Genomic DNA, 56,374 nt, shown 5'->3' on the forward strand with positions numbered 1-56,374 from the left:
CGCCGCGTGGCCGCGCTGGCGGCGCACCGCTTACTTGTAGCGGTACAGTGGCTGGCGCAGCTGGATCGGGCGGATGTCGAGGCGCAGTTTCAGCACCGAATACGCTTCCGCCTCGGTCGAGCTGTAGCCGACGCTGTTGACGGTTTTACTGAAGCGGAACTCGAAGCCCAGGTCCGGATACGGGTCGCGCGGGTTGCCAAAGGCGATGCCGATGGCTTCCTGCTGCGCGTTGTCGATCAGGTTGCCCATCAGGTCCAGCACGGCGTTGTTGCCGAGGATGTCATTGGTGAAAACGGGTTCGCGCATGTCGGGCTGGTTCGGATCGAGCTTGTTGTCGGCCTTGTCCGGCGAGGGCGTAAACACGCGCGTGACGAGGTTGAATTTGTCGCCCCGGTCCAGGTAGCTGATGGCCGCATTGCTGATATTGAAATTTTTCACGCCACGGTCGCTGATGGCGCCAGACAGATCGATCAGCAGGGCGCCGCTGTAGCCGATGACTTCCACGTCGCGCATGGCGTCGACCACCATGGCGCTGTTTTCATCGATGCCCAGCCCCAGGTGATAGCCTTTTTTCAGCATCACGGGAATCATGCGCGCAAAGCGTCCGCGCACCAGCAGATGCTGGTCCACGAAGACATCGCTGCCGATGAAGCCCAGGCCGGGCGCGATCTCGCGGCCATCCGTCACGCCCATCTTGAGCATGTCGAGTACGGGCTTGGCGTCGTAGAACATGGTGGTGCTCATGATGGCGGCACCGGCGCTGGAACCGGCGATCACGCCGCCATTGCGATAGACCGACCAGATGGCTTCCAGCGCGGCCGTACGGCTGCCGTCCGGCCGCAGCAAGGCTTGCGTGATGCGCCCCTGGTCGCCGCCGGCAAAATAGATGCCGCTGGCCGACTTGATCTGCGTGACGATGGCCGGGTCTTCGGCGGCCTTGCGGTAATCCCTGTTCGGCAGCTTGACGGCCAGCGGCACGAAAAAGGCATCGGCGCCATATTGGTTCAGCTTTTTGATGATGCTTTCGCCCGATTTTTCCGGGTTCATCGCGGCCGAGGCCAGCACGGCGATGCGCGCGCCTGGCCCGCCCGACAGCTTGACGATGCGCTGCCAGACTTCGGCATTGTCGGCGCGCAGGCCGCCGCCGATGATGACGAGCGTCCCCTGCGGCGCACTGCCGATGGCGCTGCCGCCGGGCGCCGCCACGGCTTGGACGCTGCACAATGCCAGCGCGAACAGCAGCGCGGCGCACAATTGTTGATACAGGCTTGAAGATGATTTCATGGTGCCTTTCGAATACAAGGAAAGTGGCGCATATTTGTTGATACAGGCACGCGCCATTGCTGCCAAAACTGCTGCTTGCAATCCAACGCCATCGCACTACGATACTACTTGCTGCATATGACAGCGTTGTTGCGGTATCTCCAATTTTTACTTGAAACTGTAATTGGCGCTGGCATAGAAGCGCCGGCCGCGCGGATCCGTATAGGTCGGGTCATAGCCGGACAGGAAAAAGTAGGCCTGGTTCGAGTATGGCGGGCTGGTATTGAACAGATTCTGTATGCCTGCGCGCAGCTTGAACTGCTTGCTGACGGCATACGCGCCCGACATGTCCCACAGCGTGTAGGCCTTGACCCGATTCGGCTTGACGACGCTGCCGTCATCCGTGTTGATGGCCGAGTTCTGGTCATCGTAGCTGCTCGAATAGGTGTTCGACAGGCTGGCCGAATACGGGCCATGGTCCCAGTCCAGGGTAATCGTATGGCGCCAGCGCTGCACCACGCCGTCCGTGACGAATTTATTCAGGTTGCTGATAAAGGCATCGCCGGGGCTCGTCTGGATTTTCGAATCGAGCACGTAGGTGCCACTCAGGTGGGCGCCGAAACGTCCCCAGGCCGTCTTCACGCCATGCAGGTCGGCCGTGATATCGATGCCCGTAGCCTTTTGCGCGCCGCGGTTTTCCTTGCGAAGTTCGATGTAGTCGATTTCATTGTCCTTGTTGCGATGTACGAGGTCGCCGTACTTGGCCAGGTTGCCGAGGATGATGTCGTCGCCGATTTCGCTGATCAGATCCGTGCGCTTGATGTTCCAGTAATCGAAGCTGAAGGTCCAGTGCTGGCTCGGCTCGAGCACCACACCGGCCGTGAACTGGCGGCTGCGCTCCGGTTTCAGCTTGTCGTTGCTGTAGCGGCGCGTATCCCAGTTTTGCGCGCAATCGGCGTAGTTATTCTCCACAGTGGCGCATAACACGGGATCGGGCAGGGTCGCCGTACTGCTGTAGACGGTGGGCCGGTGCAAGTCCGACATCGATGGAGCGCGGAAGCCCTTGCCGGTGGACGCCCGCATCAGCACCTGCTTGCTGGGCATGTAAGTCAGGCCCACCTTGGGGCTCAGGGCGCCACCCACCTGCTGGTAATGGTCGTAACGGCCAGATAACTGCGCCTGCCACTGCTTGGTAAACGGCAGCAGCAGTTCGCTGTAAATGGCTTGCACAGTGCGGCTGTCGCTGGTGTCCTTGCCGCCTTCCGGCGCCGAATCGTCATTGATATTATTACTCATCAGTAATTTGGAAAGACGGAACTGCGTACGTTCGCGGCGCACCTCTCCGCCAACGGCAAGGGCCATGTCGCCGCCCCCCATGGCCATCAGAGCACGTGACGCCTTGAAATCAAGCGCATCCATGACGCCGCGCGCGTGGCGCACTTCATCGTTGACCTGGATGCTCTCAATCAGTGCCAGGCCCTCGGCACTGGAAGGCCCGAATGGATTGATGCTGCCATCGGCGATACCTGCGCGCAGCTTGTCCTTCAGCAGATAGCCTTTGGTATCACGGTCCCTGACGGTATTGACGCTATGATTCAAACCCACGTCATAATCCCATCCCGCCACTGTACCGGTCGCCCCCACCACGAAGCGCTGGCTTTCACTGGTCAGCTCACTGGTGCGGTTGCCCGCCTCCTTCAATCGCATGCGCACTTCCAGTTCGCGCTCCACCTGCTTGCCATCGTCATCCAATATGGTATCAAAACCGGTATTGGCCAATTGCGGCACCTTGCTGTAATCCAGGTAACCGATCACCCGTGTCGACGACGCGACATAATTGGTACGCGAACGGCTCAACGCCACCTCCGCATATAGCTGATGGTCCGGGTTCAGCTTCAACACGCCCCGCGAAAGAAAATTCTGCTTCTCCGACTTCGGATACAACTCCGTATCGCGCATGTAATCGTAGGTGCAGCCGTCGACACCGCCTGTGCCGTTGGGCAGGTACAAATTGGCGGGTGGATTGCAGTCCGGGATGGACAGGTTGATTTGCCGGTTGGTGATCGGCTTGCCGTTCAACAGGAAGCCGATCTCCTGCAGGTGATCGCGCTGGGCGCCCGACAGGCGGATATTCGCCGGGCTGGTAAAACTCGACAGCAAATGGCCAAGGCGCTCGGGCACGTTCAGGTTCGGAATGAACTTGCGCTGCGAAGTACTGAGGCGGTCCGTCTGCTGCGCGTCGAACACGGCGAAGATATTGTAGCCATCCGTGGCCAAGTCGCCCGTACCGGCCGTGATGCTGGCCGTGCGCTTGCCAGCGCCGCCTTCCTGCGTGCCGCTGCCGTAGGCATTCAGCTCCACGCCCTGGTAATCCTTGCGCGTAATGAAATTGATGACGCCGCCGATGGCGTCCGTGCCGTACAGGGCCGAGGCGCCGTCGAGCAGCACTTCCACGCGCTGCAGCGCGGCGGCAGGAATGTTGTTCAGGTCCACGCCCGCATCGTCGCCGGGCGAGGCAAAGTTGGCCATGCGCCGGCCATTGAGCAGCACCAGCGTGGATGACGTGCCCACGCCGCGCAGATTGGCGCTGTTGAAGCCGCGCTGGTCTCCGCCGATATTGATGCTGGCGCCATCAGTCAGGCCGCCCACGTTGGCCGACACGCGCGCCATCAGCTCGGCCGCCGTCGTCACGCCCGCCTTTTCGATCTCGGCGCGCGTGATGATCTGCACCGGCAGCGCCGTTTCCGATTCCAGCCGCTTGATGGCCGACCCCGTGATTTCCACGCGCTGCATTTTTTTCGGCACCGCTTCGCCGTCCGGTTCCTGCGCCAGCGCGCCGTTGCCCAGCATGCCCAGCGCCGCCGACACGCTCAAGGCCCCCAGCGCCAGGCGCACGCCTTGCGCCAGTGCCGACTCGCGTGGCGATACGCAACTGCCGTCTTGTTTTTCTGCTTGCATGCAAACTCTCCCAGATGGTATTAACCCTGTTTTTATAATGACTGCGGCACTGCCTTGCGCTGCTTTGCTGCTGTTTTCCGGGTACCCTGCGCGCCATGTTCGCCGCCGTACAGGTAGGCGGCGATGACTTCGCTCAAGCGGGCCGCTTTTTCAACGTTTTTCCTGTTCGATACCATCAGCGCCACGGCCAGCGCCTCGATCATGGCCAGCGCCGTGCTGGCACTGCTGGGCAGGACGGGATGGGTACTTTGCGCATACAACACGTGATCGGCCAGTTCGGCCAGGGGAGAGGCGGGCGAGTCGGTGAGCGCCACGATGCAGGCGCCGCGGTCGCGCGCGAAGCTGGCCAGGCCGATGCAGTCGAGCGTGTAACGGGGGAACGAGATCACCACCAGCACGTCGTACGCCGTCAGGTTGACCAGATGGCCGGCCGCCACTTCCGAGCCGCCGATACCCACCACTTCCACCACATGCGGACAAAACGGCTGCAGATGCTGCACCAGCATGCCGGCCAGGTTGGCCGACAGGCCAAAACCCATCACATACACCACCTTGGCGCGCGTCAGGCGCCGCACCACGGCCTGCACGGCGGGCGGCGACAGGGCATCGGATGTGGCGGCGATGTTCGCGGCCGCATATTCCAGGCTTTCCGTGACGGGCGACGTGGCGCGCGCGCGCCGCTCTATCGTGCGGCGCAGTTTGTCGACTGGCTGCAACAGCGATTGCAAGGTTTCGGCCATGGCGCCACGCATGGCCGAATAATTCTTCTGGCCGATATCGCGCGCGAAGCGGCTGATGGTGGCCGTCGATACCTGGCAGCTGTCGGCCAGTTCCTCGATGCCCAGCGCCGTCACCCGCATCTGGTTGCGCAGCAGGTAATCGGCGATCTGCCGCTGCGAAGCCGAACCGCTGCCCAGCACGTGCATCAGCGCCTGCCCCAGCGGAGACTGCGCGAAGGCGGCATCGGGCGCCGACAACGTGCCAACCCGTGGCGTATGGGGACTGCTGCGTGCAGGACTGGCGGATGCTTTCATATCACTGGCGGCCTGTATTCTTGGACACTGCGGATCACTGGCGGAAGGCGAAATCGGGTCGCTGGAACTTACTGTACTCATATCAAAAAGAAAACTCAACAAATATTTGTAAAAGGATTTTCATTGATTTACTTCGTGAAAATATTGCTACATAATCGACCGGAATCCATCAACCGCGCCCCGTTTTGGGGCGAATTCACCATGCAAGTACAACAGCATCCCATCTCCACCGCGCACGCCAGCGTAGCGTGCCAATTGAGCAGCTTCCATTTTGGCAGTGCGGCCGCCGCTAGCCGCAGCGGCAAGAAGGTGTACATCCAGGCGGCGCTGCATGCGGATGAAGTGCCGGGCATGCTGGTGTCGCAATTTTTACGCCGCGAGCTGCTGGCGCTGGAAGCGGCGGGCAGGATCCACGGCGAAATCATCCTGGTGCCGGCCGCCAACCCGATCGGCCTGGCGCAAGCCATCCACGGCGCGCCGTTCGGCCGCTTCGACCTGACCACCGGCATCAACTTCAACCGCGCCTACCGCCACGTGGCCGATGAACTGAAAACCACGCTCGATGGTCTGCTGGGACAGGATGCGCAAGCCAACGTGGCGCTGATACGCGAACATGCGCGCGCCGCCGTCGCCGCCTGGCGGCCGGGCACGGATGCGGAAACGCTGAAGAAAACCCTGCTGGGCATGGCCATCGACGCCGACATCGTGCTCGACCTGCATTGCGACAACGAGGCGGCCCTGCACATTTATACGGGCACGCCGCTGGCCGCGCAGATCGCCCCCCTGTCCGCGTTGCTGGGCGCGCGCGCCGTGCTGCTGGAACTGGCGGCCGGTGAAGAACCGTTCGACGAAGCCTGCAGCCGGTTGTGGTGGGATCTCGACGCGCATTTCCAGGGCCGCTATCCGATTCCTGCCGCCTGCCTGTCGACCACCGTCGAGTTGCGCGGCGAAGTGGAAGTGAGCTACGCCCTGGCCGAGCGCGACGCCACCGCCCTGCTGCGTTTTCTCGCCATCGAGGGCGTGCTGGAGATAGCCGGCGCCGGCGACGACCTGCCCGCGCCGCAATGCGAACCGACGCCGCTGGCCGGCGTGGAACCGATCCTCGCGCCGCATCATGGCGTGCTGGTCTACCTGCGCGAAATGGGCGACGTACTGGCCGCCGGCGATGCGGTGGCCGACCTGATCGACCCCGTCAGCGGCGAAACGACGACCTTGCGCTGCACCGTCTCCGGCGTCTTTTTTGCGCGCAGCGCCCACCGCCACGTCCTGCGCGGCATGAATGTCGGCAAGGTCGCCGGCGCTGTCGCCTTCCGCGGCGGCAGCCTGCTGAGCCAATGACGCCATGAGAAAATTCAAGCTCCCCAATACCTTCGTCCTGCTGTGCGGCATCCTGGCCATGATCGCCCTGGCGACGTGGCTGGTGCCAGGCGGGAAATTCGACACGCAACTGGTGAACGGCAAGCAGCTGATCATCCCAGGCACGTTTCACTATGTCGACAACAAGCCGCAGGGACTCGCCGCCCTGATGATGGCGCCCATCAAGGGCTTCGTCGACGCCAGCCTGATTATCGGCTTCGTGCTGATCGTCGGCGGCGCCTTCGCCGTGCTGCAAAAAACGGAAGCCTTCGATTCCCTGATCAAGGCCATCGCCAAGGCCCACACCAGTTCGCGCTTCGTGCGCGCCGCCATCATCCCCGTCTTCTTCACCATGTTTTCCTTGGGCGGCGCCACCTTCGGCATGAACGAGGAAGCGATTCCCTTCATCCTGATCTTCGTGCCGCTGGCGCTGGCTCTGGGCTATGACACCATCACGGGCGTGTCGATTCCCTTCATCGGCTCGCAGGTGGGCTTTTCCGCCGCCTTCCTGAACCCGTTCAATGTCGGCATCGCACAGGGCATCGCCGGGGTGCCGATCTTTTCCGGCATCGGCTACCGCCTGATCGTGTGGGCCATCGCCACGGCGGTCAGCATCGTGTTCCTGATGTGGTACGCGGCGCGCATCAAGCGCCATCCGGAAAAAAGCCCGACCTACCTGCTCGACATCGAAAAGCGCGGCGAGCACTCGATGGACCTCGACAGCTTTGCCGGCATGACGCGCACGCACCGCACTGTGCTGTGGATTTTCATGGCGACCTTGCTGACGATGGTCGTCGGCGTCGTCAAGTACGATTGGTTCATTGATGAAATCGCCGCCCTGTTTCTGGTGATGGCCATCGTCGTCGGCCTGGTGGGCCGACTCGACATGGACAGCCTGGTGGCGTCGTTCGTACAGGGCGCGCGCGACATGGTCAGCGTGGCGCTGGTCATCGCGCTGGCGCGCGGCACCATGATCCTGGCGCGCGACGCGCAGATCATCGACACCATGTTGCATGCGCTCACGCCCTTGGTAGCCTCGTCGAGTCCCGTCTTCGCCGCGCAAAAGATGTTCTTCATGCAGTCGGTGATCAACTTCTTCATCCATTCCGGCAGCGGCCAGGCCGCGCTGACCATGCCCATCATGGCGCCGCTGGCCGACCTGGTGGGCGTGACGCGCCAGACGGCCATTCTGGCCTTCCAGTTCGGCGAGTTCACCACGCCGATGATCCCCACGTCCGGCATCACCGTCGGCGTGCTGGCGCTGGCGCGCGTGCCCTGGATTACGTGGGCCAAGTGGATGATCCCGCTGCAGCTGATTTACCTGGTGCTGGCGCTGCTGCTTCTGATTCCCCCCTGTCTGATGCACTGGCAGTAAACACGGCGAGGCAGCGTCGCCGTGGCTTTATTTGCGGTACGCCTGTCCATACGCGCCGTCGGCGCCGCCCTTCGCCCAGTCGGCCATCAGGTCGTAAAACCCGGGCGTGATGACGGTGGGCTTGCGCGTTCCATCGGGCGCCTGAACGTAGCTGCGCATGCCGTGATCGGCCTGCGGGAAGAGGTAGACAGAAATGGCCTGGCCCTGGCCGCGCAACGCCGTCAGGCGTTCGACGGTGACGGCCGGCGGCGCCTGGCGGTCGTCCTCTGCCAGGGCCCATAGCTGCGGCACCGCGACCTGGCGCAATGCCTGCACGGAATCTTGCGACCAGTCGACACCGAGCTTGTCGAACTGCGGTATGCCGTGCTTGCGGAGTTCCTCGGCCTGCATGCCCAGCAACACGCCCGTGTAGCCGCCCTTGATGAGGGCAAACCACGGCTCCTTGCCAAACTGCCGCTGGAATGCCGAGAGGTCGTCCAGTCCATCCTGGTAGCCGGATTTGACGATTCTTGCCGTGATATCCGTCCCTATCCTGGCCTTGGCGACGACGTCGCCGCCATAGCCCTTGTCCTGCAGTTCCCTGGCGACCTGCGCCGCATCCTGCTCCGCGATATCGACCGCCAGGCCATAGCCGATGCCGAGAAATTGCGCCTTGGCGCGCGCCTGCGCCAGCGGGGCAATCCAGCCGCCCTGGCTTACACCCATCAGGCCGAAGCGGCCGTAACGCCCTTGCGCCAGCCGTTTTGCTTCGCGCGACGCGGCCACCAGGTCATCGGCCAGGCGCGGAAAATTCTGCGTATATTCGCCTTCGGACAACCCGGTACCGCGCTTGTCATACACGAAAACGGACACGCCCCGTCCCACCATCTGATAAGGGTCGCGCGCGCGGTCGATCCAGCCGCTGCTTTCGGAACCATGGGCATACACGACCAGTGGCGTGTCCTTGCCGGCGCCCGGCGCTTCCATCAGGCGGCCCGCCAGCATGACGCCATGCGATTCAAAGCGCGTATCTGCTTCGGCCAAAGCCACTTTCGGCCAGCGTTCCTTGCCGTTGACAAGCACGGCGTCCTTTCCGCACGCGAGCAACGCGCCGGCGTCCTGCGTGTTGCCAACGGTCCCGTCGCTGAAGGTATAGCCATAGCCTTTCTCCCCCTTAGTGAGGGCGACGAAGCCCGTCTGGCCCTGGCGAAAAATACCCGTCTCGCAAGGCGCCGGGCTGAATGCCTCCGGCATGGGCGCAGCAGTCGCCGAGAACGATATGGCAAGCAGAGGCCAGAAAAAATGTGAGGTCATGGGATCAGGGTCCGATAGGCAGTCTGTCGTGTTGCCGTCATCCTTACAGGGCGGCTTTTTCTTCGGCGCTCAGGCGCTTGGCGCTGACATACACGGTGTGCATGGTGGCTTGATCGGCGCTGGCGACCATGGATGCCGGCGCGGCGCGGAATTTCGGCACGGCGGCGGTGGCCAGGCTGGTGGCAGCGGCGATGGCGATGACGGCAACGAAGATGGCTTCCATGTTTTTAGCGATGTTCATGATGGTGTCCTTTGGGTGGCTGGTTGTCTGCTGCGATGATGGAACTGTAGGCGCATGGGCCGGCCATCTCCAGCGGCTTGCGACAAACCGCCAAAAAGAAGGGACAGAATACCAACCGGCCCGATGAAAGGCAGGAAGGCTGGCTGGCCGCCGTTCCCTGCGGCGGACAAGTCGCCGCATGCATTGCTTGCAGGGGTGCTACAAATGTCGCATGCTACATTTGTAGCCAACTCAACCATCAAGGAAAACGATGCTCTCATTCGCATGGAAGTGGACATGGGCCGGCCTGCTGTCTGCCGCCGCCCTGACAACACCGGCCGTCGCCGCCGATTTTGACGGCATGGTCAGCGTCGGCGGGCATCCGCTGCACGTGGCGCAGACTGGCGCCGGGCCGTATACCGTCGTCTTCGAGGCGGGCTTCGCCAGCGACCTGTCGGTATGGCGCAAGGTGGCGCCGGAGGTGGCGAAGAAAGCGGCGGTGCTGGTCTACTCGCGTGCCGGCTACGGCAAGTCGCCGGCGCGTCCCCAGCCACTCAGCATGGAACAAAGCGTCGCCGAGCTGGCCGATGTGCTGCGCCAGCGCAAGGTGGAAGGATCGTTGATCCTGGTGGGCCATTCCTATGGCGGCTTCCTGATCCGCTATTTCGCGGCGACGCATCCGCAGCAGGTCGCGGGTCTGGTCTTTGTCGACCCCGCGGATGAAGGCCTGGAAACCGTCCTCAAACGCCTCGATCCGGTGCGCTTGCAACAGGACCAGCGCATGCTCGCTGCCAGCATCCCGGCCAAGTGGCAGGGCGAGCTGCAGACCATCCAGGCCATCCTCGATGCGGGCAAGCTGCCGACGATGCCGGCGCTGCCCGACGTACCGGCGGTGCTGCTCACGTCCGTGCAGGCGCGTGCCGATTCGAACTTTTTCCAGGAGACGCCAGCCATCGTCAAGATCAAGCGCGAGCGGCACGCCGCCTTCCTCAGCCAGTTTTCCAGCGGCGCGCACGTCTTCACGCCGAATAGCGGCCATGGCATCCAGATGCAGGAACCGGAACTGGTCGTTGCCGCCATCGGCCAGGTCATGACCCTGGCCACGCAGAGCGCCGCGCGCGTGGCCAGGGCGCAGGCCAGACAAAAACTGATGGGGGAACTGGAGCACAGCGCCGCCTTGCTGGGCAAGCAGCAGAACGACGCGGCCGCAAGCCGCATCGCGCTGGCGCTGCGGGACAGCGCCCTGAGCGAAGCGGAGATCAATACGCTGGGTTTCGACCTGCTGACCAAGGCGAAGCAGACGGCGCTGGCCACGCTGGTGCTGGCGTACAATAACCAGGCCCACGCGCAGTCCGACAATGCCGCGGACAGCTACGGCGAAGCCTTGCTGGCGGACGCTCGCCCTGCGGAAGCGCAGCGCCAGTTCACGCGGGCGCTTGCGCTGGGACAGGCCAACGGTGCACGCGAACAGGCAATGGCCGGCTACCGCCAGCATCTTTCACAAGCAGAGCAAGCATTGAAACAACCATGAAAAAAAATCCCGTATCCACAACAGGCGCCGACATGCGCGGACTGGAAGACCTGGCGCCGCGCGAACGCCAGGTCGTCGAATGCGTGTACCGGCTGCAGGAAGCCACCGCGTCGCAAATCCAGGAAGCACTGGGCCCGGACTTGAGCAATTCGGCGGTGCGCGCCATGCTGGCGCGCCTGGAAACGAAGGGCGTGCTGCAGCATCGCGTCGATGGCCAGCGCTATTTGTACAGCGCCGTGGCGCCGCAGGCGCAGGTGCGCGAGTCGGCGCTGAAAAAACTGGTCGGTACCTTTTTCAATAATTCCAAGGCCAGCGCCGCGACGGCCTTGCTCGGCATGTCCGGCGAACTGAGTGCGAAGGAGCTCGATGACCTCGAAGCGATGATCGCGAAGGCACGCCAGGAAGGCTGCTGATGGCGGGAACCGACCTCGCGCAGCTGCTGTTGAAGCATAGCGTGACGGTCGTGCTGCTGCTCTGCATGCTGCGCCTGCTGCACCGCGCATCGGCCTCGCGCCGCGTGTTTGCCACGCGCTGCGGCCTGGTGGCGCTGCTGTTGCTGCCCTTGTTCTGGCTATGGCTGCCGCAGCTGCCCATGCGCATGCCGCTGGCCCTGTCGGCCCTGCTCGATCCTCCGCTGCGCATCCCCGTCAGCGTGACGACGGCCGCGCTGCCCGACATCGAGGCAGCCGTGGCTGCCCCGGCACGTGCCGCATGGCTGGGCCGCTGGCTGCTGGCCGCGTATGCCGTCGGCGTGGCATGCCACCTGCTGCGCCTGGCGCTGAACCTGACGCGCTTGCGCCAGGCGAGCGTCGCCGCACAGGTGCTCGAAGCGCCGGCATGGACAACGGCCCTGCAAAGGCTGCATCGGTCGCTGGGGCTGCGCCGCGCCGTGCGCCTGCTGGTCTCCGATACGGCCGCATCGCCATACAGCTGGGGCTGGCATCATCCCGTCATCCTGCTGGACCGTCACAGCGCCGGCAACGCACAGGCCGATGCCGTACTGGCCCACGAACTGGCGCATATCCGCGCCCATGACTGGCCCATGCTGCTGCTGGCGCGCGTGCTGCTTGCCCTGTACTGGTGGCACCCGCTGATGTATCCGCTGTTGCGCATGTTCGAACACGATACGGAATGCGCTGCCGATGATGCGGTGCTGGCTGCCGGCGCCACGCCATCGCGTTATGCCCACACCCTGCTCACGGTGTCGCGCCAGGCCTTCGGCGCAGGAACGGCAGGCAAGCCGGCAACTGGCATGGCCAATCGCATTGCCAGCCGCGGCGCCATGCTGGGCGCACGCATCGCGGCGCTGCTGGAAGCCCATCGCCCGCGCGGGCGCGTCACGCTGCGTCAATGGTGGAGCGGCATGCTGGCAAGCGTGGCGCTGATGTGCGTGATCGGCAGTATCACGCTGCAAGGGGAGCGGGTGCTGTGGCCGGACAGCCTGCTGCCGGGCCCCGACAGGCGGCAGCAAGACCCGGTCGCCTTGCTGCAAGCGCTCGACAATCCGAATTTCACCCGGCTTGCCGGCGCGATGCGCGCCAGGGACTACACGCTGCGCCATGCGGCCGAGACGGAATCGTTCCGCCAGCGCGCCGCCATACCGGCGCTGCTGCTGGCCTTGCGCGCCCCGCAGCCTGTCGTACGCCAGCTTGCCGTCTGGGCCTTCGGTGAAATGCGTTTTACGGAAACGGCACCCGCCGTGGCGGCGCTGCTGGCCGATCGCGACGCCGCGGTGCGCGCCGAGGCTGCCGCTGCGCTTGGCGACATGGGCGAGCGGCGCTGGCTGGCGCCGATGATCGCCATGCTGGGCGATCAGGACGCCGTGGTGCGCCGTCGCGTGGCGCATGCGCTGGGCGACTTGCAAGCCGGCGCCGCCATTCCCATGCTGCAAAGCCGCTTGCATGACCCCGTCCCCGATGTGGCCAGCGAGGCGCGCTGGGCGCTGGACGAAATGCGCTAGGCGTGGCTGTCCGCTGCCGCCGGCGCGATGCCGACGGCCCGTGAGGGCTGACGCGTGAAAGTAGGCTGCTTGGCTGGAGGCGTACGTTCCGCCCGTCGTTATGCTGTGTTGCGTATTGCTGCTGTCACCTGGGCTGGAGCGAACCGGGGGTACCGCCCGTTCGAATGGCCCGTGATGGGAAACTGCAAGGTACTGCTACTGCCTGCATGGCATGGCATGGCCGCGCTTACAGGGCGGCTTTTTCTTCGGCGCTCAAGCGCTTGGCGCTGACGTACACGGTGTGCATGGTGACTTGCTCGGCACTGGCCGCAACGGGTGCCGGCGCGGCGCGGAACTTCGGCACGGCGGCGGTAGCCAGGCTGGTGGCGGCGGCGATGGCGATGATGGCGACGAAGATGGCTTCCATGTTTTTAGCGATGTTCATGATGATGTCCTTGGGGTGGCTGGTTGTGTGCTGCGATGATTGAACTGTAGGCCGATCCCCCCTGAACCGCCATCGGATTGCGACCAAACGCACGATTCGCGGGACAGAATACAAAAAGCCCGGATGGAACGCACAACGTGCCCGCGCCGTGGCATTTGAGGCTTGCCAGCCCCATTCCTGGCCATTTCAGCGCCCTGCAAGCCCCTAAAAGCCCTACCGCCGGCCAACCTTGTTTATAATCGCCCTACACTAAAGGACTTCTTTCATGACTGATCAATTCTCCAAAAAGGGCGAAGCCTGGTCGGCCCGGTTTTCCGAACCGGTCTCGGACCTCGTCAAGCGCTACACAGCTTCTGTATTTTTTGACAAGCGCCTGGCGCTGTTCGACATCGAAGGTTCGCTGGCCCATGCGGAAATGCTGCATGCGCAAGCCATCATCAGCCCGGCCGACTACGCGGAAATCCAGCGCGGCATGGCGCAAATCTCGCAGGAAATCGCCGCCGGCCAGTTCGAATGGCTGCTGGACCTGGAAGATGTCCACCTGAATATTGAAAAGCGCCTGACCGAACTGGTAGGCGATGCGGGCAAGCGCTTGCACACGGGCCGTTCGCGCAACGACCAGGTGGCGACCGACATTCGCCTGTACGTACGCTCCGCCATCGACGACATCACCGCCCTGCTGGCGACGTTCCGCAGCGCGCTGACGGATCTGGCCGAACAGCATGCCGACACCATCATGCCGGGTTTTACCCACATGCAGGTAGCCCAACCGATCACCTTCGGCCACCACATGCTGGCATATGTCGAGATGTTCGGCCGCGACGCCGAGCGCATGGCCGACTGCCGCAAGCGCGTCAACCGCCTGCCGCTGGGCGCCGCCGCCCTGGCCGGCACCACCTTCCCCATCGACCGCCTGCGCGTGGCCAAGACGCTGGGCTTTGACGACGTCTGCCACAACTCGCTCGACGCCGTGTCGGACCGCGATTTCGCCATCGAATTTTGCGCCGCCTCCGCCGTGCTGATGATGCACGTGTCGCGCATGGCCGAAGAACTGGTGATCTGGATGAGCCCACGCATCGGCTTCATCGACATCGCCGACCGCTTCTGCACCGGCTCGTCGATCATGCCGCAAAAGAAAAACCCGGACGTGCCGGAACTGGCGCGTGGCAAGACGGGTCGCGTGTATGGTCACCTGACTGGCCTGCTGACCCTGATGAAAGGCCAGCCGCTGGCCTACAACAAGGACAACCAGGAAGACAAGGAACCGCTGTTCGACACCGTCGACACCGTCATCGACACCCTGCGCATCTTCGCCGACATGGCCAGCGGCATCACGGTAAAACCGGAAGCGATGCGCGCGGCAGCCCTGCAGGGTTACGCCACGGCGACCGACCTGGCCGACTACCTGGTCAAGAAAGGCTTGCCGTTCCGCGACGCGCATGAAGCGGTGGCCCTGGCCGTGCGCGCCTGCGTCGACGCCGGCTGCGACCTGGCCGACCTGTCTTTGGAGCAGCTGCGCGCGTTTTCCCCGCTGACGGATGAAGACGTGTTTGCCGTGCTGACCCTGGAAGGCTCTGTCGCCGCGCGCGACCACGTGGGCGGCACCGCGCCACGCCAGGTACGCGCCGCGATCGCCCGCGTGCGTACGCAACTGGAAAAATAAACGGGCTGCGTCCCGCCAGCGCCCCGCTGCATCGCCGCAGCGGGGCGTTTTTCATTGGGCGACGATTTTCGACAGCACGGCAAAGGCGGCCCCCGTCTGCGATGCTTCCAGCAGCAAGGTCAGCTCCGTGTAGGTGCAGATGATGTTGATCAGGTTGATGCGCTCCCACGCCAGGCGCTTGAGGATGGCGTGATACACGCCCGGCGTATAGCAGGTTTCGGGCGCCAGGTGCAAGGTCACGGCCGTCACGCGTTCGAGGCGCGCCAGCTCCTGCTCTTCGCCGAAAACCTCTTCCACCAGCGCATGCAGGCTGCGGCTGCAGATCACCATCACCTCGTTGACGCCGCGCGTGACGGTAATGAACGTGCCCCGCTGGGGCGCGGCCAGCGCCAGCAACTGGCGCTGGCAGGCATACGTCTGGTCGGAGTAACGGTAGGTAAAAATCATCAGCTCGCTGCGCGTGGACAGTTCTCCCGCACGGTGCGCCAGCACGATCTCGCCGCTTTTCTGCTGCGGCATCCGTTCGGCCAGGCGGCGCAGCGCCATCACCACGGCGGCCTGGCCCACCGGTTTCCATAAATCGCTCTGCAATTGCGGCTGCAGCTGGCGCGCCAGTTCCGACAGGTTGAGCAAGCCCCGGCCCAGTCCCTCGCTGAGAAAGGCCGATTCCATCACGATCTGTTCCACTTTGGTCGCTATCGAAAGCATAGTTCGTCGGGCCGGTGATTCCGGTGCACGCACCAGGAGCCGGCAACCCTTCCTGAAAAAAGGATGCACTGCGCCAGCGGCCGCACCGGGCGGCGCGGTCGGACTCGCTGAAAAGCCCCCCTCGCGGGGGAAGGGCCGGTTAACGGCGGCTAGGAAGGCGGATGCAGCATGAATGCCGCTCCAGAGGGGAAATGGCTGAAACCAACAGCAGAAAACAGAACTGACGTCATGTGAAACTCCCGATTTTTTTCCCGATGCGCTGTATCTGGACGCGGTCATTGCCGCGTGCGCTTTTTTTGTCTTCGCGTGATCCGCTGGGGACCACATGAAGAGCTAGTGTAGATCGCAACATTTAAAAAATGCAACAGTGTTTTTCCAACAGAGCGCTCCATTAGGGGAAGTAGTCCAAAACAAAAGTTGCAGCTTGTGGTAGATCAAACTTTCCAACGATACAGCGCTGATAAATGTTCAATTCTTAACAAAAATTCGCGTAGTGACCCATTTCTTGAATTTTTTGACATGGCGATCTCGACAAGTTTAGTGTCCCCCTACCCGGCGTCATGCCACCACAAAACGGCAGGCTATCCGCCCGCCGCCAGGCACGCCGGGGTGGCCACCAGGCATCGCGGCCAGCTCATTCACCATTTCCTTAACCGATACCATGGAGCAGAAATGAATTTACGTTTGACGATAGTTGCCGCATCCATCGCCGCCCTGCCGCTGATGGCCACCACGGCAGATGCCGCCTCGCCGCTGCCACAGACCCTGATGGCCGCCCCGGTCAGCCTGGCCTCTCCACAAGAGAACGCCAGCCTGGTCAACAAGCTGGCCGCGCAGGCACGCAGCCGCGGCCTGAATACCGAGCATGGCTTTGCCGTCGGCGCCCAGCATCCGGGCGTCAGCGGCACGCGTGTGAGCCGCGTACAGCACACCTACAAGGGCTTGCCCGTCTTCGGTTCCGAGACGGTCGTGGTCAGCAACAACGCCGGCGACATCGTCAGCGAATCCGTGTCGGACCGCGCTTCCGGCCTCGGTAGCGGCGGCGTCAATTCCGTCACCCGCAGCGCCACCACCGATATCGACACCACGCCGGCCGTCAGCGCCGCCGCCGCCATCGCCGCCGCCGTGAAAAGCATCGGCGTGCCGGCCGTCGACCACGTGCCGCCGCATGCGCAACTGCTGATCTATCCCGTGATGAAAACGGTGCGCGTGGCCGGCGCCGAGAACAAGTCGGAAGCCGCGCTGAACGCCCTTGACGTGCAGGACGTGGTCGACCACTACGAGCTGGCCTACCTGGTGCAGACGCGCATGATCAGCGGTAACAAGCCCGTCTACTACGACACCGTCGTCAGCGCCAAGGATGGCCGCATCCTGCGCCAGTGGAAAGCCCTGAAAACCGTGGCCGGCATCGGCAACAGCCAGTACAACGGCCAGGTACCGCTCAACACCACGCTCACGGGCAGCACCTACACCATGAAAGACCCCAGCCGCGGCACCGGCGGCAGCTTCGGCGGCATGGCCATCACGAATGCCAACCACGGCACCACCTCGGGCAGCGTGTACAGCAGCACCAGCAATACCTGGGGCGACGGCCAGCAATACATCAACGGCGGCAGCACCACCAACGCCAACGGCCAGACGGCGGCCGTGAACGCGATGTGGGGCCTGATGAACACCTACGACACGCACAAGAATGTGCTGGGCTGGTCCAGCCTGGACGGCAACAACACGGCCACCCACATCGCCGCCCACGTCAACACGGCCTACGACAACGCCTACTACGACAGCAGCTGCAAGTGCATGTACATCGGCGACGGCGGCAGCTCGTTCAACAACCTCGGTTCCATCGACGTGATCGGCCACGAAATGGGCCACGGCATCACGGACGCCACCTCGGGCCTGATCTACTCGCAAGAGTCGGGCGGCTTGAACGAATCGAGCTCCGACATCGCCGGCGAGATGGTGGAAGCCTATGCGCGCGCCGGCGGCACGGGCACCAGCATCCCCAACACGGGCAACGATTGGATGACGGGCAAGGAAATCGCCAAGAATGGCCAGCCGCTGCGTTGGCTGTACAAGCCAAGCAAGGATGGCAGCAGCCCGAATGCGTGGAGCAGCACCATCAAGAACCTCGACGTCCACTATAGCAGCGGCCCGAACAACCGCATGTTCTACTTCCTGTCGCAGGGTTCGAACTCCACGTCCAGCAGCGACTACTACAGCTCGTACCTGAACAAAAGCCCGCTGGCCATGACCGGTATCGGCAGCGACAAGGCTTACCGCATCTGGTTCAAGGCCGCCACCACCAAGTTCACCTCGTCGACCAACTATGCCGACGCGCGCAACAAGGTGCTGCAGGCAGCCGAGGAACTGTATGGCGTGGGTAGCGCCGAGGCTATCGCCGTCAAGCGCGCGTATGCGGCCATCAACGTGGGCGCCGACGTCGATGAATCGACCACGGGCGGCGCGGTGACCATCACCAGCCAGCCGGCCAGCATCACCGTCGCACCGGGCGCCACCGCCTCGTTCGCCGTGGGCGCGGGCGGCGGCACGGCACCGTACACCTACAAGTGGTACCGCAACGGCGCCGTGATCAGCGGCGCCACGTCGCCTGCCTACAGCTTCACGACCGTGGCGGCCGATAGCGGCGCCGTGTTCAAGGCCACGGTGACGGATTCGTCCTCGCCCGCCGTGACGGCCACGTCGAACAACGCCACGCTGACGGTGGGCACGAGCAGCGCCACCGAACGCGTGACGAACGGCGGCTTCGAGTCCGGCGCCACGGGCTGGAGCGGCACCACGGGCGCTATCGGCACCTTCACGGGCCAAACCGCATACGAAGGCACGCAGTATGCCTGGCTGGGCGGCAATGGCGCCACAGCCAGCGAGTCGCTGACGCAAAGCGTGGCCATTCCGGCCGCCGCCACGTCCGCCAGCTTGAGCTTCGCGCTGCACATCGACACGGCTGAAACGGGCAATACCGTGTACGACAAGCTGGTCGTCACCGTGAAGAACAGCGCCGGCACGGTGCTGGGCACCCTGGCCACGTATTCGAACGTGAACAAGGCAGCCGGCTACCAGATCCGTACGTTTGACCTGATCGCCTACAAGGGCCAGACCGTGCAGATCTCGTTCGCCGCGACCGAGGACGCATCGCTGCAAACCTCGTTCGTGATCGACAAGGTCAGCCTGGTTACCCAGTAAGCGGCTGAACCTGCGGGCAAGCCATCGATACAAGGCTTGCCCGCACAGCACGATTGATTTTCTGGCAATTACAGTCTACCCTGAGGCAGTGATTGCATCTTGCCTGCTGCCGGTACCCGCGACGAATTGAACTTTTTTTGGATTGTTCCTGACCGATGCCTACTTCGACCTTGTCCGCACGCGCTTTCCCCCATTCCAGCCTGTCCATTTTTACGCCTGCCACCATGCTCGCCTGACGCGGCCATGCAGTTCCACCTCCAGGTGCAGGGCCCTGCCGGCAGCCAGGCGCTGGCCATCGACGCCGCCAGCGAGGCCGAGGCGATCCGCGCGGCCGTGCGCGGCGGCTGGCGCGTGCTGGCCGTCGACGATGGCGCGGCGCAGGAGGCTGGCGTCGCGCCGCGCCTGGGCAAGCAGGGCTTGCCCCTGCTGCAATTCAGCCAGGAGCTGCTGGCCCTGCTCGAAGCGGGCCTGAACCTGGGCGAGGCCATGGCCACCCTGCACAACAAGGAAACGCGCGCGGGCGCCAAGGCCACCCTGGCCGCCATCGTGCTCACCCTGCAGCAAGGGCAAAGCTTTTCCGACACCCTGGCCGGTTTCCCCGACATCTTCCCCGACATTTACATCGCCACCGTGCATGCGGCCGAACGCTCGGGCAACCTGCCCGAGGCGCTGGCGCGCTTCGTCGGCTACCAGCTGCAGTTCGACGCCATCCGTAAAAAACTCATTTCCGCCGCCATCTACCCGTGCATGCTGCTCGTCGTCGGCGGTCTGGTGACCCTGTTCCTGCTCGGCTACGTGGTGCCGAAGTTCAGCGTCGTCTACGAAAGCTCGGGCCGCGAAATCCCGTGGATGTCGCAAATGCTGCTGGGTTTTGGCCAGACCCTGGCCGCGCATCCGCTGCTGTGTGCCACGGCGCTCGCCGCCGCCGTTGGCGCCGTGGTCTTCGGCATCGCCAATACTGGTGCGCGCCAGGCCCTCGTCTTGCGCCTGCTGCGCCTGCCCGTGCTGGCCGGGAAGGCGGCGGAATTCCGCCTGGCGCGCTTTTACCGCGCCCTGAGCCTGCTGCTGCACGCCGGCATCCCGCTGCACAAGGCGCTGGCCATGGTCGCCCCCATGCTGCTGCCGGCGCAGCAGGAGCAGTTGGCGCAGGCGCGCCGCGCGGTGCAGGAGGGCATGCCGTTTTCCACCGCGCTGGAACACGCCGCCATGGCCACGCCCGTGGCGCAATCGCTGCTGAAAGTGGGAGAAAACACGGGCCGCCTGGGCGACATGCTGGAACGCTCGGCCAAGTTCCACGACGAGGAATTCGCCCGCTGGGTGGACTGGGCCTCGCGCCTGCTCGAGCCGCTCTTGATGACCGTCATCGGCGTCGTCATCGGCGGCGTGGTGGTGCTGATGTACATGCCGATCTTTGAACTGGCCGGGAGCTTATCGTGAACGTTATCGTGAAGGTCATGCCATGAACGCACGCGACGAAGAACGGGCCGTGCTCGATGCGGCCATGCTGCGCCGCGCCCACGCCAGCGCACTGGAACAGGGCCGCCCGCAGATGGCCGTGCTGCAGGAAACGGCGGCCCTGCCGCCCGAAGTCTTCCTGCGCCAGCTGGCCGCCCTGTTCCGCTATCCTGCGTGGACGATGGCCGAACTGCAGGCCGCCATGCCCGCCTTTGCCCTGCTGCCCTACACGGATTGCGCCCAGCGCGACTGCGTGCTGCTGCAGCCGGGCGCCCCCGGCGCACCGCCCGTGCTTGTCATCGGCAATCCCTTCAGCGAAGACCTGCTGCAGTGGGCCGACTTCGCCCTGTCCACGCCCTTCACCGTGGCGCTGGCCCATCCGGACGACCTGGCCGCCTATTTGCTGCAGCAGGAAAGCGTGCAGCAGGCGATGCAGGAAATACAGCACGGGGATGACGTTCCAGGACTCGACCAAAGCATCGAAGACATCTCGCTGATCCGCATCAGCGAGGACAGCAGTCCGGTAGTCAAGCTGGTGAACTCCACCATCTACGACGCCCTGAAATTTCAGGCCAGCGACATCCACCTCGAATGCGACGTGGCCAGCCTGGTCATCAAATACCGCGTCGACGGCGTGCTGGTGCAGGCGGGCCAGGTGCAGGGACTGGCGATGGCGGAACAGATCATCTCGCGCATCAAGGTCATGGCCGACCTCGACATCGCCGAGCGTCGCATCCCCCAGGATGGCCGCTTCAAGGTGCGCGTGAAAGGGGCGGAGATCGATTTCCGCGTTTCCATCATGCCCAATATCTTTGGCGAGGACGCAGTGCTGCGCCTGCTGGACCGGCGCGCACTGACGGAGGCGGCGCAGGCGCTGCGCCTGGAAAGCCTGGGCCTGAACGAGGACGCCATCGAACAGATACGGCGCCTGGCCACCAAGCCGCACGGCATGCTGCTGGTGACGGGTCCCACGGGTTCCGGCAAGACCACCACCTTGTACGCGGCCATCACGGAAATCAATACGGGGCGCGACAAGATCGTCACCATCGAGGACCCCGTCGAATACCGCTTGCCGCGCGTGCTGCAGATTCCCGTCAACGAAAAAAAGGGGCTGACGTTCGCGCGCGGCCTGCGCTCCATCCTGCGCCATGATCCCGACAAGATCATGATCGGCGAAATCCGCGACGACGAGACGGCGCAGATCGCCGTGCAGGCGGCGCTGACGGGCCACCTGGTGTTTACCACCGTGCATGCGAATAACGTCTTTGATGTGGTCGGCCGCTTCCTGCACATGGGCGTCGACGCCTACAGCTTTGCGGCGGCCCTGAACGGCATCGTGGCGCAGCGCCTGCTGCGCCTCAATTGCGCCCATTGCGCCGTCGACGCCAGCGCCGAGGTGCTGGCCGATGCGCAGCAGCTGCGCGACAGCGGCCTGGCCCTGCACCAGGTGCAGGACTGGCAATTCATGGCCGGCAAGGGCTGCGGCCACTGCCGCGGCACCGGCTACAAGGGGCGCAAGGCCGTCGCCGAGGTCCTGATGCTCAGCGATGCGATGCGCGAAATGATCTGCACGCGCGCGCCCCTGAGCCAGATGAAGGAAGAGGCGGCGCGCAACGGTTTTCGCCTGGCGCGCGAAGCGGGCCTGGACCTGGTGCGGCGCGGCGAAACCACTTTAGCGGAGCTCAATCGTGTCACTTATTGAACGCCTTACCCGGGCCACCCTGTGCCTGCACCTGGCGCCGCACGGATTGGACGGCGTGCTGCGCCGCGCCGGCCGTCCCGTAACGGACAGCGCTTTTCACGTGCCCATCCTAAATCCCGACGCCAGCTGGGAAGTGGCGCTGGCCGCCCTGCGCGGCTGGCTCGAACAGCACAATGAAAAAAAACTGCCGCTGGCCGTCAGCCTGGCCAGCCGCTGGTGCGCCATGCTGATGGTGCCGTGGAGCGGCGCCCTGCTCGACCGGGCCAGCGCGCAGCGCTTCCTGCATAGCCAGTTCGCTGCCGTCTACGGTGATGGCGCGCGCGCCTGGCGCCTGGCTGCCGACGATGCGCCCTATGGCAAGCCACGCCTGGCCTGCGGCATCGATGCGGCCCTGCTGCAAGGCGTGCAGGATGCGGCGGCCGCGCATGGACGGCGCTGCCTGTCCCTTGAACCCATCGTCGGGCCGGCCTGGCGCAGCATCGCCGGCGGCAGACCTGCCGCCTTCGCCTTGGTGGAAGCGGGACGGCTGCTGTTGGCAACGACGGGCGGCGGGCGCATCACGGGCCTGCATAGCCAGTCCTGCGGCGCCGCCTGGGGCGACGAACTGGATCGGGCGTGGCGGCGCTGGAACTTGCGCGCACCACAGCTGGACGCGATCGAACACGTGGCGCTGCTCGACTTGAGCGGCATGCCGCAGGACGAGCTGCCGGCGCGCTTCCAGTCCCTTCCCGTGGCCGGCGCCGCCCACCTGATGCGGGAGGCCGCATGGGCCTGAGCCGCCTGGAGTTGCTGGCGCCCGGCGCAGTGCAGATATTCAAGGGCTGGCGCCTGGCCCTGTGCCTAGCGGGCGGCTTGCTGCTGCTGCCGGCCGCCGTGTACTGGCTGGTGCAGGTGCAGGAAACGCGGCGCCTGGAAGCGCAGCTGGCGCAGCTGGAACCCGCGCGTCCCGTGCGCGCGCCCTTGTCCGCCAGCCAGCAGCGCGAACGCGACATCGAACTGAAACAGGTGGCCGCCGCCGTGCGCCAGCTTAACCTGCCCGTCACGCGCCTGGTCAAGACCGTGCAGGCGCCGCGCGACGTGCGCGTGGCCTTGCTGGGGCTGGACCTGAACGCACAGCAGGGACAGGATGGCGCCAGCGTCCTGAAGATCGCCGCCGAGGCGGAAACGCCGCAGGACATGCTCAACTACCTGGCCTTCCTGAACCAGCAGCCCATGTTCAGCTCCGTGTACCTGCTCAAGCACGAGATGAACGCGAACGCCCCCGAACACCCGTACCGTTTTCAGCTGGAGGCGCAATGGCGGCAATAAAACCCGTATTCAAAGCCAGCACGCCCGTGGCCCGCGCGCGCCTGCAGCTGCGCATGCCGCCGCGCCTGGCGTGGGAAGCGCAACGTTTGTGGCGCACCCTCGGCTGGCCCAGCGCCCTCGGCGCGGCCTGCCTGGCGCTGGCCGCTTTCGCCATGCAGCAGGGCGATGCGCTGGCCGCACGCCAGCAGCAATTGGCGGCGCAACTGGCCGCTGCTGCCAGACAGTCGGCGCTGCCGCCGGCACCCATCACGCTCGATGCCGATGCGGACAGCCTGGCCGCCTTTCACGCCTACCTGCCCGCGCATGACAGCATTCCCGACCAATTGAAGGCCTTGCTGGAAGTGGCGCAAAAGAGCGGCGTCACCCTGGCCAAGGCCGACTACAAGCCGCAGGAAGACGGCAACACGGCCTTTTTGCGCTACCAGATCACGCTGCCCGTCAAAGCCGAATACGCGCAGCTGCAGACTTTTATCGTCGATGCCCTGCAGGCGCTGCCCACCCTGACGCTCGACTCCGTGCTGTTCAAGCGCGAGCAGATCGAGGCGGGCGAGATCGACGCGCGCATCCAGTTCATCCTGCTGGTGAAAAAAGCGGAGGTACGCCGATGAAAAAAGCCGTACTGGGAGGCGCCGCCGTGGCCACCTTGCTGGCCGCCCTCTTCGCGCCCGAGGATGAAGGCAGCATCGTGGGACCGGCCACGGCCACCACGCGCCAGGTGGAGCGAGTGACGCCAGCACCCTTGCTTCCCGATGCCGCGGTGCCGGCGTCTGGCCGTCCGCTGGCGATCCATCCGCGGCGCGCGCTCGACGATGACGAAGCGGCCACCCTGTTTTCTAAGCAAAGCTGGCAGCCGGAGACGCCGAAAAAGATCATGCTCGACCAGCAGGCCGCCCAGGCTGCGCTGCCTGCTGCCCGCGCCGATGCGAACGCACCGCCGCCACTGCCCTTTCAATTCCTTGGCCGCTTCGTCGACGAAGGCAAGGCTGCCTACTTCCTGCAAGCGGGCGACCGCAACGTGGTGGCGCGTCCCGGCGACACGCTCGAAGAGCGCTACCGCTTCGACGGCATGGTGCAAGGCGCACTGCAATTTACCTATCTGCCGCTCAACCAGAAACAGACACTCGCCGTAGGGGACCTCAATTGAAACGACGCGCCGCACGTATGTCTCGTACTATCATCACCCTGCTCCCGATGCTGTCCCTGCTGGCTGCCTGCGCCGGCAACCAGGCCTACAACGATGGCCAGGCCATGCTGGGCGCTGGCCGCACCGAACAGGGCCTGGCCCTGCTGGAACAGGCGGCGCAAGCCGAGCCGACCAACGCCAAGTACCGCATCGCCGTCACCAATGGCAGGATGCGCGCGCTGAACAACCTGAATGGCCGCGCCGAAGCGCTGCGCCAGCAAGGCAAGCTACCCGAGGCGCAAGCGCTGTACCAGCAGGCGCTGGCGCTGGACACCAGCAACGATGTGGCGCAGCGGGGCCTGGCCGGCGTGGCGCAGGAGGAACGGCACCGCAAGCTGGTGCAGGAAGCGCAGGCCAGCTACCAGCGCGGCGGCGAAGCGAATATCGCGCAGGCGCAGGAAGCCTTGCGCCAGGTGCTGCAGGAGCGCCCCACACAGCGCGAGGCGCTGGCCCTGAAAAGCCGCATCGGCGAGGCGCAGTCAAAAAACCTGCCATCCGGCGGCAAGCTGGCGGCCGCCTACCGCAAACCCGTGACGTTGGAATTTCGCGATGCGCCGCTACGCTCCGTGTTTGACTTCATCAGCAAGGTGTCGGGCCTGAACTTCGTCTTCGACAAGGAAGTCGACCCGGCCCTGCGCGCCACCATCTCCGTGCGCGACACCAGCATCGAAGAGGCGATCGCCATGCTGCTGGGCGCGAACCAGCTGGAACAAAGCGTCACCAGCGACAAGTCGATCACGATTTACCCGAACACGCCGCAAAAGGTGAAGGATTACCAGCAGCTCGTGGTACGCACCTTCTTTCTCGCCAATGCGGACGTCAAGACGGTGGCGTTTTCCATCAAGACCCTGCTCAAGGCCAAGGACGTCGTCACCGACGAGCGCCTGGGCATCATCATGCTGCGCGATACGCCGGAAATGGTACGCATGGCCGAGCGCATCATCAACGTGCAGGACCTGGCCGACCCGGAAGTGATGCTGGAGGTCGAAGTGCTGGAAGTGAAGCGGACGCGCCTGATGGAGCTGGGCGTGCGCTGGCCGGACCAGGCCAGCCTCACGCTGGCCGGCGTCGGCACGGGATTGGGCGGCCTGAAGGTGGCCGACCTGCACCGCATCAATGGCGACAACATCAACCTGGGCATCGGCGGCGTCACCCTGAACGCCAACAAGACGGACAGCGACAGCAATATCCTGGCCAATCCGCGCATTCGCGTGCGCAACAAGGAAAAGGCCAAGATCCTGATCGGCGACCGCGTGCCCGTCATTACCGTCACGACGAATAACGGCGTCAGTTCCGACAGCGTCAACTACATCGATGTGGGCCTGAAGCTCGACGTCGAACCGAACGTCTACCTGGACGACGAAGTGGCCATCAAGATCAACCTGGAAGTGTCGAATGTCGTCAAGGAAGTCATCAGCAAGACGGGCACGCAGGCTTACCAGATCGGCACGCGCAGCGCCTCGACGGTCCTGCGCCTGAAAGACGGCGAAACGCAGGTGCTGGCAGGTCTGATCAGCGACGAGGACCGGGGCACGGCCAACAAGGTGCCGGGCGTGGGCGAACTGCCCGTGCTGAACCGCCTGTTCGGCAGCCAGAAGGACGACGCCATGCGCAGCGAGATCGTGCTGTCGATTACGCCGCGCCTGCTGCGCAGCATCCGCCGCCCGGACCTGATGACGGCCGAATTCAATTCCGGCACCGAGGCATCCGTGGGCGGCCGCGCCAGCGTGGGTGGTAGCCCCGAAGCCGTCGCCGCGCCCGAGCAGGCCGCCCCACGCAGCGGCTCGCCCATGACGGGCGGCGACGAGGCGCCAGCGGCCGGCGACAAGGCCACTGTCAAAGGTGGCCAGTGAGGTGGCCAGTGAAGCAGCGGGGCTTTACCTTCATCGAGCTGATGATCACCCTGGCGATCATGGCGACTCTGGCCACGGTCGCCGTGCCGATGGCGCAGGTGGCGCAGCAAAGGGCGAAGGAACAGGAGTTGCGCAACGCCCTGATCGAGATACGCGAAGCGATCGATACCTACAAGCGCGCCTCGGACAATGGCCGCATCAAGCTGTCGCTGGGAGGATCCGGCTATCCGAAAAAACTCGAGGAACTGGTCGAGGGCGTGCCCGACCAGCGCAGTCCCTCGAAACAGAACATCTATTTTTTGCGCCGCCTGCCGCGCGACCCGTTCCAGCCCAGGGAAGAAGGCAGCGCGGCCGACAGCTGGAGCAAGCGCGCCTATGCCTCGCCGCCCGACAATCCCAGCGAAGGCGAGGACGTGTTCGACGTCGCCTCGCGCTCGATCAAGGTGGGCCTGAACGGCGTACCGCTCAATCAATGGTGACCCCCATGCCCCATTCATCCCCGCGGCGCGGTTTTACGCTGGTCGAACTGCTGGTGGTGCTGGCCATCATCTCGCTGCTGCTGACGATCGCCATTCCCCGCTATTTCGGCTCGGTGGAGAAATCGAAGGAGGTCGCCCTGAAGGAAAACCTGCAGGTACTCAGGAGCGGCCTGGATAAATACTATGCCGACAAGGGCGAGTATCCGGCCGCACTGACCGACCTGGTGACCCACCATTACTTCCGCAACGTACCGTTGGACCCCGTCACGGAGTCCGCCGCCACCTGGCAACTGATCCCTTCACCGAATGGCGAAATCGGCGGCGTGGCGGACGTGCGCAGCGGCGCCAAGGGCAAGACGCGCGAGGGCATCCCCTTTGAGCAGCTCTAGTTTCCAGTGCCGCGCACGGGGTTTCGCGTATATCTGGACCCTGATGCTGGTGGCCTTCATGGGCGTGGGTTTGGTGCTGGCCAGCGAATTGCATGCCACGGCCGCGCGGCGCGACAAGGAGCGCGAGCTGCTGTTCATCGGCCATGAATTCCGCAACGCGCTGGGGCGCTACTACGACAGCACGCCGGGCGACGGGCGGCCCCGCTATCCATTGACCTTGCAGGAACTGCTGCGCGACCCGCGCTTCGCCAACGCCCGGCGGCATTTGCGCCGCCTGTATGCGGACCCCTTCACGGGCAAGGCGGAATGGGGCGTGCTGCGACAGGAGGGCCGCATCGTCGGCATCCATTCGCTGTCGCCGCAACTGCCCATCAAGCAGGACAATTTTCTCGACGAAGACGCCAGCCTGCGCCGCAAGCAACGCTACGCGAACTGGCACTTCACGTATCCGCACGACCTGGTGCTGGCCCCGCCCGATGCCGCCGGCGGAGCACCCGGGCTCAAACCGAAAGGCGCGAACTGATATCATGCCCGCATTCCATATTCAGCATCGAACAAAGGAGCAGGCATGAGCATAGGTGGCACTTCCATCGAACAAGCATTGGCATCGCTGTCGGACATGACGTCCGGCATGGTCGCCATCGGCAAGGACGAACATGCACAGCGCATCGCCAAGGCGCAGGCGTTCATGCGCAAACAGGGCATCGCCGCGATCTACCTGAACGCGGGTGCCAACCTCACCTATTTCACGGGTACCAAGTGGTATGCCAGCGAACGCATGGTGGGCGCCATCCTGCCGGCCAGCGGAGAGCTCGAGTACATCGCCCCCGCCTTCGAAGAAAGCACCCTGACGGGTTTCATGGTCATCGAGGGCAAGGTCAATTGCTGGGAAGAGCATGAAAGCCCGTACCAGCTGTTCGTCGACGTGCTGGCACGCATGGGCATAGCCCAGGATGCGGCCGTGCCGCCGCGCGTGGGCATCTGCGAAAGCGCCGCCTTCTTCATCTACGACGGCATCAAGCCGCTGGCCCCCGGCTACGCGCTGGAAAATGCGCGCGCCGTGACGGCATACTGCCGCAGCCGCAAGTCGCCGGCCGAAATCGCCCTGATGCAGCGCGTGATGGACATGACCCTGGCCGTGCACGTGGCCACGGCCAGCATGCTGCATGAAGGCATCACGACGGTGGAAGTGGAAGAATTCATCCAGCGCGCGCATCGCAAGGTGGGAGCGCCCCGCTCGTATTTCTGCATCGTGCTGTTCGGCGAGGCGACGGCCTATCCGCATGGCGTCAACTACGTGCAAACGCTGAAGGCGGGTGACACGGTGCTGATCGACACGGGCTGCCAAGTGATGAACTACATCTCCGACATCACGCGCACCTATGTGTTTGGCGCCATCAGCGCGCGCCAGCGCAGCGTGTGGAACAGCGAAAAGGCGGCGCAGACCGCGGCGTTTTCCGCCGCGCAGCTGGGCGTACCCTGCGGCGACGTGGACCGCGCGGCGCGCGTCTCTTTGGCGTCGGACGGCTTTGGCCCCGGCTACAAGCTGCCCGGCCTGCCGCACCGCACGGGCCACGGCATCGGCCTCGATATCCACGAATGGCCTTACCTGGTGGGCAATGACACGACGCCGCTGGACGTGGGCATGTGCTTCTCGAACGAGCCGATGATCTGCATCCCCGGCGAATTCGGCATCCGCCACGAAGACCATTTTTACATGACGGAAAACGGCCCGCGCTGGTTCACCGAACCAGCACACAGCATCGACGATCCGTTCGGGCTGAAGGTTTAAGCCGCCTTCGTCAACGCCAGCCGCCGTGCCGCTGGCACGGTGGTCATCGCCGGCGCACTTCCCTGCGCCAGCTTGAACACGGCCAGCGCCGTGCCCAGTTGCACGGCCTGTTCCTGCAGCGATTCGGCCGCCGCCGATGCCTCTTCCACCAGCGCGGAATTTTGCTGCGTCATTTGATCCATGCTGCCGATGGCCACGCCGATATCGCCGATGCCAGCGCTTTGCGCCTGGCTGGCGGCGCTGATCTCGGCCATGATGTCGGCCACTTTTTTCACGGAATCGACGATCTGGCCCATGGTCAGCCCCGCCTCGTCGACCAGCTTCGAGCCGACATTCACCTTGGCCACCGAATCGCCTATCAATTGCTTGATTTCGCGCGCCGCTGCCGCGCTGCGCTGCGCCAGGTTGCGCACTTCGGACGCCACCACGGCAAAACCCCGTCCCTGTTCGCCCGCGCGCGCCGCTTCCACCGCGGCATTCAGGGCCAGGATATTCGTCTGGAAGGCGATGCCGTCGATGACGCCGATGATGTCGACAATGCGTCTGGATGAATCGTTGATCTCGCCCATCGTGGTGACCACCTGGCTGACCACTTGCCCCCCCTTCACGGCAACCGACGATGCCGACACCACCAGTTCATGCGCCTGGCCGGCGTTGGCCGCGTTGTCGCGCACGGTGGCGGTCAGGCTATCCATGCTGCGCGCTGTCTGATCCAGGCTGCCCGCCTGCGATTCCGTGCGCGCGGCCAGATCCGCATTGCCCTGGGCGATTTCCGCGCTGGCCACCTGGATGGTTTCAGCCGACGCCTTGATGTCCGAGACCATGCCGCCGAGCTTGGCGCGCATGTCCTTCAACGCCGCCAGCAAGCTGCCCTGGTCGCCCGCCTCGGTCACGATATTCATCGAGAGGTCGCCATCGGCCACGGCGCGCGCGATCTGGCGCGCGTATTCGGGTTCACCGCCCAGCTGCTGCCAGATGGCGCGCACGACGAAATGCGACACGGCCACCAGGCAGACGATGACGGCCAGCGCCACAGCGATGCTGGTATTGAGCGCATTGCGCACATTGGCCGCGCTGCGTTCGATGCCCTGCTTGAACTGTATTTGCGCCTGTTCGTTGGTCTTTGCCAGATCCGTGTTGAGCACCGCCAGCGCGCCCTGCATGCGCGCCACGGTCGCTTGCGGGTCGCCTTCCTCCATTTCCAGCATGATGCGCGCCGCGCTCAGCGCCGGCGCATAGTAGGCATCGAATTCCCTGGCCAGGCGCTGGCCCTGTTCGCGCTGGCCGGGGATCGCCGCAAAGGCCGCCAGCTTGGCGCGCAGCTTGACGGCCTGGCCGCCGACTTGCCCGATACGCTCCTTGTCGCCTTCGCTGACGGCATCGCGCAGGGCGTCGCCGACGGCGGCCACGTCCAGGGTCAGCGACTTGGCCATGTCAAGCACGGGATAGTCGGCGCTTTCAGTGGCGTGGATGGAATTGAGCGTGGCCGTGGACAGATAGGCGCTGACGGCCAGCCCCAGCCCGAAAATCACGGCCGAGACGACAGGCAGCGCCCATATCTTGCGTTTGATGCTCATTGCTGTCTCCTGATGTTGATCGATTGTCGGGCCGCCGCATGGCGCGCGGCCCGAGCAGGCTTTATGGCGCCGTCAGCACCACTTTGACGGTGCCGTCGACGGCACTCTTTTCGATATAGCCGATGGCTTTCGGATCGGCGGCCACGGCCTTCTTCACGTCGGCGCTATTGGCCACTTCCTTCGGCAAGGTCGCCTTGCCCGTGAAGACCAGCTTGGACCACAGGGCCTTCGCCTGCGACGGCTCCTTGTCCGTCACCTTTTTGTAGAACTCGGCGCGTACGGGGGCGCTTTCCGGCTGGTCGATCGGCGTCATGGCCGTCGATTTACCGAGGAAAAACTGCGCCACCTGTTCATTCGTCATGGTACCGGCGGCGCTCTTCGGATTGACCACCACGACCACTTCGGCCCTGGCGGGAACAGCGTTCGACAGCGCCAGCAAGGCAGCCACATACAAGATCAATGGTTTCATGCGGCGCTCCTTAGAAAACGAAATCGATGGCGGCGGCAGCCACCGTGACGGGACCGTGGAAACCGGGCTTGGCTTGCACGAACAGGCCGGGGCCATTCTTCGGCTTGATGCGGTCGATCTGCACCTTCAGCGCGGCCGAACGGTGGAAGTCCCAGCGCACGCCGATGCTGTCCGTCGACTGCTCCAGCTGATTACGCATATACGCGAGGGTGTCGACACCGGCCGACAGGGTGCGCAACGTCAGCGTGCAGGCGGCCGGATACCCGGCAGGGCAGGATGCAGGCACGGTGTTGTTCACGCGGCCATCGGCCTTCAGGCTGGCGTGGCTGTAGTACGGCAGGAAGGCACCGATGCGATAGCCGCCCATCACGTACCACGAAGTGCTGTCGCTGACATAGCTGTCCGTCTTGCGCTTCGCATATTCGGACTGCACCAGGACATTGTTCCAGTCCAGGCCCAGGCCCACGGACGTGAATGACGCCTTCTTGTCCTTGACTTCCAGCGCATCGGCCAGGGCACCCAGCTGGGCGATCCGGTAGCCGCTGCCGGCCGCGCGCAAGCTGCCCATCAAGGTGTTCAGGCTGGGCGAATCGTTGATCGTCAACTTGGTTTCGGCACGGCCGAAGCGCACGGTGACGGGGCCATGCTCGGCCACCACGTTGAGGGCGACGATGGACTTGCCTTCCACCTGCACGGTCGAATCGGGACCCGTGGCCAGGGTGGCCTTGGTGCGGCCCAGCGCCAGCTGCGTGGTGATGCTGGTATCGCCCGCGCTGAACTGATAGGTACCGTCGACGCCATCGATGCTGTTCAGGGGAACCTGCGAATACATTTCGCCGGGCGGGCGCAGCATAGTGTTGGCATAGCCCACGTTGCGATAATCGGAAATCATGAAGACGGGCAGACCCATGCGACCGACGCGCACGCTGAAGCTGTCCGACACCTTCGCCTTGGCAAAGGCCCAGGCCAGTTCGGCGCCGAAATCGTCCTCGCCATCCTTGCGCGCCAGGCCCTGCACGGTGGCCGACAACCAGGGATTGACGGTGACATTAGCTTGCAAGCCCAGGTTGGAATCGATACCCGTGCGGGCAGTGCGGCCGGCGCCGGCAGCCTGGTTCGGGCGCGCGAACTGCGCGTTGTCGGTATCGGCCATGGTCAGGGCGGCAGTACCGTAACCGCTGATCTTGACCGCGGGACCAGGGGCCTCTTCGGCATAGGCATGGCTGATGGCCAGGGGCATGGCCAACAGGAAAATCAGGACGTGTTTATTCATAGTAATTAAATACCCGTAGCGGTGAACGTTAATCGTGGAATGGGACTCGCGGTCGATGGCTCACCGGCCGTAAAAGGCCGGGTCCGTTTTTTTCGCGCCGCCACCGCATCGTTGAGCGTGTTTGGCGGCGTGACCAGTGAGTAAAACCATGCTACAGAGAAAAGGTTTTACGTTGGAAAGTTTTCTTGAAGCAATGAGCGAATTCGCCCGTTTTCAAGGAAAAAGCACGCGTTCTAGAGGTATTTATCTAAATAGCACGCTGTGCAAAACCACACTTAGGCTATATTTTTCATACACTTATGGATAATTCAAGAGAAAAATAATCCGACTAAAAAAAAAACGCCACCCACACGAAAATCGCGGGTGGCGACGGTCAATGCCGTACTGCAGAAACGCTTACTCGCGCTTCGATACCAAGGTCAAAATATCGTAGCTGGCCACCAATTCTTCGTTCTGGTTCGTCACCTGCACGTCCCACGCGACCACGCCCTGTCCCACGCCAAACACGTCCTTGCGGTTGCGGTCGACCTTGCGCTTACACGTCAGGCGCGCGCGGATGGTGTCACCGATGGCGACGGGAGCGACGAAACGCAGGTTGTCCAGGCCATAATTGGCCAGCACGGGGCCGACGCCGGGCGAGACGAACAGGCCCGCAGCGGCCGACAGCACGAAGTAGCCATGGGCGATGCGCTTGCCGAACTGCGACTCCTTGGCGGCGATTTCATCGAAGTGCATGTAGAAGAAGTCGCCCGAGATGCCGCCGAAGGCGACGATGTCCGCTTCACTGACGGTGCGGCGATGCGTGAGCAGCGAGTCGCCCGTCTTCAAGTCCTCGAAGTGCTTGCGGAACGGGTGGATCGGGCTTTCGTTGACGTCCGCGCCACGCACGTACTCGCCCGTGATGGCCGCCAGCATGGTCGGCGAGCCTTGCACGGCCGCCCGTTGCAGGTAGTGGCGCACGGCGCGCACGCCGCCCAGCTCCTCGCCGCCGCCCGCGCGGCCAGGGCCGCCGTGCTTCAGCTGCGGCAGGGGCGAGCCATGGCCCGTTGAATCGATGGACGCTACGCGCTCGAGCACATGCACGCGGCCATGCGTGGCCGCCACTTGCGGCACCACGCGCGCGGCAATCTTCGGATCGCGCGTCACCAGGGTGCTCACTAGGCTGCCCTTGCCGCGTGCGGCCAGGGCCAGCGCCTCGTCGATCTCCTTGTAGCCCATCATGGTACTGACGGGGCCGAACGCTTCCACGTCATGCACGGCGTCGTTGCCGAAGGCGTCGCGGCACAGCAGCAGGGTCGGCGAGAAGAAGCTGCCATCCTGCGCACCATCACCGAGCGGATTGAAACCGTCGGCCGCGCCGAACACTACCTCGTTACCCTGCGACAGGGTCGCGACACGTTCGGCCACGTCGTTCTGCTGTTCTTTCGATGCCAGGGCGCCCATGCGCACGCCCTCGATGGACGGGTCGCCCACCACCACCTTGGCCAGGCGCTCGCGCAGGCGCGTGCCGACGGCGTCCATCAGGTGCTCGGGCACGATGATGCGGCGAATGGCCGTGCACTTCTGGCCCGACTTGCCCGTCATCTCGCGCACGACTTCCTTGACGAACAGGTCGAATTCCACGTCGTCCGGCGTGACGTCCGGCGCCAGGATGGCGCAGTTGAGCGAATCGGCCTCGCCGTTGAACGGCACGGACTGGGCGATCAGGTTCGGATTCGTGCGCAGCTTGGCGGCCGTGGCGGCCGATCCCGTGAAGGTGACGAAATCCTGGCCATTCAAGCGGTCCAGCAAGTCGCCCGTGGAACCGATCACCAATTGCAGGCTGCCAGCCGGCAGCAAGCCCGATTCGTGCATCATGCGCACGACGGCCTGCGTCAGGTAGCTCGTCGCCGTGGCCGGCTTGGCGATGCAGGGCATGGCCGCCAGGAAGCTCGGGGCGAATTTTTCCAGCAAGCCCCAGATAGGGAAGTTGAAGGCGTTGATGTGCACGGCCAGGCCGCCGCGCGGCACCAGGATGTGCGTACCGGCGAAGCCGCCCTTCTTGCCCAGCGCGATAGCCGGGCCTTCGTGCAGCACGTTCGACGACGGCAGCTCGTTGCTGCCCATGCTGGCGTAGGCGAACAGGGTGCCCGTTCCGCCTTCGATATCGACCCAGCTGTCGGCGCGCGTGGCGCCCGACAGGTGCGAGATCGCGTACAGTTCTTCCTTGCGCTCGACCAGGTACAGCGCCAGTGCCTTCAGGCGGGCGGCGCGCTGCTGGAAGTCCAGCGCCATCAGACCGGGCACACCCGTCTTGCGCGCATACGTGACGGCTTCGTCGAAATCGATCTTTTCCGCATGCGTGTGATAGATGACGCGGTTGTTCAAGGCGCTGTGCAGGGGCACGGCGGCGCTTTCGCCCAGCCAGCGGCCGGCGATCAGGCTTTGCAGGGTGGATATGTGAGCCATGTGGTTTACTCCTATGTTGGTTTACTGCGTGCTTACTGCGCTGCGGCGTTCTTGTGCAAATGCAGCGGCAAGGCCGATTCGAAATTCAGGCGTTGGCGGTTCGCCTCGACTTCCGTCAGGGCTTCCACTTCGCGCATCGTGTGCATGGAGCGTACGGCCAGTTCGTGGTACTGGCCCGTGCCCGAGCTTTTCCATTTGATTTCATCGTCGGTGAGCGCGCGCATCACCTTGGCCGGCGTGCCCACCACCATGCTGCGCGGCGCGACGATCATGCCCGCCTTGACGAAACTCATGGCCGCGACAATGGATTCCTCGCCGATGATGGCGTTATCCATCACCACGGCATTCATGCCGACGAGCGCATTGCGGCCGATGCGGCAGCCATGCAGCACGGCGCCGTGGCCGATATGGCCGTCGACTTCGACCACCGTGTCGCAGCCGGGAAAACCGTGCATGACGCAGGTGTCCTGCAGGTTCGCGCCCTCTTCCAGGATCAAGCGGCCGAAGTCGCCGCGGATCGAGGCCAGCGGGCCGATATAGCAGCGCGGGCCGACGATCACGTCGCCGATCAGCACGGCCGACGGGTGCACGTAGGCGCTGGGGTGGACGACGGGGGTGACGCCGTTGATTTCATACACTTTGACCATACAGACTCCTTACATGCCCAGATAGGCGCTTTGTACCTGCTCGTTATGCAGCAATTCGGGACCGGGGCCGGACAGCGTGATGGCGCCCGTCTCGATCACATAGCCCACGTCGGCGATCGACAGGGCGGCATGCGCATTCTGCTCGACGAGGAAGATGGTGATGCCCTGGTCCCGCAACTCGGCCACGATGCGGAAGATTTCCGCGATCAGCAAAGGCGCCAGGCCCATGCTCGGTTCGTCGAGCAGCAGCAGTTGCGGGCGGCCCATCAGCGCGCGCGCCATGGCCAGCATCTGCTGCTGTCCGCCGGAGAGCGTCCCGGCCAGCAGCAAGCGCTTTTCCTTCAGAATCGGGAACAGGCCGTACATGCGCTCCATGTCGCCCGCCACGTCCTGCGGCGGGCGCGTGAAGGCGCCCAGGCGCAGATTGTCTTCCACCGTCATGGGGCCGAACACTTGCCGCCCTTCCGGCACCTGGCAAATGCCGCTGCGCACGCGCTTGTCCGCGCTCATGCGGCTGACGTCCTGGCCGGCGAAGGCGATGCTACCGGCACTGATCGGCTGCACGCCGGAGATGGCACGCAACAGGGTCGTCTTGCCAGCGCCATTCGCGCCCACCAGCGCCACCAGCTGGCCCTGGCGCACCTGCAGGTCGATGCCGTGCAGGGCCTGGATGCGGCCGTAATGACTGGTCAGCCCTTTGATATCGAGTACCAGGGGAGCCTGAATTTCATTTTGCATCATGCCGCCACTCCCAGATACGCTGCCACCACGTCAGGATTGGCGCGCACTTCGGCGGCAGTCCCTTCGGCCAGCTTCTTGCCATAGTCGAGCACCAGGATATGGTCCGACAGATTCATCACCAGTTTCATGTCATGCTCGACCAGCACCACCGTCACGCCCGACTGCGCCACCTTGCGTATCAAGGCTTCGATTTCGCCCGTTTCCGTGTGGTTCAGGCCTGCGGCCGGTTCATCGAGCAGCAGCACCTTCGGCTTGGCGGCCAGCGCGCGGGCGATTTCCAGGCGCTTCAAGGCGCCGTACGACATCTGCCCCGCTTCGTCATCGATATGCCGTCCCACGCCGACAAACTCCATCAAACTGGCCGCCTCGTCGCGGCAAGCCGCATCGGCGCGGCGCACGGACGGCAAGCGCAGCATGGAAGCGAACAGGTTCTGGTTCAGGCGCAAATGCGCGCCCACCATCACATTGTCGATGGCCGTCATGTTCATGCACACCTGCAGGTTCTGGAAGGTGCGGCTCATGCCGCGCCGCGCCAGCGCATCGGGCGACATGGCGGCCACGTTTTCGCCATTGAGCAGGATCTCGCCTTTGGTGGGCGTGTACACGCCCGTGATCAGGTTGAACAGGGTCGTCTTGCCGGCGCCGTTCGGGCCGATCACGGAATGGATATTACCTTCCTTGACAGTGAAGCTCACGTCCTGCACCGCGTGCACGCCGCCAAAGCTCTTGCTCAGATTGTTAATCGTCAGCATGTCACACCTCCTGCGCGGATTTGACGGGCGCCTTGGGCGTGGCAGCCCGCTTGCGCGAACGGCTGGCCAGGCTGGGCACCAGGCCCTTGGGCATGAAGATCATGGTGGCCATCAGGATCACGCCAAACACCACCGTTTCCCAGCCTTCAAAACTGGACAGCAATTGCGGCAAGATGGTCAGCAACGCTGCGCCGATGATGGAGCCGAAGATCGATGCCATGCCGCCCACCACCACCATCGTCACCAGTTCGATCGAGTGGAAGAAACCGGCCAGGTTGGGGGTGATGAAACCGATGTAGTGGGCACTGATGCTGCCCGCGATGCTGGCAATCACCGCCGACAGCACGAACACGCGCACCTTGAAGCGCGTCGTGTCGACGCCGACCACACGGGCCGCCACTTCCGAGCCGTGAATGGCCTGCAACGCTCGGCCGACGGGAGAATCGATCAGGTTCAGGGCCAGCCACGTCACCAGCAACAGCAGCACGGCGCACACCAGGTACCACGATTTCTCGCCGGCGATTTCCAGGCCGGCCACCGTGAAGGCGGAGACGCCGATACCGTCCGGGCCGCCCGTCCACTGCGTCTCGTTGTTGATAACGATGGAAATGATGATGCCCAGTCCCAGGGTCGCCATGGCCAGGGTATGGCCCTTGAGTTTCAACACGGGGCGCGCCAGCAACAGCGCCAGCAGGCCGGTGGCGACGGCGCCCGCCGCCAGCGCGGCCAGCGGCGGCCAGCCGTAGTGGGTGGTCAGCACGGCCGACGCATACGCGCCCAGGCCATAGAAACCGGCATGACCGAGGCTGATCTGGCCAGTGTAGCCCATCAGCAGATTCAGGCCGATGACGACGATGGCGTTCAGGGCGATGCGGATCGCCACGTCATAGTAGAACGCGTTAGTCAGGAACAGGGGCAGGATGGCCAGCACCAGGGCCAGCAACAACAAGCCGCCGTGGCGCGAGCGTGTGAAAAAGTTGGTCATACACGCTCCGAATTTTTAGCGCCAAACAAGCCTTGCGGCAGGAAGAACAGGATCAATAAAATCAGCACGAAGGGCACCGCATCCTTGTAGGCCGACGAGATGTAGCCGGCCGTCATGGCTTCGGCGATGCCGAGGATCAGGCCACCGGCGATCGCGCCCGCGCCGCCGCCCAGGCCACCGAGGACAGCGGCGACAAAGCCTTTCAGGCCCAGCATGATGCCAGCGTCATATGAGGTGTAGGTGATCGGTGCAACGAGGATGCCGCCGGCAGCTCCCAGCAGGGCCGACAGGCCGAACGAGAACAGCAGCACCTTGCGCGTGTTGATGCCCACCAGTTGTGCCGCCAGCTTGTTGTGCGAGGTGGCCAGCATGGCCTTGCCCATCAGGGTGCGGCCAAAAAACCAGCCCAGCACCAGCACGATGACCACCGTGACGCCCAGCACCCACAGGCTTTGCGGCAGCAGGCTGGCGCCCAGGAATTCGATCGGCGCATCGCCGGAAAACGCCGGCAGCGAGTGCGTATCCTTGCCCAGCCAGATTTGCACCAGGCCGCGCAGCACGAGGGAGGCGCCGATGGTGATGATCAGGAGCGTGATGACCTGTGCATTTTGCGCCGGTTCGATCACGGTTTTTTCCATCAGCAGGCCAACGATACCCGTGGCGACGACGGCCAGGATGATGGCCAGCGGCAGCGGCACGCCGGCGGCCGACATCACGGCGGCCAGCATCCCGCCCAGCATGATGAACTCTCCCTGGGCGAAATTGATCACGCCGCTGGTGTTGTAGATGATGGTAAAGCCCAGCGCCGCCAGCGCGTAGGCGGAACCGACCGTCATCCCGGAATACAGAAATTGTAGAAATTGAGCGACTTCCATGGTGTCTCCATTATGTTCGGCTGCGCGCGAACCGCCTTCGAGGGCGGCCCGCGCGGGTACTTCTGGCTTACCTTCTCGAACTTATTTAGACAATTGCCATTCGCCATTCTTCACTTCAACCATGCGGAAAGCCGACAGGTCCAGGCCCATGTGGTCTTTGGCCGACATGTTAAACACGCCGGTGGTACCGACAAAACCCTTGGTCTGCTCCAGCGCTGCCCGCACTTTTTCGCGGTCCGTGCCGCCGGCGCGCTTGATGGCGTCGACCGACAGGTTCAGGGCGTCGAGCGCATAGCCGCCAAAGGTCGACGGGTCGATCTTGTAGCGGTCTTTATACGTCTTGTCGTAGCCGACGACGACGGCTTTTTGCGCGTCGCTGTCGGGCAGCATGGCGCCGATCAGCAGGGCCGGCGTTGGCAGGCGCACGCCTTCGGCGGCCTTGCCCGACAGTTTCAGGTATTCGTCCGACGCCACGCCGTGCGACTGGTACAGCGGCAGTGCAGCCATGCCCAGTTGGCCATAATTTTTGGTAACCACGGCAGGACCCTGGCCCAGGCCGAACACGAATACGGCTTGCACGCCGGCGGTGTTCTTGATGCGCGTGAGCTGCGCCGTGATGTCCGTGTCTTTCGGGCCGTAGGTTTCATCGGCCACCAGGGTGATGCCGTATTTGGAGGCGACGATCTGCGATTCCTTGCGGCCCGAGGCGCCAAAGCCGCTCGTTTCCGACAGCAGGCCCACTTTGCTGATGCCGCGCTTCTTCATGTCCTCGAACACCTTCTCGGCCGCCATGCGGTCCGTGTGCGGCGTCTTGAACACCCATTTCTTGACCGGATCGATGATGACAACGGCACCGGCCAGCGAAATGAACGGCATGCTGGCGCGATCTACCAGAGGCGCCATCGCCATCGTCGCGCCCGTGGTGGTGCCGCCGATCAACACGTCGACCTTGTCCGATTCGATCAGGCGCTTGGTAAAACCGTTGGCCTTGGCCGCGTCGCTGCCGTCATCGTAGTGCACCAGTTCCAGCTTGCGCCCCAGGACGCCGCCTGCCGCGTTGATCTTCTCGATATACAGCTGCAGGGTTTTCAGTTCCGGATCGCCCAGGAAGGCGGCTGGTCCCGTGACGGACAGCACGGAACCGATCTTGATGTTATCAGCCGCATACGCGCCCGCGGCGGACATGGCCAGCACGCCGGCGATCAGGGTTTTCTTGAAGATATTGGCAATCATTGTGGTCTCCACCAGGTTGGCACTACGGTCAATGTATGGTTGGCGCTTTTTTACAAGCCTGCGCCTTTTTTGTTTTTACTTTTTATACGCGTTCAATCACTACTGCAATCCCCTGCCCCACGCCGATGCACATGGTACACAGCGCATAGCGCCCGCCCGTGCGTTCCAGCTGGTTCAGCGCGGCCATCACCAGGCGCGCGCCCGATGCACCCAGCGGGTGGCCGATGGCGATCGCGCCGCCATTCGGGTTCACGTGGGCTGCGTCGTCCGCCAGGCCCAGGTCGCGCGTCACCGCCAGCGCCTGCGCGGCAAACGCTTCATTGAGTTCGATCACGTCCATCTGCTCAATGCTCAATCCCGTTTGCGCCAGAACCTTGCGCGAAGCCGGCGAGGGACCGAAGCCCATGATGCGCGGCGCCAGGCCGGCCGTGGCCATGCCCAGCACCTTTGCGCGCGGCGTCAGTTTGTATTTGTCCACGGCGGCCGCGGACGCCAGCAGGATGGCGCAGGCGCCATCGTTCAAGCCCGAGGCATTGCCGGCCGTGACAGTGCCATCCGCCTTGACCACGCCCTTGAGCTTTGCCAGCATTTCCAGCGAGGTGTCGGGACGCGGATGTTCGTCGCTGGTGACCATTTTCGGATCACCCTTTTTTTGCGGCACGGCGACAGGCACGATTTCGCGCTCGAACACGCCGGCCGCGTGGGCGGCGGCCCAGCGCTGCTGGCTGCGCAAGGCCAGCGCATCCTGGTCGGCGCGGCTGATGCCAAATTCCACGGCCACGTTTTCCGCCGTTTCCGGCATGGTGTCGATGCCGTACTGCGCCTTCATCTTGCCGTTCACGAAGCGCCAACCCAGGGTCGTGTCTTCGATTTTCGCTGCGCGCGAGAACGCGCTGTCAGCCTTGCCCATCACGAAAGGCGCGCGCGTCATGCTTTCCACGCCACCGGCGATGATCAGCTCCGCCTCGCCTGCCTTGATCGAACGGGCAGCCATGCCGACGGCATCCAGGCTGGAACCGCACAGGCGGTTGATGGTATTGGCCGGTACTGCCGCCGGCAAGCCGGCCAGCAGCGCAGCCATGCGGCCCACATTGCGGTTGTCTTCGCCCGCCTGGTTGGCGCAGCCGTAGAACACGTCGTCGATGGCGGTCCAGTCGACGGAAGGGTTGCGGGCGATCAGCGCGGCAATCGGCAGTGCGCCCAGGTCGTCCGCGCGCACGCTGGCCAAGGCGCCGCCGTAGCGGCCAAAGGGAGTGCGCACGGCGTCACAGATAAAAGCGTCGTTCATGTCTGGTTCCTTGTTCGGGCTATCAGGAGAAAATCTTCGGGCGCTGGTCAACCACGCGGCGGGCCTTGCCCGTCAAGGTGCGTTCGATGCCGGCCGCGGCCACCAGGCGCACGCGCGTACTCACACCCACGTGTGTCTTGATGCGGTGTTCCAGCTCGCGCGCCAACGCGTCCGTTTCACTGGCCGAGATGGTGGACGTCAGGTCGATGCGCAATTCGGCCACCACTTCCAGCTTGTCGAGGTGGCCGTCGCGCGTGACCACCAATTGATACTGTGGCGCCAGCTTCGGCATTTTCAGAATCAACTCTTCGATCTGCGTGGGGAAGACGTTCACGCCGCGGATGATCAGCATGTCGTCCGAGCGGCCCGTGATCTTGCCGATGCGGCGCATCGAGCGCGAGGTCGGCGGCAGCAAGCGGGTCAGGTCGCGCGTGCGGTAGCGGATGATGGGGAGCGCTTCCTTCGACAGCGAGGTAAACACCAGCTCGCCTTCTTCGCCGTCCGGCAGCACTTCGCCCGTTTCCGGATCGATGATTTCCGGGTAAAAATGGTCTTCCCAGATGACGGGACCGTCCTTGCTTTCGATGCATTCGGATGCCACGCCAGGGCCCATCACTTCGGACAGGCCGTAGATGTCGACGGCATCGATACCGGCACGCGCCTCGATTTCCGAGCGCATGGCGTCCGTCCACGGCTCGGCGCCGAAGATGCCCACCTTCAGCGACGATTCGGCCGGATCGAGACCCTGGCGCGTGAATTCCTCGATGATGTTGAGCATGTACGATGGCGTGACCATGATGATCGATGGCTTGAAATCCTGGATCAGCTGCACCTGTTTTTCCGTCTGTCCACCGGACATGGGAATGACCGTGCACCCTAGACGCTCGGCGCCGTAGTGCGCGCCCAGGCCGCCCGTGAACAGGCCATAGCCGTAGGAGATGTGCACCATGTCGCCGGCACGGCCGCCGCCGGCGCGGATCGAGCGCGCCACCACGTTGGCCCAGGTATCGATATCGTTCTGCGTGTAGCCGACCACCGTGGCCTTGCCCGTGGTACCGCTGGATGCATGGATGCGCACCACTTGCTCGCGCGGCACGGCGAACAAGCCGAACGGGTAATTGTCGCGCAAGACCTTTTTATCGGTGAACGGGAATTTGGCCAGATCGGACAGCGATTTCAGGTCGTCCGGATGCACGCCCGCTTCGTCGAAAGCGGCGCGGTAATGGGGCACGTTGTCATACGCGTGCTTGAGCGTCCATTTCATGCGTTCGAGCTGCAGCGCCTGCAGTTCATCCTTGCTGGCGCGCTCGATCGGTTCGAGGTCATTCGGTGCTGGGGTTCTCTGGACCATCTCTGTCTCCTGATTCGGTTCTATAACTATGTAATTCGTTCCGGCAGTTCAAGCCTGCTCTTGTAACTTCAATTGCTGATGACTTCACCCGCCACGCGAATCGACTTGCCGCGGAAGAGCGCGATGGCGCGCCCGTCCTGGTTGCTGACCTTGACGTCGTAGACGCCGCTCTTGCCGGCCAGCGCCTGTTCGACGGCGTGCGCCGTCAGCACGTCGCCTTCACGGCCCGGCGCCAGATAATCGATGGTGCAACCGGCGCCCACGGTGTTCAGGTTGTAGCTGTTGCAGGCAAACGCGAAAGCGCTGTCGGCCAGGGCAAAGATAAAACCGCCATGGCAGGTCTGGTGGCCATTGAGCATGTCTGCGCGCACCGTCATCGTCATGCGGGCATGACCGGGGCCCACGTCGGCCAGGGCGATGCCCATGGCGACGGTGGCGTTATCGCGCGACAGCATGGAGGCGGCGGCCGCTTCGGCCAAAGCCTGGGCAGCGTGGATATGGTCTTCCTTATGCATGAAACTGTGCTCCATTGGCGAGTTTGCGGCGCAGCAGCGGCGAGACGCGGTAACGGTCCTCGCCATAGCCCTGCGCCAGGTGGTGCAGCACGGTCACGATGTGCTGGACGCCGACGGCATCGGCCCAAGCCAGCGGTCCGCACGGATAGTTGACGCCCTTCTGCATGGCGATATCGACGGCAGCCACCGTGCACACGCCCTGGTTGACGGCGTCGGCCGCCTCGTTGGCCAGCATGGCCACCGTGCGCATGACGGCCAGGCCAGGCACGTCGTCCAGGCGCGTGACGATGAAACCGGCCGCCTGGAAGAGGCCAACGACGGCCGCGTAGGCCGCATCGCTGCACTGGTCGGCGCGGGCCACGGCGATGCGCCTGGCATTGGCGTAATCGAGCGCCAGGTCAAACAGCACCGTGTCCGGATGCTGGTTGTCGTGCGCGCGCTGGGTGGCGCTGCGGCCATCGGTCAGATAAATCGCGGCGCCATGGCAATGCAGGGCGGGCGCCTCGTCATGCGACTGGCCTTCCTGCGTCACGCGGCGGCTGACGGTGATGCCGGCCTGCTCCAGGCGCTGCACAAGACTGCGGATGATGCCGCTGTGGCCACGGCCATCGCCGCCGATGGCGGCCGACAGGGCAACGAATTCCGGCTTCGCTTGCGCGCCTTCCGCCTGCGCCACGGGGGCAGCGGCCCCTTCGCCGTACAGGTAAAAACCCCGGCCCGATTTGCGGCCAAGGAAACCGGCATTGACCATTTCCTGCTGCAGCACGGAGGGCGTGAAGCGCGGGTCGTTGAAATAGGCGCCGAACACGGATTGCGTGACCGAGAAATTGACGTCATGGCCGATCAGGTCCATCAGCTCGAATGGGCCCATGCGGAAACCGCCCGCTTCGCGCAGCACGGCGTCGATGGTGGCGGCGTCGCCCGCCTGTTCGCTCAAGAGGCGCCAACCTTCCGCATAAAACGGACGGGCGACACGGTTGACGATGAAGCCAGGCGTCGATTTCGCATGCACGGGGTTCTTGCCCCAGGCGATGGACGTATCGTAGACGGTGGCGGCGACTTGCTCGCTGGTGGCCAGCCCGCTGATCACTTCGACCAGCGCCATCAGTGGCACAGGATTAAAGAAGTGCATGCCGACCAGGCGTTCCGGACGGCGCAGCTTGGCGGCGATGGCCGTAACGGAAATCGACGAGGTGTTCGTCGCCAGGAGGCAGTCGTCGCTGACCAGCGCTTCGAGTTCGGCGAACAGGCCGCGCTTGACGTCGAGGTTTTCCACGATGGCCTCCACTACCAGGGCAGCATCTGCCACATCAGCCAGGCTGCCGGCCGCCTGCAGGCGCGCCGTGGCGGCCGCGGCTTCGTCGGGCGTCATGCGGCCCTTTTCAGCCAGCTTCGCATACATCTTGCCAATGTCGGCCAGCGCCTTGCTGACGGCGTCAAAGCGCGTGTCATACAGCTTGACCCGGTAGCCGGCGGCTGCGGCCACCTGCGCGATGCCGGCGCCCATGGCGCCGCTGCCGATGACGGCGACGATACTGTTATTGTCCAAAGCTGCCATATCAATGTCCCTTGAATTGCGGTGCGCGCTTTTCCATGAAGGCGGCCACGCCTTCGCGGTAATCGTCGCTGTTACCGAGATCGCTCATCATGCGCGCTTCCAGCGCAAGCTGCTGCGGCAGGGTATTCGCGCCGCTGGCGGCCAGCGCCTGCTTGGTATACGCCAGGCCCTTGGTGGGGGCTGTGGAAAAGTGCACGGCCAGCTTGCGCGCTTCTTGTGCCAGATCGGCGTCGTCCACGCATTTCCAGATCAACCCCCAGTCTTCCGCTTTTTCCGCCGTCAGTTTTTCACCCAGCATGGCCAGGCCCATGGCGCGCGCGGAACCGATCAGGCGTGGCAGGAAGAAGGTGCCGCCCGTGTCCGGGATCAGGCCCAGCTTGCAGAACACTTCGACAAAACTGGCCGACTTGCCGGCGATGACGATGTCGCACGCCAGCGCCAGGTTGGCACCCGCGCCGGCGGCCACGCCGTTGACGGCGCAGATCACGGGCATTGGCAAAGCCTTCAAGGCCAGTACCAGCGGCGCATAGTTCTTTTCCACGGATTCGCCCAGGTCCACGCCCTTCGAACCCGGTTCCACGGCGCGGTCGGACAAATCCTGGCCTGCGCAAAAGCCGCGGCCCGCTCCCGTCAGCACGAAGACGCGCACGGTACTGTCGGCGTTCACTTTGGCGATGGCGTCGCGCACTTCCTCGTGCATGGCTTGCGTAAAACTATTGAGCTTGTCGGGACGGTTCAGGGTCAGCGTGGCGATGCCCTGCTCGATGGTGAAGAGGATGTTTTGGTAGGTCATGGTGTGTCTCGGTTTTGTTTTTTAACCCAGTGACAAGTGCCGGGGTCGAATCTGAAGATTCGCCCCCAGTCTTCGCGTGGGGTCTGCTGTTACTCAGCCTGGTCGAAATCAACGACCACCTTGTCGGTCAGCGGGAAACTCTGGCAACTGAGGACAAAGCCGCGCGCCACTTCATAGTCTTCCAGCGCGTAGTTGACGTCCATTTCAACCTTGCCGTCGAGGATCTTGCAGCGGCAGGTCGAGCACACGCCGCCCTTGCACGAGTAGCGCATGTCGATGCCCTGCCGCAGGCCCGCGTCGAGGATGGACTCCTTGTCCTTGTCCATCGTGAAGGTGGTGTGGTTGCCATCCAGGATGACGGTCACTTCCGTTTCCTGCACGGCGTCCGCAGCCAGCTGGGCGCGCGGCTTGTGGGCGTTTTTCGGGATGCTGGCGGCGAACAGCTCGATCTTGATATTCTGCTTGGGCATGCCGGCTGCCTGCAAGGCTGCGGAGACGCCCAGCATCATGTCTTCCGGGCCGCAGATGAAGGCGTTGTCGTAGTCTTCGATCTTGATCCAGTGCTGCAGGAATTGCTCGCATTTTTCCTGCGTGATGCGGCCGTTGAACAGTTCGATGTCCTGCTGCTCGCGGCTCATCACGTAGACCAGGTTCAAACGCTCCAGGTACACATCCTTCAAGTCCGTCAATTCTTCCTTGAAGATGACGGACGACGAAGCGCGGTTACCGTAGAACAGAGTGAAGCGGCTCAAGGGCTCCGTCAGCAGGGTCGTCTTGATGATGGAGAGGATGGGCGTGATGCCGCTGCCGGCCGCAAACGCCAGGTAGTGCTTGCGATTGACGCAGTCGAGCGGCACGTTGAAGTGGCCCATGGGCGGCATCACCTCGATGGTGGCGCCGGCTTTCAGGGTATCGTTCGCCCAGGTGGAAAAGGCGCCGCCCGGCGTGCGCTTGATGGCCACGCGCAGGGTGCCATCCTGCACCGCCGAGCAGATGGAATACGAGCGGCGCACGTCTTCCGCATTGATATGGGCGCGCAGGGTCAGGTGCTGGCCCTGCTGGAAGCGGAACTGCTGCTGCAACTCGGCTGGCACGTCGAACGTGACGGCGATGGTGTCGCGCGTTTCATTGCGCACGTTGGCCACGCACAGCGGATAAAATTTACTCATGCTTCATCTCCAGTTTCTTCGGAACGTGTGCCTGATTTTTTTAGTGGCACTTGAAGTAGTCAAACGGTTCGCGGCAATCCAGGCATTTGTACAGGGCCTTGCACGGCGTGGAGCCGAACTGGCTGGTCAGCTGCGTATGCGTGGAACCGCAATTCGGGCAAATCACGTCCAGTTTCGGCGTCGCCTGGCGCTTGACGCCACCACGTAAACCGCTGATGTCGATCACCTGCTGCTGCGGCGGAGCGATGCCATAGGCTTTCAGCTTGGCCTTGCCCGTCTCGCTCATCCAGTCCGTCGTCCAGGCGGGCGCCAGCTGGTTCACCAGCGTCACCTTGTCCACGCCATGGCTGCGCAAGGCATCCGTGACGGCGTCGGCGATCACCTGCATGGCAGGGCAGCCCGAATACGTGGGCGTGATCGTCACGATGCACGCGTCGCCGCCGGTGACTTCGACGGCGCGCACGATGCCCAGGTCCACCACCGAAATGACGGGGATTTCCGGGTCCGGCACGTCGCCCAGCCAGGCCCAGACCTGGGCGGCGTCCAGCGCTGCCGCGGCCGTGTTCATTACCACTCCGCCCCGGGATAGGCGCGCTGCAGGAACTGCATCTCGGCCAGAATAAAACCCAGGTGTTCCGTGTGCGTGCCCTGCTTGCCGCCTTTTTGCATCCAGGCGTCGGGCGCCGGCACGCTCAAAGTCGCTTCCGCGAAGATCTCGGCCACGTGTTCCAGGAACGCCTGGCGCAGGATGTCGGATGGCGGCGCGATGCCGGCGGCGACCATGGCCTGGTCGACGGCGTCGTACTTGAACATCTCGCCCGTGTACATCCACAGCTTGTCGGCGGCGGCCTGCGTTTTCGCGTGGCTGTCCGCCGTGCCGTCGCCGAGGCGCACGACAAGATCGCCGCTGCGGCGCAAGTGATAGGTCACTTCCTTGATCGACTTTTGCGCCACCTCGACGATGCGCGCATCCGTCGATTTCAGCAGCTCCAGCAACTGGAAGTAATGCCAGCTGTCGAAGAAGAACTGGCGCATCATCGTGTCGGCGTAATTGCCGTTCGGCTGCTCGACCAGCAGGCAATTTTTGAAATCGTGGGCGTCGCGCAAAAAGGCGATGTCGTCCTCGTCGCGGCCCGCGTTTTCCAGTTCGGCCGCATAGCTGAACCACAAACGCGTCTGGCCCAGCAAGTCCAGCGCCACGTTGGTCAGCGCCATGTCCTCTTCCAACGCCGGGCCCTTGCCGCACAGCTGCGACAGCTGCTGGCTGAGGATCAGGGCGTTGTCGCCCAGGCGCAGGAGGTAATTGACCTTGTCATCCATTGCAGGCGCTCCCATCACAGATTCTTGACTTCTTCCGGCATCGGGAAGAAGGTGGGATGGCGGTACACCTTGCTGTTCGACGGTTCGAACAGGGCGCCCTTGTCGCCGGGGCTGCTGGCGACGATATCGGCCGCGCGCACCACCCAGATGCTCACGCCTTCATTGCGGCGCGTGTAGACGTCGCGCGCATGGTTGACCGCCATGGTGGCGTCGGAAGCGTGCAGGCTGCCCACATGCTTGTGCGCCAGGCCGTGCTGGCTACGGATGAAAACTTCCCACAAAGGCCATTCTTTGCTCATGTTGCTATCCCCTTTTATAGATGTTTTCAGGCTGCCGCTTTTTCGTTAGCGGCTTGCTTGTCGGCGTAGGCGACCAAGGCATCGCGGAACCATGCGCCGTCTTCATACGCTTTCACGCGCGTTTGCAGGCGTTCGCGGTTGCACGGGCCATTGCCCTTCAAGACATTGTTGAACTCGGACCAGTCGATCTCGCCGAATTCATAGTGGCCCGTTTCCGCATTGAATTTCAGGTCGGGATCGGGCACGGTCAGGCCCAGGTATTCGATTTGCGGCACGGTCTGATCGACCATGCGCTGGCGCAATTCGTCGTTCGAGAACAGCTTGATGCGCCATTGCGCCGACTGGGCGCTGTTGACGGAAGCGGCGTCGGACGGGCCGAACATCATCAGCGACGGCCACCACCAGCGGTTCAGCGCATCCTGCGCCATGGCTTTCTGCGCGGGCGTGCCCTTGCACAGCGACATCATGATGTCATAGCCCTGGCGCGCATGGAACGATTCTTCCTTGCAGACGCGGATCATGGCGCGCGCATACGGGCCGTACGAGCAGCGGCACAGGGGAATCTGGTTGATGATGGCGGAGCCGTCGACCAGCCAGCCGATGGCGCCCATGTCGGCCCACGACAGGGTGGGATAGTTAAAGATGCTGGAATACTTGGCTTTGCCCGAATGCAAGGCGGCCAGCAAGTCGTCGCGCGACACGCCCAGGGTTTCCGCGGCGCTATACAGGTACAGGCCGTGGCCGGCTTCGTCCTGTATCTTCGCCAGCAGGATGGACTTGCGTTTCAGGGTGGGCGCGCGCGTGACCCAGTTGCCTTCAGGCAATTGGCCGACGATTTCCGAGTGCGCGTGCTGCGAAATCTGGCGGATCAGGGTCTTGCGGTAAGCATCCGGCATCCAGTCCTTGGCCTCGATCTTGATGCCTTCGTCGATGCGCGCCTGGAAAGCGCGCTCTTCTTGACCCATGTCGTCGAGGGAACGAACGTTCTTGAGGCCGGTTTCAACCATTTGTGCGTACATGATCTGTCTCCCATGTCTTTGATTTTGCGCAGCAACGCGGTGCGATGAACAGATAATACGATACAAAAAACGATTTGCATACACTTGATATGAATCATTTTAAAAATTCGTATCTTGTGCAGCTTTTTTGTGCGTATGATATTGCTTATGAGAAAACACTGCGGAGCGCCACCAGCGCTTCCGGCAAATTATTGCCGCGCTACCCGCGCAGCCAAGTAAACTGCTGCTTTTATTGAACCGACCGCAACACGGCCAGACCGGAACCACATGAAGAACACCCGCTGCACGGCATGGATAGCCGATTTCCTGGAAAGCGACCCACCGCGCTCGAAGTCCCTGGTGATGACCATCTTTGGCGACGCCATCGTGCCGCGCGGCGGCGCCATCTGGCTGGGCAGCCTGATCGAACTGCTGGCGCCGTTTGGCGTGAATGACCGTTTATTGCGCACCAGCGTGTTCCGCCTGGCGCAGGAAGGCTGGCTCAGCTCGCAACGCGACGGCCGCCGCAGCGCCTATACGATACGCCCGGAGGCGCTGGCCCGCTTCGAGCGCGCCTATCGCCGCATCTATGCGCCGCTGGTCGTGCACTGGGATGGCAGCTGGACCCTGGTGATCGGGCCAGCCGGCAGCATCGGCGCCGCCGAGCGGGGGGCGCTGCGCAAGGAATTATTGTGGGCTGGCTATGGCTTGATCTCGCCTGGCATCTTTGGCCATCCTGCCAGCAATACGGAGGCGCTGGAAGATATCCTCGTGCGCAATGAAGTGCAGGGCAAGCTGTATGTCTGCCACACCACGGAATTGCCGGGCGTCAGCACGCGTCCCCTGCGCGACATGGTGGGCGACTGCTGGGATTTATCGGAAGTAATGGCCGGCTACCAAAAATTCATCGCCAGTTTCCAACCACTGCTGACCTTGCTGCAAGAAGCACCCGTGTTCGATGCGGAGCAAGCGTTCGTCATCCGCTCGCTGCTGACGCACGCCTACCGCCGCGTGCAATTGCACGACCCGCAACTGCCCGTCGAGCTGCTGCCCGAACCGTGGCCCGGCACGCAGGCGTATGCGCTGGCCCGCGACCTGTACCGCATCACGTACGCGGCGGCCGAGGAACATATCTTGGCCACCTTGCGGCGCGAAGATGCGCAGGCGCCCGATGTGGAGCCGTGGTTCTACGAACGTTTCGGCGGCCTGAACACCTGACAACACGTCCATGGCGGCGTTGCAGGGCCTGGGCGTCCATTCGTACTGCCTGCGGCCCTGGCCATTTTTCAGGCGTTCAGGAATACGTCAGTGCCTGCGCTCACTGTTTTGCGACCACCTGTTTCGCCCCTGCCAATAAATCCTGCCCCAGCTTTTCCAGCGCATTGGCTTGCACCAGCATGGTGTCGAGGATGGCGACGTTAAAGGTGAATTCGGCCGGCGTCGTATAGCCGGGGAAACGTATGATGCGCAGCAATTCCTGCAAGGTCGTGCCCTTGCCCAGGTGCGCCAGGGCGTCGCTGAGGGCGCTGATTTTCTTTTCCAGTTCGCGTATGTGTTTGCCGTTGTCATCCATGATGTCCTCCCCGTGTCTAAGCTATCACGTTAGCAAAGCGCGTCCGTCATCGTTTGCGCCAGCACAAAGTCCACCGCAAAACAGGTATCATCGCGCCATTGCACACGATGCAAAACCCATACGTTTTTATCAGGAACACTCATGACCATTAAAATCAGCCAGCAATTCGACGCCGGCGCGATCGAGGTGCTGCGCGCCGACGATGCCCAATCCATCGAGCTGAACATCCGCAAGGATTCCCACGCCGACATCACGCAGTGGTTTTACTTCCGCCTGCAAGGCGCGCAAGGCGAGGCGTGCACGATCCGCTTCATGAACGCAGGCAAGTCGGCCTACCCGGACGGCTGGAAAGATTACCAGGCCGTGGCCAGTTACGACCGCGAAACCTGGTTCCGCGTGCCCACCAGCTTTGACGGCACGGTGATGACCATCGAACACACGCCGGAAGAGGAAAGCGTGTACTACGCCTACTTCGAGCCGTACCCATGGGACCGCCACCTGGCCCTGATCGACAGCGCGCAAGCGTCGCCGCTCGTGCGCTTGATCGACCTGGGCAGCACCGTGGAAGGCCGCGACATGAATCTGCTGGTGGTCGGCGACGCCGATGCCGAAAAGAAAGTCTGGGTCATCGCGCGCCAGCATCCCGGTGAAACGATGGCGGAATGGTTTGTCGAAGGCATGCTCGAAGCCTTGCTGGACCAGGCCAATCCATTTGCCCGCCAATGCCTGCAAGACGCCGTCTTCTACGTGGTGCCGAACATGAACCCGGACGGTTCCGTGCATGGCAACCTGCGCACCAACGCGGCCGGCGCCAACCTGAACCGCGAATGGATGACGCCGACGATGGAGCGCAGCCCGGAAGTATTCCTGGTGAAACAGAAAATGCATGAAATCGGCTGCGACCTGTTCCTCGACGTGCATGGCGACGAAGGCTTGCCTTACGTCTTCGTGGCCGGCAGCGATGCGCTGGAAAATTTCACGCCAGCACAGAAGGCCGAGCAAGACCGCTTCATCGCCGACTTCAAGGTGGCCAGCCCCGACTTCCAGGATGAGCACGGCTACGAAGACGGCCCGTTCACGCCGGAAGTGCTGACCATGGGTTCGCCCCACATCACCCACGCCTTCGGCTGCCTGTCGCTGACCCTGGAATTGCCGTTCAAGGACAATGCCAACGATCCCGACCCGCAAACGGGCTGGAGCGGTGCCCGCAGCGCCGCCCTGGGCGCGGCCGTGCTGCAGCCTATCCTGTCCACCTTGCGCGCCTGAGCCGCGCATGAAACTGGCCCGCCACGCATGACGTGACGGGCTTGGCCGGCGGTTACTCTGCCGCCGGCTGTTTTCCGCTCGCCGTCTTGCGCAGCGCAGCATCGCTAATCGTTGCCACGCCAGCCATTGCTGCCTATACTGGGCGCAGCATTGCCTGTCTCTCCCTTGCCGACAACCATCCCGCATATGACCATCAAAGACCAGCCACGCGCTGAGGCGCGATTTTCACCGACCCGATTTGCACACGTGTGCATATTCTTGTTTCTTGGCTTGCACGGCATGCCAGGCACGGCGGCCGAACTCAGCCCTGCCGCGCAGCTGGGGCGGCGCATCTTCCACGATGCCAGCCTGTCCGCCTCGGGCAGGCAGTCGTGCGCCAGCTGCCATGACCCGGCCCACGCCTATGCGCCCGGCAACAAGCTGGCCGTGCAACTGGGCGGCGCCGATGGCCAGGCGCACGGCTACCGCGCCACGCCATCGCTGCGCTACCTGGAACACAATCCGCCCTTCCGCTTTGATGAAGAAGGGGCGCCCAACGGCGGCATCAACCGCGACGGCCGCGCCGCCAGCCTGGCAGAACAGGCGGAACGGCCGTTCCTGGCAGCGCACGAAATGGCCAATGCCAGCACGGATGCGGTGGTGGAACGGTTGCGTAACGGCAACTATGCGGACGCATTCCGGCGCGTCTTTGGCGACGCCATCTTTGCGCAACCACAACAGGCATTCAGCCGCATCACGTATGCCTTGCAGCAATTCCAGCAGGAAGAGCCGGATTTTCACCGCTACGATTCCAAATATGACCTGTACCTGGCCAACAAGGTTCCCCTGGAGCTGGCCGAATTGCGGGGCCTGGCCCTGTTCAACGATGAACGCAAGGGCAATTGCGCCGCTTGCCACCCCAGCGTGCGGGGCGAACATGGCGCGCCGCCCCTGTTCACGGACTTCAGTTTCGACAATCTGGGCGTGCCGCGCAATATGCGCATTCCCGCCACGGCCGACCCGGCCTATTTCGACCTGGGCTTGTGCGGTCCCGACCGTACGGACCTGGCGGCGAAAGGCGAGCTATGCGGCGCCTTCAAGGTGCCCAGCCTGCGCAATGTAGCCACACGCCAAGTGTTTTTTCATAACGGTGTGTTCGACAACCTGACGGAGGCCCTGCGTTTTTATGTGCGGCGCGATACGCATCCGCAAGAATGGTATCCGCGCGACAAACGGGGAAAAGTGCAGAAATTCAATGACATACCCGCCAGATACCGCGCCAACGTGAACGTCAAGGAAGCGCCGTTCGACCGCAAGCGCGGCATGGCGCCGGCGCTGACGGCGGGCGAGATCGAGGATATGGTGAAGTTCCTGGCCACCCTGACGGATGGCTATCAAGTCCAGCAGTAAAGCGTGGCGCGCCCGCCCGGCGTTGTCGCGCTTGCCATGCAGGCGCTCAGCCGCCCGCCACCACCATGCTCTCGATGAGGATGGAACCCGTCTGTTTGGTGCCGCGGCGCAGTTCGTCGGCGCCCACGGCAACGATGTTGCGCAGCATGTCCTTCATGTTGCCGGCGATGGTGATTTCTTCCACCGGATACTGGATCACGCCATTTTCCACCCAGAAACCGGATGCGCCGCGCGAATAGTCGCCCGTCACGTAATTGGTTCCTTGTCCCATCAGCTCCGTCACCAGCAAGCCCGTGCCCAGCTTTTTCAGCATGGCACTAAAATCGTCGCTGGCGGCCGTCAGGTTCGAGGTCAGATACAGATTGTGCGAACCGCCCGCGTTGCCCGTCGTCTGCATGCCCAGCTTGCGGGCCGTGTAGGTCGACAGGAAATAGCCTTGCACCACGCCATCCTTGACGACGTCGCGGCTGACGGTTTTCACGCCCTCTTCGTCGAACGGCGCCGAACCGACGCCGCCGATCACGTGCGGGTCTTCCAAGATCTGCACGTGCGACGGCAGCACTTGCGTGCCCAGGGAGTCGTTCAGGAAAGTGGACTTGCGGTACAGGGCGCCGCCCGAGGTCGCTTGCACATAGGTACCCAGCAAACCGGCCGCCAGCGGCGCCTCGAACAGCACGGGACAAGTGCGCGTGCCCAGCTTGCGCGCGTTCAGGCGCGACAGGGCGCGCTCGGCGGCATAGCGCCCGATGGCTTCCGGGCTCGACATTTTAGAGGCGTCGCGCACGGACGAATACCAGTCGTCGCGCTGCATCTTCGCGCCCTTGCCGGCGATGGGCGCCACGGACAGGGTGTGGCGCGAAAACGGGTAGCCGCCGATGAAGCCGCGCGAATTGGCGGAAACAAAGTGCGATTGCTGCACGTGCACGCTGGCGCCCTCGCTGTTCGTGATGCGCGGGTCGACGGCAAACGCGGCCGCTTCGGCCCGCTGGGCCAGCGCAACGGCTTCCTCGGTGGAAATGAGCCAGGGATAGAACAATTGCAAGTCGCGGGGCGACATTTCCAGCATGTCCGTGTCGGCCAGGCCCGCGCAATCGTCCTCGGCCGTGAAGCGGGCGATGTTGTAGGCCGCGTCCACCGTGGCGCGCAGGGCGGACGGCGAGAAATCGGAGGTGCTGGCATTGCCGCGCTTCTTGCCGACAAACACGGTCACGCCCATGCCCTTGTCCTTGTTTTGCTCGATCGTCTCGATCTTGCCTTTTCGTACAGAAACGGACAAGCCGCCGCCTTCGCTGACTTCGACGGCTGCGTCGGTGCCGCCCGCTTCCCGCGCAAAAGACAACACATCACGGGCTAGTTGCTGCAATTGCTCTTGACTATGGGTAAATACGGAGTCGTTCATGCGCTGTTTTCTTCGGAAAGCCGCTAAAAAGGTTATCATAGCAGTCGTTTACAGTTTACAGGTGCGGCCTACGCGGCCAATCCCGCCTTATCATGCCAAATCCAAACCGGGGAGCTTGCGGCTTCCAATCCACCGAATTCGAACAGGAATATGAACGTCCTTCGAAGTCGGAACTCAAGCGCCAGATGACCGTCCTGCAAAAGCTGGGCGAAGAACTCGTCAATGAGGCCCGCGACCGCGTCAAGCGCGTCCCGATGCCGGAAGACGTGCGCGACGCCATTCTCGAATGCCAGCAAATCAAGGATCACGAAGGCCGCCGCCGCCAGCTGCAATACGTGGGCAAGAAGATGCGCACCCTGGATGAAGACGAAGTTGCCGCCATCCAACGCACCATCGATAGCTGGAAAGGCTTGTCGAAAGCCGACACGGCCAATATGCACGCGATGGAACGCCGCCGCGACAAACTCTTGACGGACGACAAGGCCCTGACCGTCTTGCTGTCGGAAAATCCGGAACTGGACGTGCAGCACCTGCGCACCCTGATCCGCAATGCCCGCAAGGAGCAAGCCGAGAACAAGCCGCCGAAGGCCTACCGTGAAATCTTCCAGATCTTGAAAGAGATCGCCAAGAAGCAAAATGGCGGCAAGAAAGATGCTGACGAAGATGACGCAGAAGCGGAAGACGACGAGTAATTGACCGTCCCAAACGCAAGGATGGACAAAAAACCGGGATAATCCCGGTTTTATTGTTTTTAAGACACTCCAAACTTTTATAGGTGACCGATGTCCACCACTCTCGAAGACGAATTGATTATCGGCCTCGTGTCGATCTCGGACCGCGCCAGCGGCGGCGTGTATGAAGACCTGGGCATCCCCGCCCTGGAAAGCTGGCTGTCCGCCGCCATCCGCACGCCGTTCCGCCTGGAAAAACGCCTGATCCCGGACGAGCGCTCGCAAATTGAAAACACCCTGATCGACATGGTCGACCTGAGCCACTGCCATCTGATCCTGACGACGGGCGGCACGGGTCCGGCGCGGCGCGACGTGACGCCGGACGCCACCTTGTCCGTCGGGACCAAGGAAATGCCAGGTTTCGGCGAACAGATGCGCCAGATCAGCCTGCAATTCGTGCCGACGGCCATTTTGTCGCGCCAGGTAGCCGTGATCCGCGAGACGCCCGAGCGCGCCGCCCTGATCATGAACTTGCCGGGCCAGCCGAAAGCCATCAAGGAAACCCTGGAAGGCTTGAAGGATGTTGATGGAAATCAATTGGTGAACGGCATCTTTGCCGCCGTGCCCTATTGCAT

Annotated in this window: 53 protein-coding genes (2 of these 53 cut by a window edge); 24 read left to right on the forward strand and 29 right to left on the reverse strand. The window is 63.5% G+C overall.

From position 1 onward, the window contains the following. Positions 1 to 40: the 3' end of a DUF418 domain-containing protein gene (locus VPH40_RS14425; RefSeq protein ID WP_442906647.1), read on the forward strand. 1,169 nt of this gene lie to the left of the window's left edge; only the last 40 of its 1,209 coding nucleotides appear in the window; its start codon lies off the left edge, out of view; the stop codon is at positions 38 to 40. Here VPH40_RS14425 and VPH40_RS14430 read toward each other — a convergent pair. From VPH40_RS14430 to VPH40_RS14440, 3 genes are all read right to left on the reverse strand, one after another. Continuing rightward, positions 31 to 1,284 carry a cyanophycinase gene (locus VPH40_RS14430; RefSeq protein WP_251350229.1) on the reverse strand — a complete coding sequence of 418 codons (1,254 nt, stop codon included), beginning with the start codon at positions 1,282 to 1,284 and terminating at the stop codon, positions 31 to 33. The genes VPH40_RS14425 and VPH40_RS14430 overlap by 10 nt on opposite strands. A gap of 147 nt (positions 1,285 to 1,431) precedes the next feature. Next, positions 1,432 to 4,221, reverse strand: coding sequence for a TonB-dependent receptor (locus VPH40_RS14435; RefSeq protein WP_328573762.1), 2,790 nt, complete (start codon positions 4,219 to 4,221; stop codon positions 1,432 to 1,434). 32 nt (positions 4,222 to 4,253) lie between these two features. Next, positions 4,254 to 5,255, reverse strand: coding sequence for a MurR/RpiR family transcriptional regulator (locus tag VPH40_RS14440; RefSeq protein ID WP_328573763.1), 1,002 nt, complete (start codon positions 5,253 to 5,255; stop codon positions 4,254 to 4,256). A 201-nt stretch (positions 5,256 to 5,456) separates the two neighbouring features. On the opposite strand from VPH40_RS14440, the gene VPH40_RS14445 reads away from it, so the two are divergent. Continuing rightward, the gene (locus VPH40_RS14445; RefSeq protein WP_328573764.1) at positions 5,457 to 6,593 is read left to right on the forward strand and encodes a succinylglutamate desuccinylase/aspartoacylase family protein; all 1,137 of its coding nucleotides are present in this window, start codon (positions 5,457 to 5,459) and stop codon (positions 6,591 to 6,593) included. A gap of 4 nt (positions 6,594 to 6,597) precedes the next feature. Then, positions 6,598 to 7,986, forward strand: coding sequence for a YfcC family protein (locus tag VPH40_RS14450; protein ID WP_289917395.1), 1,389 nt, complete (start codon positions 6,598 to 6,600; stop codon positions 7,984 to 7,986). A 27-nt stretch (positions 7,987 to 8,013) separates the two neighbouring features. On the opposite strand, the gene VPH40_RS14455 is transcribed toward VPH40_RS14450, so the two are convergent. Further along, positions 8,014 to 9,219, reverse strand: a complete 1,206-nt coding sequence (locus tag VPH40_RS14455) for an alpha/beta hydrolase family protein (RefSeq protein ID WP_328573765.1) — start codon at positions 9,217 to 9,219, stop codon at positions 8,014 to 8,016. A gap of 103 nt (positions 9,220 to 9,322) precedes the next feature. Beyond that, the gene (locus VPH40_RS14460; protein ID WP_099666473.1) at positions 9,323 to 9,520 is read right to left on the reverse strand and encodes a hypothetical protein; all 198 of its coding nucleotides are present in this window, start codon (positions 9,518 to 9,520) and stop codon (positions 9,323 to 9,325) included. Between the two features lie 250 nt (positions 9,521 to 9,770). Between VPH40_RS14460 and VPH40_RS14465 the strand changes: the two genes are divergently transcribed. From VPH40_RS14465 to VPH40_RS14475, 3 genes are read left to right on the forward strand one after another with little or no spacing between them, the layout of a single operon-like run. Next, complete coding sequence (locus VPH40_RS14465; RefSeq protein WP_328573766.1) at positions 9,771 to 11,030, forward strand: alpha/beta fold hydrolase; 1,260 nt, start codon at positions 9,771 to 9,773, stop codon at positions 11,028 to 11,030. Next, a complete protein-coding gene (locus VPH40_RS14470) occupies positions 11,027 to 11,443 on the forward strand; it encodes a BlaI/MecI/CopY family transcriptional regulator (RefSeq protein WP_251350223.1) in 417 nt (138 codons plus the stop codon). Before VPH40_RS14465 ends, VPH40_RS14470 begins: the two co-directional genes overlap by 4 nt. Beyond that, positions 11,443 to 12,990, forward strand: a complete 1,548-nt coding sequence (locus VPH40_RS14475; protein ID WP_328573767.1) for a M56 family metallopeptidase — start codon at positions 11,443 to 11,445, stop codon at positions 12,988 to 12,990. Before VPH40_RS14470 ends, VPH40_RS14475 begins: the two co-directional genes overlap by 1 nt. Positions 12,991 to 13,216: 226 nt before the next feature. On the opposite strand, the gene VPH40_RS14480 is transcribed toward VPH40_RS14475, so the two are convergent. Further along, positions 13,217 to 13,414, reverse strand: coding sequence for a hypothetical protein (locus VPH40_RS14480; protein WP_099666468.1), 198 nt, complete (start codon positions 13,412 to 13,414; stop codon positions 13,217 to 13,219). A gap of 265 nt (positions 13,415 to 13,679) precedes the next feature. On the opposite strand from VPH40_RS14480, the gene argH reads away from it, so the two are divergent. Continuing rightward, the gene (gene argH, locus VPH40_RS14485) at positions 13,680 to 15,077 is read left to right on the forward strand and encodes an argininosuccinate lyase (RefSeq protein ID WP_328573768.1); all 1,398 of its coding nucleotides are present in this window, start codon (positions 13,680 to 13,682) and stop codon (positions 15,075 to 15,077) included. Positions 15,078 to 15,128: 51 nt separating this feature from the next. Here the strand turns inward: argH and VPH40_RS14490 are convergent, their stop codons facing one another. After that, positions 15,129 to 15,785, reverse strand: coding sequence for a hypothetical protein (locus tag VPH40_RS14490; RefSeq protein ID WP_099666466.1), 657 nt, complete (start codon positions 15,783 to 15,785; stop codon positions 15,129 to 15,131). A 672-nt stretch (positions 15,786 to 16,457) separates the two neighbouring features. Here VPH40_RS14490 and VPH40_RS14495 point away from each other — a divergent pair. From VPH40_RS14495 to VPH40_RS14550, 12 genes are all read left to right on the forward strand, one after another. After that, the gene (locus VPH40_RS14495) at positions 16,458 to 18,989 is read left to right on the forward strand and encodes a M4 family metallopeptidase (protein WP_328573769.1); all 2,532 of its coding nucleotides are present in this window, start codon (positions 16,458 to 16,460) and stop codon (positions 18,987 to 18,989) included. Positions 18,990 to 19,232: 243 nt separating this feature from the next. Next, complete coding sequence (locus VPH40_RS14500; protein ID WP_251350219.1) at positions 19,233 to 20,426, forward strand: type II secretion system F family protein; 1,194 nt, start codon at positions 19,233 to 19,235, stop codon at positions 20,424 to 20,426. A gap of 22 nt (positions 20,427 to 20,448) precedes the next feature. After that, positions 20,449 to 22,146, forward strand: coding sequence for a GspE/PulE family protein (locus VPH40_RS14505; protein WP_328573770.1), 1,698 nt, complete (start codon positions 20,449 to 20,451; stop codon positions 22,144 to 22,146). Beyond that, positions 22,133 to 22,921 (forward strand): hypothetical protein, encoded by a 789-nt coding sequence (locus VPH40_RS14510; protein ID WP_328573771.1) that lies wholly within the window; start codon positions 22,133 to 22,135, stop codon positions 22,919 to 22,921. Before VPH40_RS14505 ends, VPH40_RS14510 begins: the two co-directional genes overlap by 14 nt. After that, the gene (locus tag VPH40_RS14515) at positions 22,912 to 23,454 is read left to right on the forward strand and encodes a hypothetical protein (protein WP_328573772.1); all 543 of its coding nucleotides are present in this window, start codon (positions 22,912 to 22,914) and stop codon (positions 23,452 to 23,454) included. The genes VPH40_RS14510 and VPH40_RS14515 overlap by 10 nt, the downstream gene beginning before the upstream one ends. Further along, the gene (gene pilO / locus VPH40_RS14520; protein WP_092607661.1) at positions 23,442 to 24,062 is read left to right on the forward strand and encodes a type 4a pilus biogenesis protein PilO; all 621 of its coding nucleotides are present in this window, start codon (positions 23,442 to 23,444) and stop codon (positions 24,060 to 24,062) included. Before VPH40_RS14515 ends, pilO begins: the two co-directional genes overlap by 13 nt. Beyond that, positions 24,059 to 24,598: a hypothetical protein gene (locus tag VPH40_RS14525; RefSeq protein ID WP_289913085.1), complete on the forward strand. Its 540-nt coding sequence runs from the start codon at positions 24,059 to 24,061 to the stop codon at positions 24,596 to 24,598. The genes pilO and VPH40_RS14525 overlap by 4 nt, the downstream gene beginning before the upstream one ends. Before the next feature lie 17 nt (positions 24,599 to 24,615). After that, positions 24,616 to 26,490: a secretin and TonB N-terminal domain-containing protein gene (locus VPH40_RS14530; protein ID WP_328573773.1), complete on the forward strand. Its 1,875-nt coding sequence runs from the start codon at positions 24,616 to 24,618 to the stop codon at positions 26,488 to 26,490. Then, positions 26,487 to 26,969: a type II secretion system protein gene (locus tag VPH40_RS14535; RefSeq protein WP_328573774.1), complete on the forward strand. Its 483-nt coding sequence runs from the start codon at positions 26,487 to 26,489 to the stop codon at positions 26,967 to 26,969. Before VPH40_RS14530 ends, VPH40_RS14535 begins: the two co-directional genes overlap by 4 nt. A gap of 5 nt (positions 26,970 to 26,974) precedes the next feature. Beyond that, on the forward strand, positions 26,975 to 27,358 hold the full coding sequence (locus VPH40_RS14540; RefSeq protein ID WP_328573775.1) for a type II secretion system protein: 384 nt from the start codon (positions 26,975 to 26,977) through the stop codon (positions 27,356 to 27,358). Beyond that, entirely contained in the window at positions 27,345 to 27,881 is a 537-nt protein-coding gene (locus VPH40_RS14545; protein WP_328573776.1) for a type II secretion system protein, read from the forward strand. The genes VPH40_RS14540 and VPH40_RS14545 overlap by 14 nt, the downstream gene beginning before the upstream one ends. A 45-nt stretch (positions 27,882 to 27,926) precedes the next feature. Then, on the forward strand, positions 27,927 to 29,150 hold the full coding sequence (locus VPH40_RS14550) for a M24 family metallopeptidase (RefSeq protein ID WP_328573777.1): 1,224 nt from the start codon (positions 27,927 to 27,929) through the stop codon (positions 29,148 to 29,150). Here the strand turns inward: VPH40_RS14550 and VPH40_RS14555 are convergent. The 20 genes from VPH40_RS14555 to paaA all read right to left on the reverse strand — a co-directional run bounded on the left by VPH40_RS14555 (position 29,147) and on the right by paaA (position 49,462). Further along, entirely contained in the window at positions 29,147 to 30,727 is a 1,581-nt protein-coding gene (locus VPH40_RS14555; protein WP_328573778.1) for a methyl-accepting chemotaxis protein, read from the reverse strand. The genes VPH40_RS14550 and VPH40_RS14555 overlap by 4 nt on opposite strands. A 61-nt stretch (positions 30,728 to 30,788) precedes the next feature. Then, a complete protein-coding gene (locus VPH40_RS14560; protein ID WP_328573779.1) occupies positions 30,789 to 31,196 on the reverse strand; it encodes a hypothetical protein in 408 nt (135 codons plus the stop codon). 10 nt (positions 31,197 to 31,206) lie between these two features. Continuing rightward, positions 31,207 to 32,469: a hypothetical protein gene (locus tag VPH40_RS14565; protein WP_328573780.1), complete on the reverse strand. Its 1,263-nt coding sequence runs from the start codon at positions 32,467 to 32,469 to the stop codon at positions 31,207 to 31,209. A 396-nt stretch (positions 32,470 to 32,865) separates the two neighbouring features. Beyond that, the gene (gene paaZ, locus VPH40_RS14570) at positions 32,866 to 34,917 is read right to left on the reverse strand and encodes a phenylacetic acid degradation bifunctional protein PaaZ (protein WP_328573781.1); all 2,052 of its coding nucleotides are present in this window, start codon (positions 34,915 to 34,917) and stop codon (positions 32,866 to 32,868) included. Between the two features lie 32 nt (positions 34,918 to 34,949). Further along, entirely contained in the window at positions 34,950 to 35,564 is a 615-nt protein-coding gene (gene paaY / locus VPH40_RS14575) for a phenylacetic acid degradation protein PaaY (RefSeq protein ID WP_099666450.1), read from the reverse strand. Positions 35,565 to 35,573: 9 nt separating this feature from the next. Beyond that, positions 35,574 to 36,302 (reverse strand): ABC transporter ATP-binding protein, encoded by a 729-nt coding sequence (locus VPH40_RS14580; RefSeq protein WP_099668356.1) that lies wholly within the window; start codon positions 36,300 to 36,302, stop codon positions 35,574 to 35,576. Then, positions 36,302 to 37,057, reverse strand: coding sequence for an ABC transporter ATP-binding protein (locus VPH40_RS14585; protein WP_099666449.1), 756 nt, complete (start codon positions 37,055 to 37,057; stop codon positions 36,302 to 36,304). The genes VPH40_RS14580 and VPH40_RS14585 overlap by 1 nt, the downstream gene beginning before the upstream one ends. A 1-nt stretch (position 37,058) precedes the next feature. After that, the gene (locus VPH40_RS14590) at positions 37,059 to 38,042 is read right to left on the reverse strand and encodes a branched-chain amino acid ABC transporter permease (RefSeq protein ID WP_328573782.1); all 984 of its coding nucleotides are present in this window, start codon (positions 38,040 to 38,042) and stop codon (positions 37,059 to 37,061) included. Further along, positions 38,039 to 38,917 (reverse strand): branched-chain amino acid ABC transporter permease, encoded by an 879-nt coding sequence (locus tag VPH40_RS14595; protein ID WP_230538975.1) that lies wholly within the window; start codon positions 38,915 to 38,917, stop codon positions 38,039 to 38,041. Before VPH40_RS14595 ends, VPH40_RS14590 begins: the two co-directional genes overlap by 4 nt. 81 nt (positions 38,918 to 38,998) lie before the next feature. Further along, positions 38,999 to 40,150, reverse strand: a complete 1,152-nt coding sequence (locus VPH40_RS14600; protein ID WP_289917439.1) for an ABC transporter substrate-binding protein — start codon at positions 40,148 to 40,150, stop codon at positions 38,999 to 39,001. Positions 40,151 to 40,232: 82 nt separating this feature from the next. After that, entirely contained in the window at positions 40,233 to 41,438 is a 1,206-nt protein-coding gene (gene pcaF, locus VPH40_RS14605; RefSeq protein WP_328573783.1) for a 3-oxoadipyl-CoA thiolase, read from the reverse strand. Positions 41,439 to 41,460: 22 nt separating this feature from the next. Beyond that, on the reverse strand, positions 41,461 to 42,789 hold the full coding sequence (gene paaK / locus VPH40_RS14610) for a phenylacetate--CoA ligase PaaK (RefSeq protein ID WP_289903412.1): 1,329 nt from the start codon (positions 42,787 to 42,789) through the stop codon (positions 41,461 to 41,463). Between the two features lie 68 nt (positions 42,790 to 42,857). Beyond that, positions 42,858 to 43,304, reverse strand: coding sequence for a hydroxyphenylacetyl-CoA thioesterase PaaI (gene paaI / locus VPH40_RS14615; RefSeq protein WP_328573784.1), 447 nt, complete (start codon positions 43,302 to 43,304; stop codon positions 42,858 to 42,860). Further along, positions 43,297 to 44,862, reverse strand: coding sequence for a 3-hydroxyacyl-CoA dehydrogenase PaaH (paaH, locus tag VPH40_RS14620; protein WP_328573785.1), 1,566 nt, complete (start codon positions 44,860 to 44,862; stop codon positions 43,297 to 43,299). Before paaH ends, paaI begins: the two co-directional genes overlap by 8 nt. A gap of 1 nt (position 44,863) precedes the next feature. Further along, positions 44,864 to 45,655, reverse strand: a complete 792-nt coding sequence (gene paaG / locus VPH40_RS14625; protein WP_328573786.1) for a 2-(1,2-epoxy-1,2-dihydrophenyl)acetyl-CoA isomerase PaaG — start codon at positions 45,653 to 45,655, stop codon at positions 44,864 to 44,866. An 89-nt stretch (positions 45,656 to 45,744) separates the two neighbouring features. Continuing rightward, a complete protein-coding gene (gene paaE / locus VPH40_RS14630; RefSeq protein ID WP_152255046.1) occupies positions 45,745 to 46,824 on the reverse strand; it encodes a 1,2-phenylacetyl-CoA epoxidase subunit PaaE in 1,080 nt (359 codons plus the stop codon). 40 nt (positions 46,825 to 46,864) lie between these two features. Continuing rightward, positions 46,865 to 47,392 carry a 1,2-phenylacetyl-CoA epoxidase subunit PaaD gene (gene paaD / locus VPH40_RS14635; protein WP_328573787.1) on the reverse strand — a complete coding sequence of 176 codons (528 nt, stop codon included), beginning with the start codon at positions 47,390 to 47,392 and terminating at the stop codon, positions 46,865 to 46,867. Beyond that, entirely contained in the window at positions 47,392 to 48,144 is a 753-nt protein-coding gene (gene paaC, locus VPH40_RS14640; protein ID WP_328573979.1) for a 1,2-phenylacetyl-CoA epoxidase subunit PaaC, read from the reverse strand. Before paaC ends, paaD begins: the two co-directional genes overlap by 1 nt. Positions 48,145 to 48,158: 14 nt before the next feature. Further along, positions 48,159 to 48,443, reverse strand: coding sequence for a 1,2-phenylacetyl-CoA epoxidase subunit PaaB (paaB, locus tag VPH40_RS14645; RefSeq protein ID WP_034746356.1), 285 nt, complete (start codon positions 48,441 to 48,443; stop codon positions 48,159 to 48,161). A 26-nt stretch (positions 48,444 to 48,469) separates the two neighbouring features. Further along, the gene (gene paaA / locus VPH40_RS14650) at positions 48,470 to 49,462 is read right to left on the reverse strand and encodes a 1,2-phenylacetyl-CoA epoxidase subunit PaaA (protein ID WP_328573788.1); all 993 of its coding nucleotides are present in this window, start codon (positions 49,460 to 49,462) and stop codon (positions 48,470 to 48,472) included. 267 nt (positions 49,463 to 49,729) lie between these two features. On the opposite strand from paaA, the gene paaX reads away from it, so the two are divergent. Then, positions 49,730 to 50,659, forward strand: a complete 930-nt coding sequence (gene paaX, locus VPH40_RS14655; protein WP_289913067.1) for a phenylacetic acid degradation operon negative regulatory protein PaaX — start codon at positions 49,730 to 49,732, stop codon at positions 50,657 to 50,659. Positions 50,660 to 50,759: 100 nt separating this feature from the next. Here the strand turns inward: paaX and VPH40_RS14660 are convergent, their stop codons facing one another. Continuing rightward, complete coding sequence (locus VPH40_RS14660; protein ID WP_077408596.1) at positions 50,760 to 51,014, reverse strand: hypothetical protein; 255 nt, start codon at positions 51,012 to 51,014, stop codon at positions 50,760 to 50,762. Positions 51,015 to 51,155: 141 nt separating this feature from the next. On the opposite strand from VPH40_RS14660, the gene VPH40_RS14665 reads away from it, so the two are divergent. Next, entirely contained in the window at positions 51,156 to 52,280 is a 1,125-nt protein-coding gene (locus VPH40_RS14665) for a M14 family metallopeptidase (RefSeq protein ID WP_034746346.1), read from the forward strand. A 258-nt stretch (positions 52,281 to 52,538) separates the two neighbouring features. After that, on the forward strand, positions 52,539 to 53,669 hold the full coding sequence (locus VPH40_RS14670; RefSeq protein ID WP_328573789.1) for a cytochrome-c peroxidase: 1,131 nt from the start codon (positions 52,539 to 52,541) through the stop codon (positions 53,667 to 53,669). A 46-nt stretch (positions 53,670 to 53,715) separates the two neighbouring features. Here VPH40_RS14670 and pmbA read toward each other — a convergent pair whose 3' ends face one another. Then, the gene (gene pmbA / locus VPH40_RS14675) at positions 53,716 to 55,068 is read right to left on the reverse strand and encodes a metalloprotease PmbA (protein WP_328573790.1); all 1,353 of its coding nucleotides are present in this window, start codon (positions 55,066 to 55,068) and stop codon (positions 53,716 to 53,718) included. A gap of 92 nt (positions 55,069 to 55,160) precedes the next feature. Here pmbA and yjgA point away from each other — a divergent pair, with 92 nt between their 5' ends. Both yjgA and mog read left to right on the forward strand, forming a co-directional pair. Beyond that, the gene (gene yjgA / locus VPH40_RS14680; protein WP_099666434.1) at positions 55,161 to 55,760 is read left to right on the forward strand and encodes a ribosome biogenesis factor YjgA; all 600 of its coding nucleotides are present in this window, start codon (positions 55,161 to 55,163) and stop codon (positions 55,758 to 55,760) included. Positions 55,761 to 55,850: 90 nt separating this feature from the next. After that, on the forward strand, positions 55,851 to 56,374 hold the 5' portion of the coding sequence (mog, locus tag VPH40_RS14685; protein ID WP_099666433.1) for a molybdopterin adenylyltransferase. It continues 109 nt past the right edge of the window; the window shows 524 of its 633 coding nt (coding positions 1–524); its start codon is at positions 55,851 to 55,853; its stop codon lies beyond the right edge, outside the window.

This window comes from Janthinobacterium sp. P210005, assembly GCF_036231865.1.
GTDB lineage: Bacteria > Pseudomonadota > Gammaproteobacteria > Burkholderiales > Burkholderiaceae_D > Janthinobacterium > Janthinobacterium kumbetense.

What these genes read in the sequence shown, in the direction of transcription:
- VPH40_RS14430 (WP_251350229.1), bottom strand. Translation starts at nt 1,284, where the DNA reads ATGAAATCATCTTCAAGCCTGTATCAACAATTGTGCGCCGCGCTGCTG.
- VPH40_RS14435 (WP_328573762.1), bottom strand. Translation starts at nt 4,221, where the DNA reads ATGCAAGCAGAAAAACAAGACGGCAGTTGCGTATCGCCACGCGAGTCG.
- VPH40_RS14440 (WP_328573763.1), bottom strand. Translation starts at nt 5,255, where the DNA reads ATGAAAGCATCCGCCAGTCCTGCACGCAGCAGTCCCCATACGCCACGG.
- VPH40_RS14445 (WP_328573764.1), top strand. Translation starts at nt 5,457, where the DNA reads ATGCAAGTACAACAGCATCCCATCTCCACCGCGCACGCCAGCGTAGCG.
- VPH40_RS14450 (WP_289917395.1), top strand. Translation starts at nt 6,598, where the DNA reads ATGAGAAAATTCAAGCTCCCCAATACCTTCGTCCTGCTGTGCGGCATC.
- VPH40_RS14455 (WP_328573765.1), bottom strand. Translation starts at nt 9,219, where the DNA reads ATGCCGGAGGCATTCAGCCCGGCGCCTTGCGAGACGGGTATTTTTCGC.
- VPH40_RS14460 (WP_099666473.1), bottom strand. Translation starts at nt 9,520, where the DNA reads ATGAACATCGCTAAAAACATGGAAGCCATCTTCGTTGCCGTCATCGCC.
- VPH40_RS14465 (WP_328573766.1), top strand. Translation starts at nt 9,771, where the DNA reads ATGCTCTCATTCGCATGGAAGTGGACATGGGCCGGCCTGCTGTCTGCC.
- VPH40_RS14470 (WP_251350223.1), top strand. Translation starts at nt 11,027, where the DNA reads ATGAAAAAAAATCCCGTATCCACAACAGGCGCCGACATGCGCGGACTG.
- VPH40_RS14475 (WP_328573767.1), top strand. Translation starts at nt 11,443, where the DNA reads ATGGCGGGAACCGACCTCGCGCAGCTGCTGTTGAAGCATAGCGTGACG.
- VPH40_RS14480 (WP_099666468.1), bottom strand. Translation starts at nt 13,414, where the DNA reads ATGAACATCGCTAAAAACATGGAAGCCATCTTCGTCGCCATCATCGCC.
- argH (WP_328573768.1), top strand. Translation starts at nt 13,680, where the DNA reads ATGACTGATCAATTCTCCAAAAAGGGCGAAGCCTGGTCGGCCCGGTTT.
- VPH40_RS14490 (WP_099666466.1), bottom strand. Translation starts at nt 15,785, where the DNA reads ATGCTTTCGATAGCGACCAAAGTGGAACAGATCGTGATGGAATCGGCC.
- VPH40_RS14495 (WP_328573769.1), top strand. Translation starts at nt 16,458, where the DNA reads ATGAATTTACGTTTGACGATAGTTGCCGCATCCATCGCCGCCCTGCCG.
- VPH40_RS14500 (WP_251350219.1), top strand. Translation starts at nt 19,233, where the DNA reads ATGCAGTTCCACCTCCAGGTGCAGGGCCCTGCCGGCAGCCAGGCGCTG.
- VPH40_RS14505 (WP_328573770.1), top strand. Translation starts at nt 20,449, where the DNA reads ATGAACGCACGCGACGAAGAACGGGCCGTGCTCGATGCGGCCATGCTG.
- VPH40_RS14515 (WP_328573772.1), top strand. Translation starts at nt 22,912, where the DNA reads ATGGGCCTGAGCCGCCTGGAGTTGCTGGCGCCCGGCGCAGTGCAGATA.
- pilO (WP_092607661.1), top strand. Translation starts at nt 23,442, where the DNA reads ATGGCGGCAATAAAACCCGTATTCAAAGCCAGCACGCCCGTGGCCCGC.
- VPH40_RS14525 (WP_289913085.1), top strand. Translation starts at nt 24,059, where the DNA reads ATGAAAAAAGCCGTACTGGGAGGCGCCGCCGTGGCCACCTTGCTGGCC.
- VPH40_RS14530 (WP_328573773.1), top strand. Translation starts at nt 24,616, where the DNA reads ATGTCTCGTACTATCATCACCCTGCTCCCGATGCTGTCCCTGCTGGCT.
- VPH40_RS14540 (WP_328573775.1), top strand. Translation starts at nt 26,975, where the DNA reads ATGCCCCATTCATCCCCGCGGCGCGGTTTTACGCTGGTCGAACTGCTG.
- VPH40_RS14550 (WP_328573777.1), top strand. Translation starts at nt 27,927, where the DNA reads ATGAGCATAGGTGGCACTTCCATCGAACAAGCATTGGCATCGCTGTCG.
- VPH40_RS14555 (WP_328573778.1), bottom strand. Translation starts at nt 30,727, where the DNA reads ATGAGCATCAAACGCAAGATATGGGCGCTGCCTGTCGTCTCGGCCGTG.
- VPH40_RS14560 (WP_328573779.1), bottom strand. Translation starts at nt 31,196, where the DNA reads ATGAAACCATTGATCTTGTATGTGGCTGCCTTGCTGGCGCTGTCGAAC.
- VPH40_RS14565 (WP_328573780.1), bottom strand. Translation starts at nt 32,469, where the DNA reads ATGAATAAACACGTCCTGATTTTCCTGTTGGCCATGCCCCTGGCCATC.
- paaZ (WP_328573781.1), bottom strand. Translation starts at nt 34,917, where the DNA reads ATGGCTCACATATCCACCCTGCAAAGCCTGATCGCCGGCCGCTGGCTG.
- paaY (WP_099666450.1), bottom strand. Translation starts at nt 35,564, where the DNA reads ATGGTCAAAGTGTATGAAATCAACGGCGTCACCCCCGTCGTCCACCCC.
- VPH40_RS14580 (WP_099668356.1), bottom strand. Translation starts at nt 36,302, where the DNA reads ATGCAAAATGAAATTCAGGCTCCCCTGGTACTCGATATCAAAGGGCTG.
- VPH40_RS14585 (WP_099666449.1), bottom strand. Translation starts at nt 37,057, where the DNA reads ATGCTGACGATTAACAATCTGAGCAAGAGCTTTGGCGGCGTGCACGCG.
- VPH40_RS14590 (WP_328573782.1), bottom strand. Translation starts at nt 38,042, where the DNA reads ATGACCAACTTTTTCACACGCTCGCGCCACGGCGGCTTGTTGTTGCTG.
- VPH40_RS14595 (WP_230538975.1), bottom strand. Translation starts at nt 38,917, where the DNA reads ATGGAAGTCGCTCAATTTCTACAATTTCTGTATTCCGGGATGACGGTC.
- VPH40_RS14600 (WP_289917439.1), bottom strand. Translation starts at nt 40,150, where the DNA reads ATGATTGCCAATATCTTCAAGAAAACCCTGATCGCCGGCGTGCTGGCC.
- pcaF (WP_328573783.1), bottom strand. Translation starts at nt 41,438, where the DNA reads ATGAACGACGCTTTTATCTGTGACGCCGTGCGCACTCCCTTTGGCCGC.
- paaK (WP_289903412.1), bottom strand. Translation starts at nt 42,789, where the DNA reads ATGGTCCAGAGAACCCCAGCACCGAATGACCTCGAACCGATCGAGCGC.
- paaI (WP_328573784.1), bottom strand. Translation starts at nt 43,304, where the DNA reads ATGCATAAGGAAGACCATATCCACGCTGCCCAGGCTTTGGCCGAAGCG.
- paaH (WP_328573785.1), bottom strand. Translation starts at nt 44,862, where the DNA reads ATGGCAGCTTTGGACAATAACAGTATCGTCGCCGTCATCGGCAGCGGC.
- paaG (WP_328573786.1), bottom strand. Translation starts at nt 45,655, where the DNA reads ATGACCTACCAAAACATCCTCTTCACCATCGAGCAGGGCATCGCCACG.
- paaE (WP_152255046.1), bottom strand. Translation starts at nt 46,824, where the DNA reads ATGAGTAAATTTTATCCGCTGTGCGTGGCCAACGTGCGCAATGAAACG.
- paaD (WP_328573787.1), bottom strand. Translation starts at nt 47,392, where the DNA reads ATGAACACGGCCGCGGCAGCGCTGGACGCCGCCCAGGTCTGGGCCTGG.
- paaC (WP_328573979.1), bottom strand. Translation starts at nt 48,144, where the DNA reads ATGGATGACAAGGTCAATTACCTCCTGCGCCTGGGCGACAACGCCCTG.
- paaB (WP_034746356.1), bottom strand. Translation starts at nt 48,443, where the DNA reads ATGAGCAAAGAATGGCCTTTGTGGGAAGTTTTCATCCGTAGCCAGCAC.
- paaA (WP_328573788.1), bottom strand. Translation starts at nt 49,462, where the DNA reads ATGTACGCACAAATGGTTGAAACCGGCCTCAAGAACGTTCGTTCCCTC.
- paaX (WP_289913067.1), top strand. Translation starts at nt 49,730, where the DNA reads ATGAAGAACACCCGCTGCACGGCATGGATAGCCGATTTCCTGGAAAGC.
- VPH40_RS14660 (WP_077408596.1), bottom strand. Translation starts at nt 51,014, where the DNA reads ATGGATGACAACGGCAAACACATACGCGAACTGGAAAAGAAAATCAGC.
- VPH40_RS14665 (WP_034746346.1), top strand. Translation starts at nt 51,156, where the DNA reads ATGACCATTAAAATCAGCCAGCAATTCGACGCCGGCGCGATCGAGGTG.
- pmbA (WP_328573790.1), bottom strand. Translation starts at nt 55,068, where the DNA reads ATGAACGACTCCGTATTTACCCATAGTCAAGAGCAATTGCAGCAACTA.
- yjgA (WP_099666434.1), top strand. Translation starts at nt 55,161, where the DNA reads ATGCCAAATCCAAACCGGGGAGCTTGCGGCTTCCAATCCACCGAATTC.